General features: G+C 71.5%; 51 protein-coding genes (1 of these 51 only partly in view). 27 read left to right on the top strand and 24 right to left on the bottom strand.

The window, feature by feature from the left end; genetic code table 11:
* Positions 1-288: 288 nt before the first annotated feature.
* A complete protein-coding gene (locus tag ACWEPL_RS03050; protein ID WP_350738540.1) occupies positions 289-528 on the top strand; it encodes a hypothetical protein in 240 nt (79 codons plus the stop codon).
* Between the two features lie 147 nt (positions 529-675).
* Here ACWEPL_RS03050 and ACWEPL_RS03055 read toward each other — a convergent pair whose 3' ends face one another.
* Both ACWEPL_RS03055 and ACWEPL_RS03060 read right to left on the bottom strand, forming a co-directional pair.
* Complete coding sequence (locus ACWEPL_RS03055) at positions 676-1206, bottom strand: YbhB/YbcL family Raf kinase inhibitor-like protein (protein WP_452434925.1); 531 nt, start codon at positions 1204-1206, stop codon at positions 676-678.
* Between the two features lie 64 nt (positions 1207-1270).
* Positions 1271-3271 (bottom strand): HelD family protein, encoded by a 2001-nt coding sequence (locus ACWEPL_RS03060; protein WP_452434927.1) that lies wholly within the window; start codon positions 3269-3271, stop codon positions 1271-1273.
* Positions 3272-3689: 418 nt separating this feature from the next.
* Between ACWEPL_RS03060 and ACWEPL_RS03065 the strand changes: the two genes are divergently transcribed.
* On the top strand, positions 3690-4025 hold the full coding sequence (locus ACWEPL_RS03065; protein ID WP_350738530.1) for a hypothetical protein: 336 nt from the start codon (positions 3690-3692) through the stop codon (positions 4023-4025).
* Positions 4026-4243: 218 nt separating this feature from the next.
* On the opposite strand, the gene ACWEPL_RS03070 is transcribed toward ACWEPL_RS03065, so the two are convergent.
* The 3 genes from ACWEPL_RS03070 to ACWEPL_RS03080 all read right to left on the bottom strand — a co-directional run bounded on the left by ACWEPL_RS03070 (position 4244) and on the right by ACWEPL_RS03080 (position 7949).
* Positions 4244-5890 (bottom strand): DNA repair helicase XPB, encoded by a 1647-nt coding sequence (locus ACWEPL_RS03070; protein ID WP_363970150.1) that lies wholly within the window; start codon positions 5888-5890, stop codon positions 4244-4246.
* Positions 5891-6026: 136 nt separating this feature from the next.
* Positions 6027-6377, bottom strand: coding sequence for a hypothetical protein (locus ACWEPL_RS03075; RefSeq protein WP_452434930.1), 351 nt, complete (start codon positions 6375-6377; stop codon positions 6027-6029).
* Between the two features lie 93 nt (positions 6378-6470).
* Positions 6471-7949, bottom strand: coding sequence for an AMP-binding protein (locus ACWEPL_RS03080; protein ID WP_452434932.1), 1479 nt, complete (start codon positions 7947-7949; stop codon positions 6471-6473).
* Between the two features lie 351 nt (positions 7950-8300).
* On the opposite strand from ACWEPL_RS03080, the gene ACWEPL_RS03085 reads away from it, so the two are divergent.
* Complete coding sequence (locus tag ACWEPL_RS03085) at positions 8301-9728, top strand: hypothetical protein (protein WP_452434934.1); 1428 nt, start codon at positions 8301-8303, stop codon at positions 9726-9728.
* 161 nt (positions 9729-9889) lie between these two features.
* On the opposite strand, the gene ACWEPL_RS03090 is transcribed toward ACWEPL_RS03085, so the two are convergent.
* Positions 9890-12283 carry a helicase-associated domain-containing protein gene (locus tag ACWEPL_RS03090; RefSeq protein WP_452434936.1) on the bottom strand — a complete coding sequence of 798 codons (2394 nt, stop codon included), beginning with the start codon at positions 12281-12283 and terminating at the stop codon, positions 9890-9892.
* Positions 12284-12328: 45 nt separating this feature from the next.
* Between ACWEPL_RS03090 and ACWEPL_RS03095 the strand changes: the two genes are divergently transcribed.
* Entirely contained in the window at positions 12329-13168 is an 840-nt protein-coding gene (locus ACWEPL_RS03095; protein ID WP_363970160.1) for a hypothetical protein, read from the top strand.
* Here ACWEPL_RS03095 and ACWEPL_RS03100 read toward each other — a convergent pair.
* On the bottom strand, positions 13161-13778 hold the full coding sequence (locus ACWEPL_RS03100) for a TetR/AcrR family transcriptional regulator (RefSeq protein WP_363970162.1): 618 nt from the start codon (positions 13776-13778) through the stop codon (positions 13161-13163). The two genes, ACWEPL_RS03095 and ACWEPL_RS03100, sit on opposite strands and share 8 nt — an antisense overlap.
* 56 nt (positions 13779-13834) lie before the next feature.
* Entirely contained in the window at positions 13835-14230 is a 396-nt protein-coding gene (locus ACWEPL_RS03105) for a hypothetical protein (RefSeq protein WP_363970164.1), read from the bottom strand.
* A gap of 74 nt (positions 14231-14304) precedes the next feature.
* Here ACWEPL_RS03105 and ACWEPL_RS03110 point away from each other — a divergent pair, with 74 nt between their 5' ends.
* Both ACWEPL_RS03110 and ACWEPL_RS03115 read left to right on the top strand, forming a co-directional pair.
* Positions 14305-14952, top strand: coding sequence for an HAD family hydrolase (locus ACWEPL_RS03110; RefSeq protein WP_452434938.1), 648 nt, complete (start codon positions 14305-14307; stop codon positions 14950-14952).
* 89 nt (positions 14953-15041) lie between these two features.
* Positions 15042-15437: a cold-shock protein gene (locus ACWEPL_RS03115; RefSeq protein ID WP_185068960.1), complete on the top strand. Its 396-nt coding sequence runs from the start codon at positions 15042-15044 to the stop codon at positions 15435-15437.
* 10 nt (positions 15438-15447) lie between these two features.
* On the opposite strand, the gene ACWEPL_RS03120 is transcribed toward ACWEPL_RS03115, so the two are convergent.
* On the bottom strand, positions 15448-16995 hold the full coding sequence (locus tag ACWEPL_RS03120) for an MFS transporter (protein WP_452434939.1): 1548 nt from the start codon (positions 16993-16995) through the stop codon (positions 15448-15450).
* Between the two features lie 125 nt (positions 16996-17120).
* On the opposite strand from ACWEPL_RS03120, the gene ACWEPL_RS03125 reads away from it, so the two are divergent.
* Positions 17121-17921: a DUF3027 domain-containing protein gene (locus tag ACWEPL_RS03125; RefSeq protein WP_363970169.1), complete on the top strand. Its 801-nt coding sequence runs from the start codon at positions 17121-17123 to the stop codon at positions 17919-17921.
* A 56-nt stretch (positions 17922-17977) separates the two neighbouring features.
* Positions 17978-21010: a sacsin N-terminal ATP-binding-like domain-containing protein gene (locus tag ACWEPL_RS03130; RefSeq protein WP_452434941.1), complete on the top strand. Its 3033-nt coding sequence runs from the start codon at positions 17978-17980 to the stop codon at positions 21008-21010.
* Positions 21011-21053: 43 nt separating this feature from the next.
* Here the strand turns inward: ACWEPL_RS03130 and ACWEPL_RS03135 are convergent, their stop codons facing one another.
* A complete protein-coding gene (locus tag ACWEPL_RS03135; protein WP_452434943.1) occupies positions 21054-22502 on the bottom strand; it encodes an alpha/beta hydrolase in 1449 nt (482 codons plus the stop codon).
* Between the two features lie 93 nt (positions 22503-22595).
* A complete protein-coding gene (locus ACWEPL_RS03140; RefSeq protein WP_350738492.1) occupies positions 22596-22805 on the bottom strand; it encodes a DUF2530 domain-containing protein in 210 nt (69 codons plus the stop codon).
* Positions 22806-22888: 83 nt separating this feature from the next.
* Here ACWEPL_RS03140 and ACWEPL_RS03145 point away from each other — a divergent pair, with 83 nt between their 5' ends.
* The 4 genes from ACWEPL_RS03145 (at position 22889) to thpR (ending at position 26758) form a co-directional block, all read left to right on the top strand.
* Positions 22889-24331: an NCS2 family permease gene (locus tag ACWEPL_RS03145; RefSeq protein WP_350738489.1), complete on the top strand. Its 1443-nt coding sequence runs from the start codon at positions 22889-22891 to the stop codon at positions 24329-24331.
* Positions 24332-24448: 117 nt separating this feature from the next.
* Positions 24449-24901 (top strand): MarR family winged helix-turn-helix transcriptional regulator, encoded by a 453-nt coding sequence (locus tag ACWEPL_RS03150; protein WP_355376980.1) that lies wholly within the window; start codon positions 24449-24451, stop codon positions 24899-24901.
* Positions 24902-24924: 23 nt separating this feature from the next.
* Positions 24925-26148, top strand: a complete 1224-nt coding sequence (locus ACWEPL_RS03155; protein WP_452434946.1) for an MFS transporter — start codon at positions 24925-24927, stop codon at positions 26146-26148.
* Between the two features lie 52 nt (positions 26149-26200).
* Complete coding sequence (gene thpR / locus ACWEPL_RS03160) at positions 26201-26758, top strand: RNA 2',3'-cyclic phosphodiesterase (protein WP_350738481.1); 558 nt, start codon at positions 26201-26203, stop codon at positions 26756-26758.
* A gap of 95 nt (positions 26759-26853) precedes the next feature.
* Here the strand turns inward: thpR and ACWEPL_RS03165 are convergent, their stop codons facing one another.
* Complete coding sequence (locus tag ACWEPL_RS03165) at positions 26854-27822, bottom strand: aldo/keto reductase (protein WP_452434947.1); 969 nt, start codon at positions 27820-27822, stop codon at positions 26854-26856.
* A gap of 88 nt (positions 27823-27910) precedes the next feature.
* Between ACWEPL_RS03165 and ACWEPL_RS03170 the strand changes: the two genes are divergently transcribed.
* Positions 27911-29179, top strand: coding sequence for an MATE family efflux transporter (locus tag ACWEPL_RS03170; RefSeq protein WP_452434949.1), 1269 nt, complete (start codon positions 27911-27913; stop codon positions 29177-29179).
* On the opposite strand, the gene ACWEPL_RS03175 is transcribed toward ACWEPL_RS03170, so the two are convergent.
* Together ACWEPL_RS03175 and ACWEPL_RS03180 are read right to left on the bottom strand one after the other, a co-directional pair.
* Positions 29176-30333 (bottom strand): hypothetical protein, encoded by a 1158-nt coding sequence (locus tag ACWEPL_RS03175; protein WP_452434951.1) that lies wholly within the window; start codon positions 30331-30333, stop codon positions 29176-29178. The genes ACWEPL_RS03170 and ACWEPL_RS03175 overlap by 4 nt on opposite strands.
* Entirely contained in the window at positions 30330-30857 is a 528-nt protein-coding gene (locus tag ACWEPL_RS03180; RefSeq protein ID WP_363970183.1) for a SigE family RNA polymerase sigma factor, read from the bottom strand. The genes ACWEPL_RS03175 and ACWEPL_RS03180 overlap by 4 nt, the downstream gene beginning before the upstream one ends.
* An 89-nt stretch (positions 30858-30946) precedes the next feature.
* Here ACWEPL_RS03180 and ACWEPL_RS03185 point away from each other — a divergent pair, with 89 nt between their 5' ends.
* The 4 genes from ACWEPL_RS03185 to ACWEPL_RS03200 all read left to right on the top strand — a co-directional run bounded on the left by ACWEPL_RS03185 (position 30947) and on the right by ACWEPL_RS03200 (position 35177).
* On the top strand, positions 30947-31993 hold the full coding sequence (locus ACWEPL_RS03185; protein WP_452434952.1) for a hypothetical protein: 1047 nt from the start codon (positions 30947-30949) through the stop codon (positions 31991-31993).
* A 123-nt stretch (positions 31994-32116) separates the two neighbouring features.
* The gene (locus tag ACWEPL_RS03190; protein ID WP_452434953.1) at positions 32117-33358 is read left to right on the top strand and encodes an MFS transporter; all 1242 of its coding nucleotides are present in this window, start codon (positions 32117-32119) and stop codon (positions 33356-33358) included.
* 2 nt (positions 33359-33360) lie between these two features.
* Positions 33361-34248, top strand: a complete 888-nt coding sequence (locus ACWEPL_RS03195) for an SDR family oxidoreductase (protein ID WP_452434954.1) — start codon at positions 33361-33363, stop codon at positions 34246-34248.
* Positions 34245-35177: a superoxide dismutase gene (locus ACWEPL_RS03200; RefSeq protein WP_452434956.1), complete on the top strand. Its 933-nt coding sequence runs from the start codon at positions 34245-34247 to the stop codon at positions 35175-35177. Before ACWEPL_RS03195 ends, ACWEPL_RS03200 begins: the two co-directional genes overlap by 4 nt.
* Positions 35178-35183: 6 nt before the next feature.
* Here the strand turns inward: ACWEPL_RS03200 and ACWEPL_RS03205 are convergent, their stop codons facing one another.
* On the bottom strand, positions 35184-35582 hold the full coding sequence (locus ACWEPL_RS03205) for a hypothetical protein (protein ID WP_363970193.1): 399 nt from the start codon (positions 35580-35582) through the stop codon (positions 35184-35186).
* 117 nt (positions 35583-35699) lie between these two features.
* On the opposite strand from ACWEPL_RS03205, the gene lhgO reads away from it, so the two are divergent.
* The 6 genes from lhgO to ACWEPL_RS03235 all read left to right on the top strand — a co-directional run bounded on the left by lhgO (position 35700) and on the right by ACWEPL_RS03235 (position 43327).
* Entirely contained in the window at positions 35700-36890 is a 1191-nt protein-coding gene (gene lhgO / locus ACWEPL_RS03210; protein WP_452434958.1) for an L-2-hydroxyglutarate oxidase, read from the top strand.
* 17 nt (positions 36891-36907) lie between these two features.
* The gene (locus ACWEPL_RS03215; protein WP_225963761.1) at positions 36908-37600 is read left to right on the top strand and encodes a response regulator transcription factor; all 693 of its coding nucleotides are present in this window, start codon (positions 36908-36910) and stop codon (positions 37598-37600) included.
* Positions 37600-39012 carry a sensor histidine kinase gene (locus ACWEPL_RS03220; RefSeq protein ID WP_363970197.1) on the top strand — a complete coding sequence of 471 codons (1413 nt, stop codon included), beginning with the start codon at positions 37600-37602 and terminating at the stop codon, positions 39010-39012. Before ACWEPL_RS03215 ends, ACWEPL_RS03220 begins: the two co-directional genes overlap by 1 nt.
* 65 nt (positions 39013-39077) lie before the next feature.
* A complete protein-coding gene (locus tag ACWEPL_RS03225; protein ID WP_350738546.1) occupies positions 39078-39731 on the top strand; it encodes a response regulator transcription factor in 654 nt (217 codons plus the stop codon).
* A gap of 99 nt (positions 39732-39830) precedes the next feature.
* The gene (locus ACWEPL_RS03230; RefSeq protein WP_452434960.1) at positions 39831-41651 is read left to right on the top strand and encodes an ABC transporter; all 1821 of its coding nucleotides are present in this window, start codon (positions 39831-39833) and stop codon (positions 41649-41651) included.
* On the top strand, positions 41648-43327 hold the full coding sequence (locus ACWEPL_RS03235; protein ID WP_452434962.1) for a YfjP family GTPase: 1680 nt from the start codon (positions 41648-41650) through the stop codon (positions 43325-43327). The genes ACWEPL_RS03230 and ACWEPL_RS03235 overlap by 4 nt, the downstream gene beginning before the upstream one ends.
* A gap of 121 nt (positions 43328-43448) precedes the next feature.
* On the opposite strand, the gene ACWEPL_RS03240 is transcribed toward ACWEPL_RS03235, so the two are convergent.
* The 4 genes from ACWEPL_RS03240 to tdh form a co-directional block, all read right to left on the bottom strand.
* Complete coding sequence (locus ACWEPL_RS03240) at positions 43449-44615, bottom strand: MFS transporter (RefSeq protein ID WP_452434963.1); 1167 nt, start codon at positions 44613-44615, stop codon at positions 43449-43451.
* Positions 44616-44748: 133 nt separating this feature from the next.
* On the bottom strand, positions 44749-45651 hold the full coding sequence (locus ACWEPL_RS03245) for a LysR family transcriptional regulator (protein ID WP_355209565.1): 903 nt from the start codon (positions 45649-45651) through the stop codon (positions 44749-44751).
* 216 nt (positions 45652-45867) lie between these two features.
* Complete coding sequence (locus tag ACWEPL_RS03250; protein ID WP_350738437.1) at positions 45868-47037, bottom strand: glycine C-acetyltransferase; 1170 nt, start codon at positions 47035-47037, stop codon at positions 45868-45870.
* Entirely contained in the window at positions 47037-48065 is a 1029-nt protein-coding gene (tdh, locus tag ACWEPL_RS03255) for an L-threonine 3-dehydrogenase (protein ID WP_363970205.1), read from the bottom strand. The genes ACWEPL_RS03250 and tdh overlap by 1 nt, the downstream gene beginning before the upstream one ends.
* Positions 48066-48296: 231 nt before the next feature.
* Here tdh and ACWEPL_RS03260 point away from each other — a divergent pair, with 231 nt between their 5' ends.
* From ACWEPL_RS03260 to ACWEPL_RS03270, 3 genes are read left to right on the top strand one after another with little or no spacing between them, the layout of a single operon-like run.
* Complete coding sequence (locus ACWEPL_RS03260) at positions 48297-49466, top strand: Gfo/Idh/MocA family protein (RefSeq protein ID WP_350738432.1); 1170 nt, start codon at positions 48297-48299, stop codon at positions 49464-49466.
* A 53-nt stretch (positions 49467-49519) separates the two neighbouring features.
* Positions 49520-50101: an RNA polymerase sigma factor gene (locus tag ACWEPL_RS03265; RefSeq protein ID WP_452434964.1), complete on the top strand. Its 582-nt coding sequence runs from the start codon at positions 49520-49522 to the stop codon at positions 50099-50101.
* The gene (locus ACWEPL_RS03270) at positions 50098-50697 is read left to right on the top strand and encodes a hypothetical protein (RefSeq protein WP_452434966.1); all 600 of its coding nucleotides are present in this window, start codon (positions 50098-50100) and stop codon (positions 50695-50697) included. The genes ACWEPL_RS03265 and ACWEPL_RS03270 overlap by 4 nt, the downstream gene beginning before the upstream one ends.
* A 12-nt stretch (positions 50698-50709) precedes the next feature.
* Here the strand turns inward: ACWEPL_RS03270 and ACWEPL_RS03275 are convergent, their stop codons facing one another.
* The 4 genes from ACWEPL_RS03275 to ACWEPL_RS03290 all read right to left on the bottom strand — a co-directional run bounded on the left by ACWEPL_RS03275 (position 50710) and on the right by ACWEPL_RS03290 (position 54764).
* Positions 50710-52371 carry an alpha-amylase family protein gene (locus ACWEPL_RS03275; protein ID WP_363970214.1) on the bottom strand — a complete coding sequence of 554 codons (1662 nt, stop codon included), beginning with the start codon at positions 52369-52371 and terminating at the stop codon, positions 50710-50712.
* 53 nt (positions 52372-52424) lie between these two features.
* Positions 52425-53588 (bottom strand): PucR family transcriptional regulator, encoded by a 1164-nt coding sequence (locus ACWEPL_RS03280; protein WP_363970216.1) that lies wholly within the window; start codon positions 53586-53588, stop codon positions 52425-52427.
* A gap of 63 nt (positions 53589-53651) precedes the next feature.
* Entirely contained in the window at positions 53652-53852 is a 201-nt protein-coding gene (locus tag ACWEPL_RS03285) for an EF-hand domain-containing protein (protein ID WP_192788314.1), read from the bottom strand.
* A gap of 33 nt (positions 53853-53885) precedes the next feature.
* On the bottom strand, positions 53886-54764 hold the full coding sequence (locus ACWEPL_RS03290) for a LysR family transcriptional regulator (protein WP_452434968.1): 879 nt from the start codon (positions 54762-54764) through the stop codon (positions 53886-53888).
* Positions 54765-54826: 62 nt separating this feature from the next.
* Here ACWEPL_RS03290 and ACWEPL_RS03295 point away from each other — a divergent pair, with 62 nt between their 5' ends.
* Positions 54827-55807 carry an aldo/keto reductase gene (locus ACWEPL_RS03295; RefSeq protein ID WP_452434970.1) on the top strand — a complete coding sequence of 327 codons (981 nt, stop codon included), beginning with the start codon at positions 54827-54829 and terminating at the stop codon, positions 55805-55807.
* A 60-nt stretch (positions 55808-55867) separates the two neighbouring features.
* Here the strand turns inward: ACWEPL_RS03295 and ACWEPL_RS03300 are convergent, their stop codons facing one another.
* Positions 55868-56283 carry the 3' portion of a hypothetical protein gene (locus ACWEPL_RS03300; protein ID WP_355209586.1) on the bottom strand. 880 nt of this gene lie beyond the right edge of the window, so the window shows 416 of its 1296 coding nt (coding positions 881-1296); its start codon lies off the right edge, out of view; the stop codon is at positions 55868-55870.

Raw genomic sequence — 56283 nt, forward strand, 5'->3', positions numbered from 1 at the left:
CGGCCAAGGTGACGCGCTCGGCGCTGCAGAACGCCGCTTCCATCGCGGCGCTCTTCCTCACCACCGAGGCCGTCATCGCCGAGAAGCCCGAGAAGAACGCTGCTGCTCCGGCCATGCCGGGCGGCGGCGACATGGACTTCTAGGCCTTTTCTTCGCTGTTCATAACAAGAGCGGCCCGGTTTTCCGGGTCGCTCTTGTTTTCGTTTATCAGCCATTACGTTTCATAATTGATCCGCTACTCCGAGTGAGGAAAGGTGGTGATCACACACCTCAACGAAGGAGTAGAGGATGCTTTCCCGCAGCAAGCGTATTTTCGGCATCGCCATTCTGAGCGCGGCCGCCGCGGCCGCCGTCGCCATCCCTGCCCATGCGTCCAGCACCCCGGTCATCACCGGTCAGCTCATGAAAGTGGTGCAGGCGCCGCTCTGCCTGACCACGGGGACGCTGGCCGGCGAGTCCAAGCTGGGAGTCCCGCTCGTCGAGGAGCTGCTGCCGCAGCTCGGGGCCTCTTGCGCAGTGTTCGCCTGACGCCTGCCGCGCTCTCGGTCTCTCGGACGCCCCGCCCTTCGCGGTGGGGCGTCTCCCTTTTTCCGGCCCGCCCGTTACGGGTGGAGCGGTTCCCCTTTTCGTGCCTGCCGCACCGCCCTCGGGAGGGCGGTGCGGTCGTGGGCGCGGTCAGGTGCTGTAGGTCGGGACGACGTGGCCGCGGGCCAGGGTGTTGGCGGTGATGTTGAAGCCCACCACCGCCGGGCTGGCGTCGCTGTCCACGCCCAGCTTGTCGACCCCGAGGGCGTGCACCGTGAAGACGTAGCGGTGCGGGGTGCCGGGGGGCGGGGCCGCGCCGCCGTACTCCTTGGTGCCGTAGTCGTTGCGGGCGTGGACCGCCTCCGCGGGCAGGCCCTTGAGCTCCGGGCCGGTGCCCGCGCCCGCCGGCAGCTCCGTCACCGAGGCCGGGAGGTCGAACAGCACCCAGTGCCAGAAGCCGCTGCCCGTGGGGGCGTCGGGGTCATAGCAGGTGACGGCGTAGCTGCGGGTCTCGGCGGGCGCGCCGGACCAGCGGAGGTGAGGCGACTGGTTACCGCCCTTCATGCCCCAGTCGTTGAAGACGTGGAGGTCGTTCAGCCGCTCGCCGTCCTGGATGTCGTCGCTCTCGACCGCGAGCGCGGGAACCGACGGCAGGTGTTCATGTGGAAGCGGTGCTGGCACGGCATCCTCCTAGGTTGAGAGCTCCTTGCTCAGCCATCCTAGAAGCGGCCGTGCCCGCCGACGATCAGCCCGTCAGCTCGGCCGGCAGCGGCTTGTCGTGCAGGACCGTCAGGGAGGTCACCGCACGGGTCAGCACCACGTACAGCCTGGCCAGGCCCCTGGGTTCGGCCGCGACGATGTCCGCGGGCTCCACGACGATGACGTGGTCGTACTCCAGACCCTTGGCCAGGGTCGCGGGCACGATCAGGAGGCGGTGCTCCTCGTCCGAGTCGGGGCCGAGCACGGCGTGGGAGAGGCCGGTCAGCGCGCGGGAGACGTCGGCGACCAGGGCGTCCGGGGCGATGACGCCAATGGAGCCCTCCCTGGTGAGGACCTCCGCGGCGGCCTCCGCGATCGAGCCTCCGGGGCGTACCGCGAGCGAGCCGAGGCCGGGGCGCAGCGACCGCGGCGCGGCCAGGTCGGGGGCGATGGAGGGGAGCAGCCGGGCGGCGTAGTCGAGGACCTCCCGCGGCACGCGGAAGCCGAGCGTCAGCTCCGTCACCTCGCCTTCGCGCTGGCCCAGGTGCTGGAGCACCGACTCCCATGAGCTGGTCGACCACGGGGTCGTGCCCTGGGCCAGGTCGCCGAGGACGGTGGCCGAGCCGTTGCGGCAGCGGCGGCCGAGCGCTCTCAGCTGCATCTCGGAGAGGTCCTGGGCCTCGTCCACCACGAGGTGGCCCAGGGACGGGGTGCGCTCCATGAAGTCGCGCAGCTCGTCCAGGAGCGCGGCGTCCGCGGCGGACCATTTCGCGGACTTCCAGCTCCGGTACGGTTTCCGCCATATAAGCATTTCCTGCTCATCCGGCGACAAATCGGATTTAGCGGCCTTTGTCAGGAATTCGGGGTCGGAGAGGAGGCGATAAAGGACTTGCTCCGGCGTTAGTTTGGGCCAGACCGTATCGACGAGCTGTTTCACCGGTTTCGACCTGGCCACGGCGTCCTGCACCCGGTCGTCGGGCGATTCGCCGCGCTGCTCCATTCGTACGAGCACCATGTGGGCCAGCCGCTGCGCGAGTGCCGCCCGGCCGGGGTTGTATCGCGTGGTGCCGCGCAAGGAGGCCACGATCTCGCGTACCTCGTAGTCCGCCACCCGGTAGCGGTAGGCGCCCTTGGAGAAGACCACGCCGTCCTCGGGCTTGACGATGTGCAGCCAGAGCGCGCGTTCGAGCACCGCCGCCATCCTGGCGTCGCCCTTCAGCGCCGCCACCATCGGGTCCTCTTCTGCGGCGTACTCGCCGAGCAGCCCGCCCACCGTGGTCTGGTCGACCTTGACCTCGCCGAGCGCGGGGAGCACCGAGGAGATGTACGACAGGAAGGCGCGGTTCGGGCCGACGATCATCACGCCGGCCCTGGCGAGCCGCTCGCGGTGGGTGTACAGGAGATACGCGGCCCGGTGCAGGCCCACGGCGGTCTTCCCGGTGCCGGGGGCGCCCTGGACGCACACCGTCTGGGCCAGGGCGGATCGGACGATCTCGTCCTGGTCCGGCTGGATGGTGGCGACGATGTCACGCATCGGGCCGGTGCGCGGGCGCTCGATCTCGTCGGTGAGGATCTGCGACGGGCCGATCTCGCCGCCCTCGCCCAGCGGCTCGTCCTCGAACGCGGTCAGCGCGCCGCCGTGGTACCCGAAGCGGCGCCGCCGTACGACTCCCATGGGGTCGGCGGGGCTGGCCTGGTAGAACGCCTGGGACACCGGCGCGCGCCAGTCGATGACCAGGGGCTTGCTGCCGCCGTCGTGCACGTGGCGGCGGCCGACGTAGATCGTGCCGGGAAGGTCGTCGCCCGCCTGCCGGTCGAGGCGGCCGAAGAACAGCGGGGTGTCGGGGTGGTCGGCCAGCGCGGCGACGCGCTGGTCGAGGAGAGACTGGAGGATCTGCTGCGACACCCAGTCACCCGCCGCGTCCGCGGACAGCGACTGGGCGTGGGCGCGCATCGCCTTGAGCGCGGCCCTGGACTCGGCCAGGTGAGCCTGCTCGGAGGCCAGTACGTCGGAGGGTATGTCGGGGGCCAATTGGTGTCCGGGCATGCGAAAGCGCCTCCCTGGGTCGGAAACGAAGGTGGTAAGGCAGCGAATCGGCCAGTCTAATGGCGACGCGGGGCGGCCTCCAAAGCATTTACCCCTCCGGCCACCCACGCGCCGCGCCACCCACCGTCCTCGCTGTTCGCCCGCCGCTGCTCTCAGCCTCGGGGCCCAACCGGCGTCGTCGGCGGGGCTCCTCGGAGGGCAGGCACGGCGGCGGGTCGGGCGAGCGGTCATGAGGGTGGGGGGTGGGGCCGATGGGCGTCGCGTCCGCTCGCCCGGCCCGGGTCGGTAACCGGCGCGCGGCGGGGGAGGGATGCTCGACCGGGCGAAACGGCCTCGCGCTGCGCCGGGGAGTCCAAGGGCGGCGGTGGGGTGATGTTCGGGGCGAGTAGCGGTCTGCGGGGAGGGGTAGGGACAGGTGATGGCGCGGATTCAGCTGCGTTTTTCGCCGATCATTCCCACGATCGCCAGCTTCCTGCTCGCCGCCCTCTGGGCGTTGTCCGTCTTCGCGGGCTGGGGGTCGGAGGCGTTCTGCCAAGGCGGCGAGTCCGCTTCGACCTGCTCCCAACGTCTTGGTACGGTCTCCACGGTATCGGGGCTGTTCGCCGCGCTCGCCGCCTGCTGCACGGCGGCCGCCTGGCTCATCCCGTGGTCCAGGCAGGACCCGCGCACGTTCGGGCGGGTCATGGGCGCGGGGGTGGGCGCCTGGGTGGTCGCGGAGGGCGTGCTGTTCCTCGGCGGCCTGATGGCGCGGTAGGGCGCCCCCGCCGGCTCGAAGCTTCTCATCGGTAACAACCGGGAAATACCGAAAAATTCGGGCATATCAGGTGCGTTTGTCGGATCATGGGGGTATGTCGGAGGCGGCGTGATAGTACGCAGGTGAGGGGGGTGGTTCGATTGTCTTCGGCCCGCGGAGTTTCGTGGACGTGACAGCACGCTGAACATGCCTGGCCGCTCGTGACGAGCGGCCGGGCGTCACACCTCGCCGTGCACGTCGTCGGCGTCGATGATCTGGTACGCGTACCCCTGCTCGGCCAGGAACCGCTGCCGGTGCGCGGCGAACTCCTGGTCCACCGTGTCCCTGCTGACCACCGTGTAGAACCGGGCGCCCCCGCCGTCGGCCTTGGGCCGCAGCACCCGGCCGAGCCGCTGGGCCTCCTCCTGGCGTGAGCCGAACGTGCCCGACACCTGGATCGCGATCGCGGCCTCCGGCAGGTCGATGGAGAAGTTCGCCACCTTCGACACCACCAGCACCTGGATCTCCTTGTCGCGGAAGGCCTGGTAGAGCCGCTCCCGCTCCTTGACCCTGGTCTCGCCCTTGATGACGGGCGCGTTGAGGTGCTCGCCGAGCTCGTCGAGCTGGTCGATGTACTGGCCGATGACCAGCACCTGCTCGCCCAGATGGCGGCGGACCAGCGCCTCGGTGACGTGGGTCTTGGACGGCGTGGTGGCGCAGAAGCGGTAGCGCTCCTCGGACTCGGCCATCGCGTACGCCAGCCGCTCCTCGTCCGTGAGCGTGACGCGCACCTCCACGCAGTCGGCGGGTGCGATCCAGCCCTGGTTCTCCATCTCCTTCCAGGGCGCGTCGTACCGCTTGGGACCGATCAGCGAGAACACGTCGCCCTCGCGCCCGTCCTCGCGCACCAGCGTCGCGGTCAGCCCCACCCGCCGGCGGGCCTGAAGGTCGGCGGTCATCCGGAAGATCGGCGCGGGCAGCAGGTGCACCTCGTCGTAGACGATCAGGCCCCAGTCGCGGGCGTCGAACAGCTCCAGGTGCGAGTAGACGCCCTTCCGCCTGGTGGTCATCACCTGGTACGTGGCGATGGTGACGGGGCGGATCTCCTTCTTCGAGCCGGAGTATTCGCCGATCTCGTCCTCGGTCAGCGACGTGCGCTTGATCAGCTCGGTCTTCCACTGGTGGGCCGAGACCGTGTTCGTCACGAGGATGAGCGTGGTGGCCTGTGCGTGCGCCATGGCGGCCGCGCCGACGATGGTCTTGCCCGCGCCACACGGCAGCACGACCACGCCGGAGCCGCCGTGCCAGAACGCGTCCGCCGCCTCCTGCTGGTACGGCCGCAGCGCCCAGCCCTCCTGCAGCAGCTTGATCGGGTGGGCCTCGCCGTCCACGTAGCCGGCCAGGTCCTCCGCCGGCCAGCCCAGCTTGAGCAGGGCCTGCTTGACGTTGCCGCGGTCGCTCGGGTGGACGATGACCGAGTCGGCGCCGAGCCGCTCACCCAGCATCGGCTGGATCTTCTTGGAGCGCAGCACCTCCTCCAGCACCGCCCGGTCGGTGGAGGTCAGGACCAGGCCGTTGACCGGGTCCTTCTCCAGCCGCAGCCGGCCGTACCTGGCCATGGTCTCGGCGATGTCCACGAGCAGGGCGTGCGGCACGGGGTAGCGGCTGAAACCGATCAGCGCGTCGATGACCTGCTCGGCGTCGTGTCCGGCGGCGCGGGCGTTCCACAGGGCCAGGGGGGTGACGCGGTAGGTGTGCACGTGTTCGGGAGCTCGCTCGAGCTCGGCGAACGGTGCGATCGCCTTACGGCAGTCGTTCGCTCGTTCGTGGTCGACCTCGAGCAGCAGTGTCTTGTCCGACTGGACGATCAGCGGTCCATCGCTCACTGGCTTTTCTCCGTGGGGTTCCGTACGGGGCCTCGCGCAACAGGACCATCGTCTCCCGATCCTGGCTCTCCCGCTCCGAGACTCCAACAACCCGCGCGCCCGGATTAGTCCTCGGACGGGCCAAGAGCCGCGGCCGTCAGTCGTCGAGATAGCCGGACAGGCCCAGGAAAAGGATGATGCCGGCGCTGAGCACGAAGCCGAGCCCGAACATGATCCAGCTCCAGATCACCATCGTGCGGGCGGTCTGCGGCTCCGTGCGGCCCTTGCTGAGTGCCAGGCCGGCCAGGATCGCGCCGGGCAGGCCGAGGAAGTTGCAGCAACCGACGAGCGCGAGGAGGTTGAGCACGAGGGAGACGATCGCGTTGGCGCTGGGCCCGTCGTCGCGCCGCGGCGGGGGATAACCGTAGCCGTACGGCGGCGGCGGCTGCTCGCCGTAGGGGGCGCCATAAGGCTGGTACGGGTAGCCCGACGGATCTTCCTGGCTCATGTTCACCTCCAGACACGTCAACACTTATCACGGAAAGGAGGCGCGCCTGACCGCGCTGTGAGATCCCACCATGGATCGCCAGGCCGAAGGCGGTCAGTCGAGGCGGGCCCGCAGCGCCTTGCGATCGAGCTTGAGCACGCTCGTCACCGGCACCGAGTCCACGAACCTCACCTCGCGCGGATACTTCACCCGCCCCACGCGCTCGCGGGCCCACTCGATCAGCTCCTCGGCCGTCACCGTCGCGTCCTGCCTGAGCTGGACGAACGCCACTACTTCCTCGCCGATCCGCGGCTCCGGGCGGCCCACGACGCCCGAGACCACCACGTCGGGGTGGCGGTTGAGGGCGTCCTCGACGTCGCGGGGGAACACGTTGAAGCCGCCCCGGATGATCAGGTCCTTCTTCCTGTCCACGACATAGAGGTAGCCGTCGTCGTCCACGCAGCCGATGTCGCCGGTGCGCAGCTCCCTTCCGATCAGCGCGGTCCCCTCGGGGTCGGGTTCGTGCTCGCCCCAGTAGCCGAGCATCAGCGCCTCGCCCGAGACGCAGATCTCGCCGACGTCCCCGGTCTCCAGCTCCTCGCCCTCGCCGTCGCGGATGGCGATCGTGTAGCCGGGCAGCGGGAGGCCGACGCTGCCGGCCCTGCGCCTGCCCGGCGGGTTGAACGTGGTGACCGCGCTCGTCTCGGTCAGTCCGTAACCCTCGAGGATCTGCACGCCCGGCACCCTGCGCTCGAACTCCTCCAGCACGTCCCTGCCGAGCGGCGCCGCGCCGCAGGTGAGGAAGGACAGGTCGGGCAGCGGGTGCGACTCCAGCGGCTCGGCGAGGAGCAGCTGGATCATGGAGGGTACGACGGTGCCGTACTGGACGTGCTGCTCGGCGGCCAGCGCGAGGAACGTCTTCGGCTCGAACCAGCGCATCAGCACCGCCTGCTGCGGCTCCGTCGCGTGCATCGAGGCGACCGAGATGATCAGCCCGTACGCGTGCGAGAGCGGCACCGGCACCAAAGCACGATTTTTCCCTTCTTGGTGGGACATGTCCCAGACGTCCTTGGCCACCCGCCAGAGGCCACCGTGGCTCAGCATGACGCCCTTGGCCCGGCCCGTGGTGCCGCCGGTGTACATCAGAGCGGCCAGATCACCGGGGTCCCTGGTCACCGGGCCGCGTTCGGGTGCCCGTTCCAGCTCGGCCGTGTCCACAAAAATAGGGATGTCGACGGCGGTGGCCCGTACGGTCTCCACCAGTTCGGGCGAGGTGACGATCGCGGACGCGCCGCTGTCGAGCAGGATGTGCCGCAGCTCGTCGGCGCCCACCAGGGACACCGCCGGAGTGACCACCGCGCCCGCCGCCCACAGAGCCTGGTTGATCAGCGGCACTTCGGGGGAGTTCGCCATCATCACGACCACCCGGTCGCCGGGCCCGATCCCGCCCTCGGCGAACCCGCCGCACATCCGGCGCGCCCGCTCGGCGAGCGCGTGGCTACGGTGCCAGACGCCCTCGTAGAACGTCGCGTCGTGATCGTCGAAGCGGCCCCAGGACTCCTCGGCCAACTGGCCCAGCGTTTGCTCGGTCACATGCCCAACCTGATGCGATCGTGGTCACGCCGTCAACCCTTGACTGGTCATGGTGGACGGGGCCCAGTTGACCGGTAAATGACAACATATCTCCCTCTATAGTCGTTCGTGTTTTCTTGTTGGCCTAGATCGTGTAATGGTGGAAGATCTAGGGGCCATGGGGCCTGCCGAGGCAAGGGAAGTCATGATCGACATGTCCGCGTCAAGCGGCCCCGAACGCGAACGTCACGCGAAAGACCAGGTCAGGGTGGCTTTGGTGACGCTCTGCGAGCTCTTCGTAGTAAAAGAAGAAACTTGTTAGGCGTAGTTATTTTCTGTAGAAAACTTTCCAGTCAACCCTGAGGTGAATTCGTGACCGAAACGCCTGAATCGGGCGAGATCGACCTCGATGACATAACGCTCGGCCAGAGCTTCTTAACGGTGTACGAGCACCTGCGGCCGCTCGCCGCGCCGGTCACCAGGGACCTGAAGCGACGGGACGCCGACGCGCTCCTGCGCTCCTACCTGGAGCCCGGCTGCTTCCCCGAGGCCGTACGCCGGCTCAGCGTCCGCCACCTGCTCGTCCTCGTGGGCGAGGAGGAGACGGGCAAGCGGCTGGGCGCCATCGCCCTGCTCTCCCGGATGTCCCTGGCCGAGAGCACGATCACCGTGCTGTCGCCCGCCAGCAGCGCCGCCGACCTGCTGTCCAGGACCGAGTACGAGCCGGGGCGGGCGTACCTGCTGCACGACTGGATCGCCGAGAGCACCGACAGGATCGAGCTGCTCAACCTGGCGCGCAAGCTGGCCGAGCTGGGCTCGTACCTGGTCATCACCAGGAACGGCGTCCCCTCCCAGGCGGCCGAGGTGGAGCAGCCGTGGGGCGTGCCGGAGCCGGGGGAGCTGTTCGACCTGTGCCTCAGGGCGTACGGACTGCGCGCGGGCCACAGCCCCGAGGAGCTCACCCGGGCCCGGGACCTGGCGCTGACCCTGCCGACGCCGGCCGAGGTCGTGCGCCTGGCCGGACGGCTGGTGGGGGACGACGAGCCCTCGGGGGAGGACGTGGCGGCCTGGTTCGACACCAAGCCGCTGCTGCACGAGGTGCGGGAGGTGGCCGCGCTCGCGTTCCTGCATGGGGTGGGCGGGCCGGTGTTCGAGCGGCAGTTCACCAGGCTTGAGAGGATCTGCCAGGCGCAGGAACGGCGGGTGCCCCGCGTGTCCCATCCGCTGGTCGCCCATGAGGAGGGCCGCGTCGTCTTCCGGGTGCCGCACCACCGCGGGCAGGTGCTCGCGGAGCTGGTCGGACGGTACGGGTTCTGGCTGTGGCAGCCGCTGCGCGAATGGGTGCGGTCGCTGGCCTGGGAGGGGGCCGACGTCCGGACGCGGGCCGCCGAGGGGGTGGCGTTGCTGGCGGCGTACTCGCTGAAGGACGCCCAGCTGGAGTTCCTGGACGTGTGGGCGCGGGGCGGGAACGCGGAGCGGCTGGCGGCGGGGGACGCGCTGTCGTACATGTGCGCCGACGACACGCTCGCCACCGAGGCGCTCAGGATCGCGCTCGCCTGGACGGCCGATCCCCTGGACCCGCGGGCCACCGCGGCGGCCGTGGCGCTGGGCGGCGGGCTGTCCGTGCGGTATCCGGCCGACGCGGTGCGGCGGCTGCGGCGGCTGGAATCCGGTGGCGGGCCCTCGGCGGGTGTGGCGGGACGGGCGTCGGCGCTGCTGGCCGAGCACGCGGGCCGGTGCCACGACGCCCGGGCCCGGACGGTCACCGCGCTGTCCGCGCCCCTCGCCACGGACGCCTGACCCCACCCCGATGACGCTCGCCGGGGCCGCGGGACCCCGGCGAGCCCCCGCACGCCGGAACCCCGCGCATCGAGACCTCAACGCTCCGGGACCCCCGCGCCGCCACCCCCCCCGCGCCGGGACCCCCGCGCACCGGGACTTCGGCGCGGCGGAGGCCGGGGTCAGAGGCCGGCGACGCCGGTGATGCGGTGGAGGGCGAAGCGGTGGACGGCGGCCCGGGTCTCGTCGTAGGCGGTCAGGTAGCCGCCCTCCATCCGAGCCGGCTCCAGGATGCGCGAGGTCGCGTTCCCCTGCGAGTCGAGGTACCCGATCCACACGCGTACCCCCTGCTTGATCGCCTCCTGCAGGGCCGAGATCGTGGCCGTCGCGGGCCCGCGCGGCACCTGCCCGCCCGGCGCGTCCACGGGCTCGCGCCGCGCCAGGTGCGCCGCGTCACCGGCCCGCAGCGCGCGCACGGCCGCCGTCGCCACCTCCGGGTCCAGGCCGTTGGGCGACGCCACGGCGCGGACCGGCGCCAGCCCCTCGGTACGGCGGCTGTCGAGCTGCGAGATGATCACGTCGCCGTCGAGCGACTCGGCGACGGGCGCGTACCCCATCGCACGCAGCGAGTCGACCAGCGCCGCCCTGGACGAGCGGGAGGCGATCACGGTGGGGGCCAGCCTGCGCAGCCGCAGCGCGGTGGAGCGCCGGTCGGCGGTGATCTGGTCGAGCAGCGCCGGGTCGTCGCACCTGATGTACGCGCTGGCCGTGCCCACCCGGATGCGCCCGTGGCGCCTGGCCACGTCGGTCACCAGGTACGACAGCGCCTGCGGCACCGGCGTGGCCGAGTGGCGGGTCAACATCGACACCAGCTCCTCGCCCCCGTGCCCCGCGTCGAGCGCCCGCCTGATCGAGCTCTCGCTGAACCGGTAGACGGTGGCCCCGCCCTTCGACTCCACGTCGGCGGTGAGCGTCATCCAGCGGTTGAGCTCGCTCGTCAGCGGCCCCGGCGCGACGGCGGTGAGGTCGGCCTGGAGCAGCACGTGGTCGACGGGCTCGGGCAGCAGCGGCGCGAGCACCTCCGCGGGCTCGCCGCCTTCGAGCAGCGCCCGCCCGTGCGCCGACAGCGCGCCCAGCCCCGTCACGCCGACCTGCTCGGCCTCCCGCAGCGCGAACTCGGTGAGCTGCTCGCGCAGCGGCCCCCGGCGACGCGGCTGCTCCCAAGCCAGGCGTTCGAGGACCGAGTCGCGCGAAGGCGCGAGGCCGGGGGCGGCGGCGAGCACGCCCAGTGTGGCCGCCCTGACCCCGGGCGCGGAGGAGCGGCGCAGATCGGTGTGCAGGGCGTTGAACGGCCTGTCCCGATCGTCCCGGTCACCCACCAGGCCGGGTACGCGGTCCATGTGCAGCCAGGTGAGCGCGAGGGTGACCCACCGGTCTGCGGTCGCCCTGACCCGCCAGAGGTCGTAGCCGGAGGTCGGCAGCCACTCGCCGTCCACGCCGCCGCCCGCCGCGATCAGCCCGGCCGCGTGCGCCACCTCGATGACCAGCGCCGCCGCCCACTCGGGCAGGTCCAGCTCGCTCGTCGCGCGCTTGAGGTCGCGCACGCCCAGGCCGCCGGTACGCAGCACGCCGGGCGGCTCGACGCTCCACCGCTCGCACAGCTCCTCGACCGACCTGACGAACGCGAACGCCTGCCCGGCCGCCGTACGATCGGCCAGCTTCCGGTCGCGCGCCGTCCCTTCGAGCGGCGGCGGGAGGGCCAGCAGGCCGCGGTGTACCCGGCCGCCACGCAGGTAGAGGCCGACCTCGCGGGGAAGGGTCACGCTCTCCTCGCCGGTGGCCGCCAGCAGCCCTCTGGCCAGCAGCTCCTCGATGGGCGAACGGGCGGAGGCCACGCTCACCTCACGCCTGGCGTTGGGCACGCGCCCGGTCGGCGGCCCCCAGGCGAGCTGGTCGAGCGCGCCCCTGGCCTCGGGTGAGACGGACCCGACCAGGGCGGCTGGCTCCGCCAGCGCGGCAGCCAGCCGTTCCTTGCCCGAGCCCTCGGTGCCCGGCGCGACCTCGTCGGCCATCTCGTCGAGCTGCTCGGGCGCGTGATGCCGGAACGCGTCGACCGCCTTCGGCCCGAGCCCGGCCGGGTCCTCGAGCACCTTGCGCACGCCGGGCCCCAGGTCGAGCGCGTCGTCGGGCCCGAAGACCAGCGCCAGCTCGAACAGCCGGTCCAGCGCGGCCGACAGCGCGGGCTCGGCGTCGCGCGTCCCGCTCTCCGTGCCGCGCGCCCCGCTCTTGGCGTCGCGCGCGCCGCTCTCCGCGTCATCGTCCGTCAGGGCCGCGGCCACGAGCTCGCGCAGCCGCTCCTTGGGCATCGGCCCGTCCCGTACGGCCAGCGTCTCGACGACGGCCAGCGTGAAACGGTCGAGCCGGTCGAGCACCCTGGCGATCGCCGACGGGCTGCCCGCCCGCGACGCCAGGCCTTCCAGATGCGCGGGCACCGGAGTGATCAGCTCGGGCCGCGCGGAGACGAGCGCCCGCAGCTGTTCGTCGGTGCGCCCCCTGATCCACTCCGTGAACTCCATCGTTGCCATGGTATGTCCCACCTGATTGGGGCAGCATTGCTTGACGTGATAGAGCGCGCGGACCAGCTCGTCCTGAACTACGTCTCCAAGGCGGCCGATGCCGCCCACGGCGTGCTCAGGGCCGACCAGCGGCTCGACTTCGCCAAGCGATTGCGCGCCAGGATCGAGGAGGAGCGGCGCGGCAGCCAGAACGCGCGCGAGGTGTCGAAGGTGCTGGCCAGGTTCGGCGACCCGGTGGCGCTGGTGGAGCGCGAGGCACGCCGGCTCGTCGAGGCGGGCGTCCCCACCATGCGCACCCCCATGGGCTCCGCCGAGCAGGGTCAGCCGTCCGGGGACGAGAGCTCCACGCGGCGCTTCCCCACGATCGTGGACGACGCCGACGCGCCCCCTGGCGTCCAGACGTACCGGAGGATCGCCAGGGAGAGCCTCGGCAGGGGCCGGGGCCTGCCGTTCGCCGGGCTGCGCAGGATGGCCATGTCCAGCGCGAACCCCATGGCGACCGGCGGCAGGGACGCCAGGACCCTGGTCAAGGAGCATCCGCGCGACGCCGCCGCGATGGTCGTCCTCGTGGTGGCCGCGCTGCTGCTGCCGTTCGACCTGCCGCCGGTGGCGATCTTCGAGATCCCCGTGCTGGTGTGGGCGGCCGGGGCGGTGCTCGTGCTGTTCAGCGAGAGCTGGAGCCTGCGCGACAAGCTGCTCGGGATCGGGGCGCCGCTGCTCGGCTACTCGGCGGGCGGCGTGCTCGTCGGTGGCCTGCGGGTGGGGAGCGAGCCGGGGTTACAGGCGTTCTTCGCGCAGTTCTACAGCGTCAGCGGCACCATGTTCATGATCGGTACGGGGCTGGGCGTGGTGTGGCTGGCCTACCGGCTGCTCGACGTCAGCTGACCGGCGCGGGGCTGGGCAGCAGGCCGACCGCCAGGCGCACCCACCCGGCGACGAACTGGTCCTTGTCCGCGTAGCCCGGCAGCTCGCCCACCGTCTCCTGGAACAGCCGGTAGTGCACCACGGAGCCGCCCAGCACCACGGAGATGCCGGCCCAGTCGACCTCGACGTCCTTGTACTCGGGCTGCGCCCTGAACCAGGTGACGATCGCGTCGAACATGGGCTGCAGCAGCCCTTCCCTGACCACGGCGACCAGCTCGGGGAACTGGCTCAGGTCGCGGAAGAACACCCGGGTGAGCTCGGACTCCTCGCGGACCTTGGCCAGCCCGGCGCGGCACAGGTGGGACAGGCGATCTTCCAGCGCCGCCGACGCCTCCATGCTGCTCAGCTCGGCCAGGCTCTCCGCCACCTGGCTCCTGGTGCGGGCGGCGTGCTCGTTGATCGCCGCGGCGAGCACTTCGTACTTGGACTTGAAGTGCCGGTAGAGCCCGCCGGCTCCGGGCGAGAGCCCTGAGGCGGCCTCGATCTCCGCCACGGAGGTGGCGGAGTAGCCCCGCTCCGCGAACAGCCGCAGGGCCTCATCGATGATCCGCGCACGGGTCGATCTGGTCATATCTATCCTGTTACCTCCGCCTTGAGAGTAGTCGCAGTGTGTGGCGGGGACCGCACTTACGGAGCGGCGCGCCGGATCAGGCCCGCCAGCGCCGAGCCGATGATCAGCCAGACGATCGCGGCCAGGCCGTAGTTGACCAGCGCGGTCCAGCGCGGGTCGGCGAGCTGGAACAGGTTGGCCAGGCCCAGCGACAGCCAGCCTGCGAGCGACTCGACGAACTGGTACCAGACGTTGGCCGGGTTGGCCTTGAACACCGTGAAGACCGCGTACAGGATCACGACCAGCGCCGCCATCCGCGAGGCGACCTTGACCAGATAGGCCAGGGCCGACACGGTCCGGGTCCAGACCGTCACGGCCGGGCCGCCGGGCCGGGCGGGTCTGTGGGGGCGCGGCGGGGCGGAGGAGGCGACGAGCCGGTCTCCGGCGTGCGGCGGTTGGGGGGCGTTGGTCACGGCCGGTCCTCTCCGATAAGTAATTCCTTTCTTCCCATTCCCACGGTCCCACAACAAGAGGCCGTTACGGGTCGTTGGACGGCGTTTGGCATCCTGCACATGTGACGACTTCCGTTGGATTCGACCTTGACATGACATTGGCGGACACGCGAGAGGGCATCGCGGCCGTTTACGACGAGCTGTCCGTGCGTTTGGGCGTGCCCATTGACTCGGCCGCGGTGGTGACCCGGCTGGGGCCGCCGCTGGAGGTGGAGCTGGCCAACTGGCTGCCCGCCACGGAGGTCGCCGCGGCCGCCGACCTTTATAGGGAGATATATCCGCAAATAGGGGTGCCGGTGCACACGGCCATGGCAGGCGCGTACGACGCCATCGAGGCCGTACGCGCAGGCGGCGGCCGGGTGATCGTGGTGACCGGCAAGAACCTGCGTGACGCCATCGGCACGGTCAAGGTGCTCGGTCTGGCCGTGGACGAAGTGGTCGGTTCCGTTTTCGGAGCCGCGAAGGGATCGGCACTCGCGCGGTTCGGCGCGGCGGCTTATGTTGGTGACCATGTCGCGGACATCGAGGCGGCGCGCGCGGGCGGCGCCGTGAGCGTGGCGGTCGCGACCGGTCCATACACGGCAGGGGAGCTGCGTGAACACGGAGCCGATGTGGCGCTGGCCAACCTGACCGAATTCGCCACCTGGTTCGCAGGTTGGCGCAAGCATGATGAACTCCGGTAATTGCCCGGGATTTACCCGGTCGCCCTGGCGCGCTCCGGGGCATAACCTACATCCATCCATCTTTTCGACTGTTTGAACGAGGTCCTCCTGTGCCGAGTGGCAAGGTCAAGTGGTACGACGCCGACAAGGGTTTCGGCTTCCTCACCCGCGACGACGGCGGTGAGGTCTTCGTGCATTCCTCCGCGCTTCCCACAGGTGCGGCCCCGCTCAAGCCCGGCCAGAAGGTCGAGTTCGGCGTGGCCGAAGGGCGCCGCGGCCAGCAGGCGCTCTCGGTGCGGATTCTCGAGCAGCCGCCGACGCTGGCCAAGCCCAAGCCCAAGGCCAAGCGGAAGAAGCCGGATGAGATGGTCGTCATCGTCGAGGACCTGATCAAGCTGCTCGACGACGTCTCGACGTCCTACCAGCGGGGCAAGCACCCGGAGGCGGCCCACGCCAAGAAGATCGCGCAGGTGCTCAGGGCCGTCGCCGACGACCTCGACGCCTGAGACCCCGGCGTCAGGTGTTCGGATTGGTGAGGGGTTTGGTCGGGTCGAGCGTGTCGGTCAGCTGGAGCTCCTGACCGCCCGCCTCGGCCCGCTGCCTGCGCAGCTTGTCGTCGGTCGCCCGCACGCGCCGCCGCCTGGCGATCAGCAGCCAGCCGAGCGTGGCCGTCAGCGCGACGGCCAGCGTGACCAGCCCGGCCACGCTGCTCTCCGACAGCGACAGCACCAGCCCGACCAGGCCGCCGAACACCCAGGCGAGCTGGAGCATCGCCTCGACCACGCCGAACGTGGACGAGCGCACCTCCTCGCCGATCTCCCGCTGCACGATCGCGTCGAGCGCGAGCTTGCCCAGCTCCTGGGCGAAGGCCGTGACCAGCGAGATGGCCAGCGCGGTCCACAGGCCGAAGAAGATCGCGGTCGCGATGCTGGTCACGACGGTCACGGCCAGCGTGACCAGCACGATCAGCTGCGGCGAGTGATTACGCGTCCAGTTGGCCACGGCGGCGCCGGCCAGGCCCCCCAGCCCGGCCGCGGCCGCCAGCAGCGCGATCGTCTTGGGGATGTCGAAGAACGGATCCTGCAGCTGCCCGGCCGCGAGCCAGGGCACCGCCTTGTCCTGCACCAGGAACAGCAGGAAGAACAGCAGGAACCCGGAGAAGACGCGCAGCGCCACGTTGGCCCAGACGGCCTCGGCCACCGCGGGGCCCACCTTGAGCAGGGTGCGCCAGCGCGGCGCGGCTCCCTCCTCCTCCAGGTCGGGCGAGTCGATGTGGCGCGGCAGGCGTACGGCGGCGACTCCCAGCAGCAGGAAGGCCACCATCGCGACGCGCAGCACCAGCGCGCTGCCCAGCCAGGCGGTCAGCCCGGCGCCGAGCGGCACCGCGACCCCCGCGGAGACTAACGTGAACAGCGCCACCCGCGCGTTCGCCGACACCAGCGTGATGTCCGCGGGCAGCACGCTCGGCATGATCGCGGCCCGCGACACGTTGTACGCCTTCGACAGCACGAGCACGCCCAGCGCCCCGATGAACAGCGTGGGCAGGTCGCCGGGGCCCACCGCGGCCGCCATCGCGAAGCAGAGCAGCCCCCGCCCGAACAGCGTGCCCGCCATCACGTAGCGCCGCCCCGACCTGAACCGGTCGAGGATCGGCCCCACGAACGGCGCCAGCAGCCCGAACGGCAGCATCGTGATGACCAGGTAGAGGGCCACCGAGCCGCGGGCCTCGCCCACGGGCACGCCGAAGAACACCGTGCTCGCCAGTGCCACCGTGACCAGCGCGTCACTCGCGCTGTTGCCCGCCGACAGCTCGATCAGCCGGCCGAGCCCGGTGCGGCCGGCGCCGTTGGCGTAGGTGAGGCGCCGGGTGGCCTTGCCGACTTTTCGCGCACCTTTTGCCGTGGCCTTGCCCGCCCGTGCAGTGCCGCTGGCCGTGGCCTTGCTCGCGCGCACGGTGGCGCCGGCAGTGGCCCTGCTCGCGCGCACACCGGCGCGTCCCGCGTCGGCGGCCCCGCGTGCCACCCGCCGCGAGATGTCGCGTGCTCGGCCCCAGCCTCCCTCCACGCATACCAGTCTTACCTGATTCATCCGCGATCTCGGTGCGGGATCCCCCGTTGTGGGACTCTCAGGTCCGCCCATGGGTGAGAATGAAGTGTGAGCGAACAGCACCTTTCGGCGGAGGGCCCCCGATGAGCCGCACCAGGGCCCGCGTCTCCGCTCCCGACCAGGCCTGTGTCGCCGCGGTCGATCTGGCGCGCAGCGCGGCCGAGGAGCTCGCGTGGCCGGGCGAGCCCGGCGAGCACCTCGGGTTCGAGGGCGAGGGCGACCGGATCGTCACCCATTACTTCGCCTGTCTCGACCGGGCATACCGCGGCTGGCGCTGGGCCGTCACCGTCACGCGTGCCTCGCGGGCCAAGAAGGTCACGGTCAGCGAGGCCGTCCTGCTGCCCGGCTCGGGCGCGCTGCTCGCGCCCGAGTGGCTGCCGTGGAGCGAGCGACTGCGCCCCGGCGACCTCGGGGTGGGCGACCTGCTGCCGACCTCTGAGGACGACGACAGGCTCGCGCCGGGCTTCACCGAGACCGACGACGACGGCGACCAACAGGCGGTTTTCGAGTACGGCCTGGGCCGGGCACGTGTGCTCTCGGCCATCGGCAAGGACCTGGCGGCCAGACGCTGGCACTCGGGCGAGCACGGGCCGCACACGCCGATCGCACACGCCGCTCCCGCGCAATGCTCCACCTGCGGCTTCTACTGGCCGCTGGCGGGTGGCTTGCGGCAGACGTTCGGGGTCTGCGCCAATGAGTACGCTCCTGACGACGGCAAGGTCGTCGCCGCCGACCACGGCTGCGGCGCCCACTCCGAGGCCGCCGTCCTGCCGCCGACCGTCGAGCAGGCCACGCCGATCCTCGACGACCTGGGCTATGACCTGATGGAGGAGGAGGCGGGCTCGGTCGACGAGTCGGCCTCCGAAGAACTCGGCCATTCCTGACAGAGCAGGCCGCTAACCTACGCGTGGCCGTTACCCCTCTACCAGGATCGTGATCGATGACCGACACCTATGGCACTGACCGGATGCGAGCCGCCGTCCTCTCCGCGTGGACGGCCTCGCCCGCGAGGTTCCGCGAAGACGCCAACGCCGAAGAGGACTTCGCGCTCGGCGGCTACCGGGACCGGCTGATCGTCGAGCTCGCCCAGAACGCCGCCGACGCGGCCTTGCGCGCGGGTGTGCCGGGGGTGCTGCGGCTGACGCTCAGGGGCGACGTGCTGACGGCCGCCAACACCGGCGCCCCGCTCGACGCGACCGGTGTCGAGGGCCTGTCGACGCTGCGCGTCTCCGGCAAACGCGGCGAGGTGGGCGCGGCCGGGCGGTTCGGCGTCGGGTTCGCCGCGGTGGTCTCGGTCTGCGACGAGCCCGCCATCTGCTCGCGCGGCAGCGGCGCGGTCCGCTGGTCGCGTTCGGAGACCACGGCCGCGGTGGCGGAGATCCCCGCGCTCGCGGGCGAGCTGGCCGACCGTTCGGGGCATGTTCCGCTGCTCAGGCTGCCGTTCGACGCGCCGCCGCTCGACGTGCCCGAGGGTTTCGACACCGTCGTACACCTGCCGCTGCGTGACCCGGTCTGCGTGGACGCGGTCCGGGTCATGCTCGCCGAGACCAGCCCTGCGCTGCTGCTCGGCATGCCCGCGCTGGAGGCCATCGAGATCGACCTCGACGGGTCGGTCCGCACCGTGGCCGCCGACGGCTGGCACGTGGTCTCGGAGTCGGGGGAGTTCACGGCCGAGGAGGTGAGCCGGCTCTTCGCCGACCGGCCCACCGAGGAGCGCGCCCGCCCCTACTGGTCGCTGCGCTGGGCGGTGCCGCTCACCGGCACCGGCGAGCCAGGGCCGCTGCCCGCCGCGGTGCCGCCGGTGGTGCACGCGCCGACGCCCAGCGACGAGCCGCTCGACCTGCCCGCGCTGCTGATTGCGTCGTTCCCGATGGCCACCGACCGGCGCCACTTCGCCAAGGGGCCGCTGACCGACTTCCTGGTCGAGCGGGTGGCCGACGCCTACGTCCGCCTGCTCCAGGAGCTGCCGCGCACGCCCAAGCTGCTCGACCTGGTGCCGTCGCTGATGGGCAAGGGCGAGCTGGACGCCAGGATCCGCCGGGCCGTGCTGGCCAGGCTGCCCTCGACGCCGCTGCTGCCGGCGCTGTCCGCGCCCGCGCCCGCCGTGCAGACCCCGTCCTTCGCCGACGCGGAGGTCTACGAGCCCGACGCGCAGTGGCAGGTCGAGCACCCCGCCCGTGAGCCCGGCGACGACGGATGGGTGGTCGCGGGCCAGGAGGCCGCCGTGGTGGCCGCCGGCTCCGCCGAACTGCTCGCGGCGGTCGCCGACTTCGTGCCGGGGCTGCTGCCCGCCGGATGGCCCGCCAGGCATCCGGCGATGGCCGCGCTGGGCGTGCGCAGGGTCGAGCTGGCCGACGTGATCGATCTGCTGTCGGGCGAGGCCGTGGAGGCGCGCGAGCCGTCGTGGTGGCGCTCGCTCTACGAGGTGCTGCCCGCCGACGATCCCGAGTCGCTGGGCGCCCTGCCGGTGCCGCTGACCGACGGCCGGCTGGTGCGCGGGCCGCGCGGCACGCTGATCCTCACCGACGGCGGGGCCGAGCTGGACCTCAGCCCGCTGGGGCTGCGCATCGTGCACCCCGAGGCGGCCCACCCCGCGCTGCTCAGGCTGGGCGCGGCCGAGGCCACGCCGCGCACGATCCTCGAAGACCCGCTGACCAAGGCCGCCGTCGCGCAGTCGCTCGACAGCCCCGACCCGGAGCCGGTGGCACGGGCCGTGCTGTCGCTGGTGGAGGCCTCGGCGCTGGCGCCCGGCGAGGCGCCGTGGCTGGCCGAGCTGGCCCTGCGCGGCACCGACGGCGAGCTCTACCCCGCCGGTGAGCTGATGCTGGCCGACGGGGCGCTGGCGGGGCTCCTGGAGCCCGGCACGCACCTCGGGGTGGCCGCCTCCGAGCTGGAGGAGGAGTACGGCGCGCGGGTGCTCGCCGCGGCCGGGGTGCTCGACGGGTTCGCGACCGTCCACGAGGCGGACGTGCTGCTCGACCAGGACGACTGCGACCACGACCTCGACGGCGAGGACGACTGGCTCGACCACGTGCTCGACCTGCTGCCCGAGCTGGGCGTGCCGCCGATGGTGCCGGAGTTCCTGGCGGTGCGCGACCTGGAGCTGGTGGCCGACTGGCCGGCCGCCCTCGCGCTGCTGAGCCGCCCGCCGCTGCGGGCCGCCCTCCACCCGCTGCGGGTGGCCGGCGTGGAGGTGCCGTCCTACACGGCGTGGTGGCTGGCCAACCACCCGGTGCTCGACGGGCGCAAGCCGCTGGAGCTGCGGCTGCCCGGGGCCGACCCGCTGCTCCAGGGCCTCTACGCGGACGCGCCCGCGGGGCTCGACGAGGCCGCGCTGTCGATGCTCGGGGTGCGCACGACGCTGTCCGAGCTGCTCGCCTCCCACGGAGGCCCCGAGGAGCTTCTTGACCTGATGGCAGACCCGGCCGTCGAGGTGGACCGGGCGCAGCTGCGGGCCCTGTGGATCGCGCTGGCGGGCGTGGATCCGTCCCGGGTGGCCCCGCCGTCCCGGGTCCGCGCGGTCCTGGCGGGCTCCATCGTGGTGGCCGCCGCGGAGGACGCGGTGGTGGTGGAGGCGCCCGACCTGCTGCAGCTCGTGGTGGACCGGCCGCTCGTGCTGGCCCCGTACGACCTGGCGGAGTCGCTGTCCGAGCTGCTCGACCTGCCGCTGGCCGGGGAGCTGACCTCCGGGGAGGTCACCTCGCAGGGCCAGGTGCGCCCGGTGCCCCCGGAGGTGCAGGCGCTGCTGCCGACGGCGCCCACCAGCTACGTGGAGCACGAGAAGCTGCTGGTGGACGGGGTGGAGTGCACGTGGCGCTTCTTCGAGGGCATGGTCCACTGCACGGGCCTCGACGGGCTCGCCCGCGGCCTGGCCTGGGCGACGGGCCAGTGGAACGACCGGCTGGCGGTGGCCGCGCTGCTGCGTGACCCGGAGTCGGTGCCCCTCCTGCTCGCCGAGTCCGACCTGTCCTGACCGGCTCGGTGGGGAGGCGCCCCCGTGGTGCCTCCCCGGAGCGTCAGGCCGCGCAGGCGGTGGACCTGGCGGGCACCTTGCCCTCCAGCACGTACGCGTCCACCGTCCGCATGACGCACGCGTTGCCCGTCAGGTAGGCCCCGTGGCCCTCGCCCTCGTACGTGACCAGGACGCCCGTCTTGAGCTGGTCCGTGAGCCGGGTGGCCCACTGGTAGGGCGTGGCCGGGTCGCCCTTGCCGCCGATGACCACGATGGGCCCGGAGCCGGTCGCGTCGATGCGCTTGGCCGCGTCGTCGCCCGGCACCGGCCAGTGGGCGCAGGGAGCGCCCGAGCCCTCCACCGACAGGACCGGGAAGATCTTCTCCACCCGGTCGTTGACCTTGGCGACGTCGGCGGCGGTGGGCCGCTCGGCGGTGTCGGCGCAGCTGATCGCCTGCAGGCTCGTCATCATCGTCGTGTACGTCCCGTCGGCCCTGCGCCCCGTGTACGCGTCCGCCAGCATGAGCAGCGCCGTGCCGTTGCCCTTGATCGCCGCCGCGGCGGCCTGCTCCAGCACCTGCCAGGTCGCCTTGGCGTAGAGCGGGGTGATGACGCCGAGCTGGCCCAGCCCGTACGTGAGCTCCCGGTCCCCCACCTTGAGCGGCTTGTCCTTGAGCCCGTCGAGCAGGCCCACGACCGCCTTCTCGACGGCGGCGGGGTCGGCGCCCAGCTCGCAGCTCTGCGCCACGCAGTCCTCGGCGAACGCCTGGAACGCGTGGTCGAAGCCCTCCGCCTGCGTCACCGCCCGCTGCTCCCACGTGACCGTGGGGTCGAAGGCGCTGTCCAGGACGAAACGGCCGACGTTCTTGGGGAACTGGGTGGCGTACACGGCGCCGAGGTGCGTGCCGTACGAGAGACCGAAATAGTTGAGCTGCTTGTCGCCGAGCGCGATCCTGAGCAGGTCGAGGTCCTTGGCGGCGTTCACGGTGCCGACGTACGGCAGGAGCTTGCCCGAGTCCTGCCGGCACGCCGCCGCGAACTCCCCGGCCAGCCGGTCGCCGTCGGCCTCGGTCGTCGACGCGAGCAGCTTGGCGATCTGGCCGCCGCACCTGACGCCGGAGCTGCGGTCGACGCCGCGCGGGTCGAAGCTGACCAGGTCATAGCGGGTGCCCAGGCTCCCGAACGCCCTGGCGGCCTGCGCCATCGTGTCCACGCCGGAGGCGCCGGGGCCGCCGAAGTTGAAGACCAGCGAGCCGAGGCGGTCGCCGGTGGCCTTGACGCGGATGAGCGCGAGGCCGATCTTCTCACCGTCCGGTCTGGCGTGGTCGAGCGGGACCTGGAGCTTGCCGCACTCGACGCCGGGGGCAGGGGGCGCCGGATTGCCGTCCGGGCCCATGAGGTCGGTGCAGGTGCTCCACGCGACCGTACCCGGCTCCTGGGCGGGCCGGTCGGCCGTGCCGCAACCGGCGAGCACCATCGCGCTCAGGAGGACTGTCCCTATGGCCTTCTTCATGCTGACAAGCATGCTGAAGCCGGGATAAGCCGAGGTAGTGGGTGAAAACACCACATCCGGATGACTTCAGCGAAGCGCTGGAGATGACGAATGTCAGTTTCGCTGCCGACGGCGTACGAACCACATGCCGAAGAGCCCGAAGCCGATCCCGGTCACGCAGGTCCAGATCCACCAGGTGTTCTCGGGGGCGGGACGGAAGATCAACAGGGCGACCAGCACGACGGCCCAGACCGCGGTGCCGATGGCGACGGCGGCCGTGTCGTTGGTCTTGATCGGCTCCGGATCGGGATGCCACTGCTTCACGTTGTCCAGCCTAGCTTGCAATAGGGTCTCGATCTCATTACCGACTCTTTCCGCAGCTCATCCTGCCTGTCACTGTTCGCGTCGTGAGCGACACTCGTAACGCTATCGACCGTTTCTTCCAAATCTCCCAACGAGGCTCGACCGTCTCCCGTGAGGTGCGGGGCGGCCTGGCCACGTTCTTCACCATGGCCTACATCGTGGTGCTGAACCCCATCATCATTGCCAACGGCACGGACGTGCAGAAGCAGGTCATCGGCGACGGCACGACGCCCAACGTGGCGCTCGTCGCCGCCGGGACGGCTTTCGTGGCGGGCGTGCTGACGATCCTCATGGGCGTCGTCGGCCGGGTGCCCTTCGCGATGGCGGCGGGCCTGGGCCTGAACGCCTTCGTCACCTTCAACATCGCCTCGGTGATGACCTGGGAAGAGGCCATGGGCCTGGTCTTCCTCGAAGGCGTCATCATCGCCATCCTGGTGCTGACCGGGCTTCGGACGGCGGTCTTCCACGCCATCCCGGCCCAGCTCAAGACCGCCATCAGCGTGGGCATCGGCCTGTTCATCGCGTTGATCGGCTTCGTGGACGCCGGCTTCGTGCGGCGCGTGCCCGCCGGGCCGCCTCTGGAGATGGGCATCGGGGGCAGCCTGACCTCGTGGCCGATCTTCGTGTTCGTGGTCGGCCTGCTCGTCACGGCCGTGATGGTGGCGCGCAAGGTCAAGGGCGCCATCCTGATCGGCATCGTCGGCACCACCGTGCTGGCCATCGTCGTGGAGCTGATCACCAAGTCCGGCCAGTTCTCGGCCAAGAACCCCGGCGGCTGGCAGCTGAACGTCCCGACGGTCCCCGACCAGATCTTCGGCTTCCACAACCCGCTCACGCTGTTCACGGAGTTCGACCCGTTCGGCGCGTTCAGCAGGATCTCCGTGCTGCTGGCCGTGCTGTTCGTCTTCACCCTGCTCATCACGGACTTCTTCGACACCATGGGCACCATCGTGGGCGTCGGCCGCCAGGCGGGCCTGGTGCAGGAGGACGGGACGCTGCCGCGTACCAGGGAGATCCTGCTCGTCGACTCGATCGGCGCGGCGGCCGGCGGCGCCGGGTCCGTCTCCTCCAACACCACCTACATCGAGTCGGCCGCAGGAGTCGGCGAGGGCGCCCGCACCGGTCTGGCCAGCGTGGTCACCGGGTTGCTGTTCCTCGTGGCGATCTTCTTCGCGCCGCTCGTCACGGTCGTCCCGTACGAGGCCGCCGCGCCCGCGCTGATCGTGGTCGGCTTCCTGATGATGACCTCGATCCGCGACATCGACTGGGATGACTTCGAGATCGCGATCCCGGCGTTCCTCACCGTCGTGATCATGCCGTTCACGTACTCGATCTCCAACGGCATCGGCGCCGGCTTCATCAGCTACGTGCTGATCAAGGTCGTGCGGGGCAAGGCGCGCGAGATCCACCCGCTGCTGTGGGGGGTCACGGCGCTGTTCGTCCTGTACTTCGCGATCGGCCCGATCCGCGTGCTCTTCGGCGTCTGAGCAGGTCCCTGAAGCCGCCCTGCGCGTGCGGGGCGGCTTCGAGGTACCAAGGAGGTACCAGATATTTGCTTTCGGAAATTTCTCGACATGCCGTATAGTTAGCAAAGGTAATGACACATGCTAACCAAACCCCAGCCCAAGACGGACCTGCGCAGCGACGCAGGCCTGGCTTCAGCCCTGCGCGTCTCAATGGCAAGGCTGACCAGGCGCCTACGACGACAGGCGGCAGCCCACTCGCTGACTCCCACGCAGTTCGCGACGCTCGCCGCGGTGGAACGGCATTCCGGGATAACCCCCGGCGAATTGGCCGAGCTCGAGAAGGTTCAGCCACCCTCGATGACGCGCGTGATCGCCGCCCTCGAGGAGCGCGGCCTGGTCTCGCGCAGCCCGCATCCGACCGACCGGCGACAGGTGACCGTGACGATCACCGAAGCCGCCGAGAAGCTGCTGAAGGAGGAGCGGCGCCGCAAGGAGGCGTGGCTGACGCAGCGGCTGAAGGAGCTCTCGCCGGAGGAGCGGGCGGTGCTGCGGCAGGCGGCGCCGATTCTGGAGAAGCTCAGCAGGATATAGAGCCTGAAGAACCCAAGACCGGGATGTTCCGGTCGCTCAGGATTCCCAACTACCGCATGTTCGCGGCCGGTGGCATCGTCTCCAACGTCGGCACCTGGCTGCAGCGCACCGCCCAGGACTGGCTGGTGCTCGACCTCACCCACGGCAGCGCGGCGGCGCTCGGAACGGCGACCGCGCTGCAGTTCCTGCCGATGCTGATCTTCGGGATGTTCGGCGGCGTGCTCGCCGACCGTTACCCCAAGCGGCCCATCCTCATCGCCGCCCAGTCGCTCATGGCCACCCTGGCGCTGACCATCGGTGTGCTCACCATGACGGGCTCGGCCCAGGTCTGGCACGTGTACGTGATGGCGTTCCTGCTCGGCCTGATCTCCTGCGTCGAGGTGCCCACGCGGCAGGCGTTCGTGGTCGAGATGGTCGGCCGGCGCGACCTGTCCAACGCCATCGCGCTGAACAGCTCCATCTTCAACCTCGCCCGCGTGGTCGGCCCGGCGCTCGCCGGTGTGCTGATCTACGTGCTCGGCGGCACGGGGCCCATCTTCCTGATCAACGCGACGACCTTCGGCGCGGTGATCTCCAGCCTGGTCTTCATGCGCAGGTCCGAGCTGAACCCCGCCGCGCCCGTGCCCAGGGCCAAGGGCCAGCTCCGCGAGGGGCTCCGGTACGTGATCGAGCGCGAAGAGCTGCTCATGCCGGTGCTGCTGATCGGGTTCGTGTCGATGTTCTCGCAGTCGTTCTCGATGTCGATCGCGCTCATGGCGCGCGAGGTGTTCAAGGCCGGGGCGTCCTCGTTCGGGCTGGCCTCCAGCATGTTCGCGGTGGGGGCGCTCGGGGGCGCGCTGCTCGCGGCGCGCCGGGCACGCCTGTCACGCAAGGTGCTGGTGGCCGGGGCGCTCGGGTTCGGGCTCTTCCAGATCGCCACCGGGCTGGCCCCGTTCTACCCCGTCTACCTGCTGCTGCTGATCCCGACCGGGATCGCGCTGATCACCATCAACACGGCCGCCAACGCCAGCGTCCAGATCGCCACGTCCCCGGACATGCGGGGCCGGGTCATGGGGATCTACATGCTGGTGTTCACCGGCGGGGCTCCCGTGGGCGCGCCGCTCATCGGCTGGCTGTCGGAGCTGGGCGGGCCGCGGGCGGGCGTGATCCTGTCTGGCGCGCTGGTGCTGGTCGGCACCGGGCTGGCGATGCTGGTGACGCGCCTGATCACCGCCCGCGTCGCGAAGCCGGCGCTCGCCGTCGCCTGAGCCCCCACCCCTGGGGCCCAGGCGGCAGGTGGGCAAGAGACAATCAGGTGGTATGAGGCTGTTCGCGGCGCTGGTGCCGCCCGACGAGATCCTGGACGAGATCTCGCGCGCCATCGCGCCGCACGTCGGGCAGGTGCCGGGGCTGCGCTGGCCCGACCGTGCCACCTGGCACATCACGCTGGGCTTCTTCGGCGAGGTGCCCGAGCAGGTGCTGCCCGAGCTGGAGGAGCGCCTGGCCCGCGCCGTACACCGCTACAGCGTCCTCGACCTGGCCTTCACCGGCTTCGGCGCCTTCTCCTCCGCCCGCCGGGCCAGGGTCTTCTGGGTGGGCGTCACGGGCGACTCCATGACGAGGCTGGCGGACTCGGTCAAGGCGGGCGCCCGGCGGGCCGGGGCCGTACAGACCGATGAGAAACGGTTCCACCCGCACCTCACGCTGGCCCGCGCCAAGACGGAGACGGACCTGCGCCCGCTGGTCGAGTCGCTGTCCGGGTTCAGCGGCTCGCCGTGGCGGGCGGAGCAGGTCCGTCTCGTCCGCAGTCACACAGGGCCCCAGGTGAGGTACGAGTCACTCGCCGAATGGGCGCTCGCACCCTCCGGGCAGAGCTAGGCTCCAGACCGTGGATCGTCCTCGCATGTGGCTGCTGCCGATTGTGCTCGGCCTGCTCCTGCTCATCGTCGTCGTCGGCGCCCTGGTGAGCTGATTTACCAGGCGTAGTCCTCGGGGGCCGTCTTGTGACCGGGGAAGATCTCGTCGAGACGGGCCAGCGTGGCCTCGTCAAGGTCGATCTCCAGGGTGCGCAGGCTGCCCTCGAGCTGCTCCAGGGTGCGCGGGCCGATGATCGGCGCGACCACCGCCCGCTGCTTGAGCAGCCAGGCCAGGGCCACGTACGCCGGGTCCTCGCCCAGCTCGTCGCAGAGCTTCTCGTACTGCTCGATCTTGTCGCGGTGCTTCTCGAGCTGCTTGACCATGTGCTCGGAGGCCGAGCGGCCCTTGTCGATCTTGCGCAGCACGCCGCCGAGCAGGCCGCCGGCCAGCGGGCTCCACGGGATCACACCGAGCCCGTAGTCCTCGCACGCGGGCAGCACCTCGAGCTCGACCGCGCGGGTGAGCAGGTTGTAGTGGGACTGCTCGCTGATGAGGCCGTGGACGTTACGCCGGGCGGCCGCCTCCTGGGCCTTGGCGATGTGCCAGCCGGCGAAGTTGGACGACCCCACGTAGATGATCTTGCCCTGCTGGCGCAGGACGTCCATCGCCTCCCAGAACTCCTCGTACGGGGTGTCCCGGTCGACGTGGTGCGCCTGGTAGATGTCGATGTAGTCGGTCTGCAGCCGCTTCAGCGAGGCGTCGCAGGCCCTGCGGATGTTGAGGGCGGACAGCTTCTGGTCGTTGGGCCAGTCGCTCATCTTGCCGTTGAGCTTGGTCGCGATGACGGTCTTCTCCCGGCGCCCGCCGCCCTGGGCGAACCACCGGCCGACGATCTGCTCGGTGATGCCCTCGCCCAGCTTCCAGCCGTACACGTTGGCCGTGTCGAAGAAGTTGATCCCCAGCTCCAACGCCCGGTCCATGATCCCGAAGGAGTCTTCCTCCGTGGTCAGGGGGCCGAAGTTCATGGTGCCGAGGCAGAGCGGACTCACCTGGAGGCCACTGCGTCCGAGGTTGACGTAATCCATGACTTCAACCCTAAAGACCTGGAGTGCACTCCAGGCCATACACTAGGTCCATGATCTCCAATGGAGCGCCGGCGGACCTCCGCGCTTCATGATCGCTTTACTCCGCGCCGCCGTGCCGCTGTTCCTGGCGATGGTCGCGGGCATGGTCGGCTCCCTGGTGGTCACCTCGGTGCTCGGCAAGCATGACACAGTGACGCTGGCCGCGTTCGCGGTCGTGACCGCCGTGCTCAACCCCGCCGGCGCCGCGGTGCAGGGCGCGCTGCGCGGGCTCGGGCCGTTCGTGGCCCCGTACCGGGACGACCCGGCGGCGGCCGTGCCGATCGTGCGGGACGCGCGCTGGCTCAGCCTGGCCACCGGCCTGGTCGGCGCGCTCGCCGTGATCTGCGTGCCGCTGATCGCGAGCGCCACCGGCGTGCCCGGCGAGGTGGTGCGCGAGATGGGCCTGCTGCCGTACTTTCTCGCGGTGTCCCTGCTGGTCTTCGCCTCCACCGGAGGTTCGAGCACCATCCTGATCGCGCTCGGGCACACCCGCGGCGTGCTCTGGCCGACCCTGGTCTCCGGCGTGGTGCTGGGCGGGCTCACCGTCGTGCTGGTACCGCCGCTCGGGCTCACCGGCGTGGGCCTGGCCTGGCTGATCTCGGGCACGGCGGCGGCGCTCGTGGCGACCTACGGCGTGCGGCGCGCGCTCGGGCGGCCCGTCGGGCAGGCCCGGCCGAGGACCGGCGAGATCGTCGCCCTGGCGAAGGTCAGCATCCCGCTGGCCGGGACCGTGCTCATCAAGTTCGGCGTGCTCGGGGTCGTCACCTTCGCGGCCGGCACCACCAGCACGCGCGACACCGCCGCCCACGCGGTGCTGACCACCCTCACCGGCTTCATCATGATGGCCTCGCTCTCCGTCGCCCAGGCCGCGATGCCGGACGTGGCCCGCGCCCCCGACCCGGCGGGTGCGCGCCGGGCCAACCGCACCGCGGCCCTGCTCGCCGTCATGGGGACGCTCACCGGGGCGGGCCTGCTGCTCGGGCTCGGGGAGCAGTCGCTGAGGCTGTTCAGCGACGACGCGGCGGTGCGGGAGCGCGTGCTGGGGCTGCTGCCGCTGATGTTGCTGGCGTCGCTGCTGGACGCGGCCCAGGCGGTGCAGGGCTTCGGCCTCACCGCGCTCAAACGCTCCGCCGCCAGCCTGTCCTACTTCGCGATCGGGTACGGGCTGCTGGTCGTGGCCGCCGTACCCGTGGCCAGGACCTGGGGGATCACCGGCCTGTGGGTGGCCATGGCGGTGGCCAACGGGCTCCTGGTCGTGCTCCAGGGCACCGGTTTCCACCGCCACAGCGCCAACGTCGGGCGGGTCCTCGTCGGCTAGAAACCCGGGAGGGTGAGGTCGCCCGCCCAGGCTTTGTACGTGTACTCGGCGAGCTTGCGGATCCGGCCGGTGTTGACGTCGATCGCGTACGTGACCTCGCCCAGCGTGGGCACGCTGTCCTTGTCCTTGTCCTTGCTCCTCCAGTAGCTGTCCCTCGCCATGTCGCTGACCACCACTTCCGTGGGGCTCTGCCAACCGCCGATGCGCGGGCTTCGAACGTCCTTCGGGACGTCGGTGAACTTGGCCCTGGACAGGATCTTGCCGGTGGTGACGTCGAGTGTGACGACCGTGTCGACGGGGCGGGTCACGAGATGGTCCTTGATCTCCTCACCGTCGAGGTAGGCCAGAGTGCGCCCGTCCGCAGACAGCTCGCTGAGCTGGTCCGCGGACTTGCCCAACGGCGTCACCTTCCCGCCGTCGAACAGACCCAGTCGGTCCTTGTCGTCGCTGACCACGATCGGGCTCCCGCCGTTACCGATCCGCCGCACGTGCCACCCCTCGGGGATCTCGGTCACCTGGCCCGTCTCCATGTCCACCACAGAGCTCGACCCGCCCAGCAGGCCGAGGAAACGCCCGTCGGGGGAGAGCACCAGCACCATCCCGCTCTTCACCATCGTCTCCCGCGTGACGGTCTGCGGGGTGAGCCAGATCCGGCCGTCGGCCAGGTCCCGGACCGCGAACCGCTGGTCCTTCTCGCTGTAGTACGCCACCCGCTTCCCGTCCGAGGAGATCTCCAGGGGGCCGCCGGTGTTCATGTAGTTGTCGGCAGACTGCTCGGTGTACACGCTGAGCGCCTCAGGCATCCGGAAGCTCCCGCCGGTGCTGGTCACCAGCCGCCACTGGGCGCATTCCTTGCCGAAGGTTTTGGTGTTCTTCCGGGGGTCCCATTGCCTGCCGCAGAAGTCGTAGTACGCGTACGCGGCCGGGTCCACGCCGGAGGAGGGGAGCACGTTCGCGATCTCGCCGCTCATCGTGGCGCCGCCCGGGGTGGTGATCAGGACGGTGGCCGTGAGCGCGGCCGCGACCAGCGACGCCAGCGCCGAGCCGAACGTCGCCGCCTTCCACCTGCGAGCCCCCCGCACCGCGCGCTCGGCCAGGTCGACCTCGGGCGCCTGGGCGGCGATCAGCTGGAGCTCGTCACGGAACCGGGTCATCGGTAGACCTCCTCGGGATCGACGTCGTGAAGCAGTTCGGCCAGCTCGGGGGCGAGGGCGCGTAAGCGGCCGAGCGCGTGGCTGGTCTGGCTCTTGACCGTGCCGGGCGAGCAGCCGAGCAGGTCGGCGGTCTCGTCGACGCTGCGGTCCTCGTAGTACCGCAGCACCAGCACGGCCCGCTGCCGTGGCGTCAGGCGCAGGAGCGCCCGCTGCAGCGCCATGCGGTGCAGGCTCTCGTCCTCGGGTCCGGCCCCGTGCCCGATCTCCGGCGGGTGCGCGGTGAGCGTCTCCTTGGCACGCCTGCGCCGCCGCCAGGAGATGTGCTCGTTGACGAGCGCCCTGCGGACGTACGCCTCCGGATTGCCGTCTTTCATCAGCTTGCGCCAGTGCCTGGCCGTCCGCATCAGAACGGTCTGCAGCAGGTCCTCGGCCTGCGGGGCGTTACCGGTGAGCAGGTACGCGGTACGCATCAGCGCGTGCTGGCGTCCGCGGACGAACTCCCTGAAGCCCTCATATGGGTCCATGCCTCTCCTTCCACCCGCTATCAACGCGGACACGAGCGGCGGCGTTGGAGGTCGGTCTTGGGCGGCGACTCGTGGGGCATGATGTCGGAGTGGGGGATGGAGTGATGCGGGCGCTGGCCGCCGCGGGGGCTGTGGCGATGGCCACCAGTGTGCTGTTCACCGTTCCCGCCCGTGCGGCGGTGGCGGACGAGGGGATGGAGAAGCTTTTCACCTTCAAGGACCCCAAGATCACGGAGTCCAGCGGCCTGGCCGTCTCGCCGACGCACGCGGACACCTACTACACGCACAATGACAGCTCCGCCAGCCCCACCTTCTACGCCGTGGACGGCAAGGGGCGGACGCGGGCCACCTTCCAGGTGAAGGGCGCCCAGGCGAGAGACTGGGAGGCCATGGCCGCGACCAAGGACCCGGCCACGGGGCAGGCCACGCTGTGGTTCGCGGACATCGGCGACAACCTCAACGGGGCCTGGCCGGACGTCTCCATCTACCGCGTGGTGGAGCCCCAGACCATCAAGGACGCCACCCTGCCCGCGACCCGCTACCGCTTCCGCTACGCCGACGGCGGCCGCAACGCGGAAGGCATCATGATCAACCCCAAGACGGGGCGGCTCTACGTGGTGTCCAAGGAGTTCTCGGGGTCCGTCTACGCCGCGCCGAAGAAGCTCCGTACCGACAGGACGAACGTCCTGCGCAAGGTGGCCACCGCGCCTCTCATGGCCACGGACGCCGCCTACGCCCCCGACGGCTCCTCGTACGTCATCCGCACGTACTTCTCGGCCACCCTCTACCGCCCGTCGGGCGAGATGATCACCAGGGTGTCGATGCCGGAGCTGAAGCAGGCGGAGTCGATCACGTACACGGCGGACGGCAAGTACCTGCTCACGGGCACGGAGGGGCCCCGAAGCCCGGTCTACCGCGTCACGATCCCCGGCGCCGCCCAACCCGCCACCGCCGCCACCACCCCCAGCCCGACCGCGGCCGCGCGGCAGGCCCCCGCGAAGGACGCGGGCACGACCTCCCAGGCGGCCGTCGACGCGGGCGCGACCGGCTTAACGGCCAAGGACATCCTGATCTGGATCGCCGCCGCCGCGACCGCCCTGGGCACCATCACCTTCATCGCCCGCCGCACCCGCTGACCCCACCCCATCCGGCCCCCGTCCGCCGCTCGGAATGATCGATCGTGAAACGCGATCGTTCCGATGAAAAACATGCGTTGGACTCATAGATGCTCCATCGCCCAGGCTGTCCGCATGACGGCGATGAGACCTCGAACGGACGGCCGCCTGTCGCGCGGGCTGCTCCTGCTCATGTCAGTGGCGACCGGGTTGGCGGTTGCCGGCAACTACTTCGCGCAGCCGCTGCTCGACCTGATCGGCCGGGAGCTGGGCGTCGGGCCGTCGCAGGCGGCGCTGGTGGTGACGGCCGCGCAGGGCGGGTACGCGCTGGGGCTGATCCTGCTGGTGCCGCTCGGCGATCTGGTGGAGCGGCGGCGGCTGGCGGTGGCGCTCTACGCGGCGACCGCGGTGTTCCTGCTGGTGTCGGCCACCGCCCCCAACGGCACGGTGCTCCTGGCCGGCACCGCCCTGACCGCGCTGACCTCGGTGGGAGCGCAGGTCGTGGTGCCGTTCGCGGCGACGCTGGCGGACCCGGCCGAGCGCGGCCGGGTGGTCGGCACCGTGATGACCGGGCTGATGCTCGGGCTGTTGCTGGCGCGCACCGCGTCCGGAGCCCTGTCGGAGGTGGGCGGGTGGCGGACGGTCTACTGGGTGAACGCGGCCCTGATGGCGCTGATGGCCGTGCTGCTGCGTACGTTCCTGCCCCGGCTCGGCGGGGACGGCGGCCGCCTGACCTACCTCGGCCTGCTGCGCTCGACGGTGGCGATGTTCCGGCACGAGCCGCTGCTGCGGTGGCGGGCGGGGATCGGCGCGTTGAGCCTCGCCTCGTTCAGTGTGCTGTGGACGGCGCTGACCTTCCTGCTGTCGGGGTCGCCGTACGACTGGCCTGAGTCGGCCATTGGCCTGTTCGGGCTGGTCGGCGTCGTGGGCGCGCTGACCGCCACGGTGGCGGGGCGGCTGGCCGACCGCGGATACGTACAGGTCGTGACCGGTGCCGGGACGGTGCTGCTGGTGGCGTCCTGGCTGGCGCTCGCGGCGGGGGCGCGGTCCCTGATCTGGCTGGTCGCCGGCGTGGTCGTGCTGGACCTGGCGCATCAGGCGGTGCTCAACAGCAGCCAGAACGTCCTGTTCGCGCTGCGGCCCGAGGCCCGCAACCGGATCAACTCGGCCTTCCTCACCGTCTTCTTCGCCGGGGGAGCGGTGGGGTCCGCGCTGGCGTCCGTGGTCTGGGTGCACGGGGGCTGGACCGGCGTGTTCGTCCTGGGCGCCGCCCTTTCGGCCGGGACCGCCGTGCTCTGGGCCCTGGAACGCATCACCGTCAAGCGGTCGGCGGGCGAATCCCCGAAGACCGTGCTCCGTACCCCCGCCACTGCCAAAGGAGAATGAGCGTGTCTCGCACCGTACTGATCACCGGGGCCACCGGAACCGTGTCCACCGCGCTGATCGACGCGCTGAAAGGAGCCGAGGTCGGCCTCCGCGCGCTCGTCCGCGACGAGTCCGGCGCGGGCCGCCTGTCCGAGCAGGGGGCCGAGGTGTTCGTGGGTGACCTCGACGACGCCCGGTCGCTGCCGCCCGCCTTCGAGGGCGTGCAGGACGTGTGGCTGCTCACCCCGAACGGCCCGCGCGCCCCGGAGCACAGCATGAACGCCGGGTGGGCCGCCCGCCAGGCGGGGGTGGAGCGCGTCGTCCGCCTGTCCGTCGTCGGCGCGGCGCACGACGCGCCGAACCGCAGCGGCAGGCTGCACGCGCTGTCCGACCAGGAGCTCGAACAGTGGGGCATGCGCTGGACGATCCTGCGCCCGCACTGGTTCATGCAGAACCTGCTGAACGAGGCGGGCGACATCGCCGCCACCGGCACGTTCTCGCTGAACCTGGCCTCGGCGCGGATCGGCATGATCGACGTACGCGACATCGCCGGGTGCGCCGCCCGCGTGCTCCTCGACGACCCCGACCGTCACCACGGCAAGACGTACACGCTCACCGGCCCGCGCTCGCTGACGTTCGACGAGGTCGCCGAGCAATTGAGGCTGGCTCTCGGCAGGCCGGTCACGTACCTGCCGGTCGGCGACGACGCCAAGCGCAAGACGCTGCTCGGCTACGGCGTCCCGACCTGGATCGTCGACATGCTGGAGGAGTACGCGCAGGCGTACGCCTCCGGCTGGGGCGACTTCACCACCGACACGGTCGCCGCCCTTCTCGGCCGCCCTCCGCGCGACATCGCCGACTTCGCCCGCGACCACGCCGCGGCGTTCACCTCGACCGGAGGCGGCAAGTGACGCGATCGATCAGGGCCCTCGGCGCGATCCTCGCCGCGCTCGCGCTGGCCGTCACCATGGGCGGCTCCGCCGGAGCGGCCGCGGACCGGCGGGCCGGTGATCTTCCGGCCTCGATCTCGCTGCCCGACGGTTTCCGGCCCGAGGGCATCGCCACCGGCGCCGGCCCCTTCGCCTTCATCAGCTCCATGGCCGACGGCTCCATCTACCGCGCCGACCTGCGCACCGGGCGCGGCGCGATCATCAGCCGCGGACCCGGCACGCCGTCGCTCGGCATGAAGCTCGACTCGCGGGGCCGGCTGTTCGTGGCGGGCGGCACGGGTGGTGACGCGCGGGTCGTCGACTCCCGCACCGGCCGGGTGCTGGCCTCCTACCGGCTGGTCACCGGCCCGGCGTTCGTCAACGACGTCATCCTCACCCGGAACGCCGCGTGGTTCACCGACTCCACCAACCCGGTGCTCTACAAGCTGCCGCTGCGCGGCGGACGGCTGCCCGCCACCGCGGTGCGGATCCCGCTCACCGGGGACCTGGAGTACGGCGACGGCTTCAACGCCAACGGCATCACGCCCACTCCGGACGGCCGGGGCCTGATCGTCGTGCAGTCGAACACCGGCGGGCTGTTCCGCGTCGACCCGTCCGGCGCGACCCGCCGGGTGGACCTGCACGGCGAGTCGCTGCGGGAGGGCGACGGCCTGTTGCTGCGCGGCCGGACGTTGTACGCGGTGCAGAACCGGCTCAACGCCGTGGCCGTCCTGCGCCTGAACGAGACGGGGACCGAGGGCCGCGTCGTGCGGCGGGTGAGCGATCCCAGGTTCGACGTGCCGGCGACCGTGGCCGCCTTCGGGTCCCGGTTGTACCTCCCCAACGCCCGCTTCGACACGACGCCGACCCCGGACACGTCGTACGACGCCGTCGCCATCCCCCGGCCCTGACCTGCGTCAGGACGGCGAGGGACCCGCCCGCCGCCCCTGCCCGCGCATGGTCGCGGTGAAGAACTCTCCGCGCAGGGCCTGCCCGACCACCTCGATCGAGCGGGCCAGCCGGACCAGGCGCGGGCCCTCGTGCCGGTAGACGTCGAGCACGGCCTCGATCGCGTGCGGCGGGAGGTGCCCCTTCAGGTCGACGGCGGCCTTCCGGTAGCCGGTCCTGGCCGCCTCCACGGCGGCGTCGACGTGATAGCGCGCCATGCTGACCAGCGCGATCGGATGGCGCCGGAGGACCTCGTGCTGCCGGTAGTCCGGCGGGAGCGCGTCCAGGAGCCAGGTCGTGGCGGACAACTCCCAGTCGGGGACGCTGGGTGGCCGGACCTCGGGTGGCCACTCCGGCGGAAGATACATGCCGCCATCGTACTCATGTTCGACTGAATGTCCTGGAAAGGCCCGCTGTGCTCACCGGCTCAAGTGCTGGATCGCCCGGATATAGCGGGGACGGCCGGTTAGCCGGAAAATCGTCGTGTGACGGAGAAGATCGGAGTCGTGGGGGCGGGCATAGTCGGCCTGGCCGTGGCGCGCGAGCTGGCCAAGGCCAGGGGCGCCGAGGTGACCGTGCTGGACAAGGAGCCGCACGTCGGCGCCCACCAGACCGGCCACAACAGCGGCGTCGTCCACGCGGGCATCTACTACCCGCCGGGCTCGCTCAAGGCCCGGCTGTGCCGCGAGGGTGTGGCGCTGCTCAAGGAGTACTGCGCCGCCAACGCGCTGCCGTACGACGAGGTCGGCAAGCTGGTCGTCGCGAGCACCCGTGCCGAGCGGCCGCTGCTGAGCGCGCTGGCCGAGCGGGCGCGCGCCAACGGCGTGCCGGGCATCGCCGAGCTCGACGGGCTGGCGCTGCGCGAGATCGAGCCGCACGCGGTCGGCGTCGGCGCGATCCACTCGCCGCACACCGCGATCTGCGACTTCCCCGCGGTCGCGCGGCGGCTCGCGCTCGACGTGGAGGAGATGGGCGGGTCCGTACGGCTCTCGCATCCGGTCAGGGCGATCAGGGAGCGGTCCGGGGGCGTGGATGTGCTCGCGGCCAAGCGGAAGTTCACCTTCGACCGGCTGGTGGTGTGCGGCGGCCTGGGCACCGACACGGTGGCCGGGATGGCGGGACATCCGGGGGATGTGCGGATCGTCCCGTTCCGAGGGGAGTTCTACGCGCTCCAGGGCGCGGCCAAGGACCTCGTCCGCGGGCTGATCTATCCGGTGCCGGATCCGCGCTACCCGTTCCTGGGGGTGCATCTGACGCGCCAGATCGACGGCGGGGTGCTGGTGGGGCCGAACGCGGTGCTCGCCCTGGCCTACGAAGGCTACACCTGGCGAAATATCCGAAATTTCGGTCCAATTCTTGGCTGGCCGGGGACGCTGCGCATGGCCAGGAGCCACTGGCGCACGGGGATCAAGGAGGTCTACGGGTCCCTCGTCAAAGGCGCGTTCGTCCGGGGCGCCCGCCGCTACGTCCCCGAGCTCACCGCCGCCGACCTCGTACGGGCCCCCGGCGGCGTACGCGCCCAGGCCGTCGCCAGGGACGGCCGCCTGGTCGACGACTTCGTGGTGGACGTGCACGGCAACATCGTCCTGGTGCGCAACGCGCCCTCGCCCGCCGCCACCTCCAGCCTGGCGATTGCCCGGCACATTGCCGGAATTGTCCCAGCACTCGTCCGATGAGGGCATCCTTGGATGTGATGGAATCACGCCTGCTGATCGTCGAGGACGATCCCAACATCCTCGAGCTCCTGGCCGCGAGTCTGAGGTTCGCGGGTTTCGACGTGACCACCGCGAAGAGCGGCCACGACGCCGTCGCCGCCGTGCAACGGCACCGGCCCGACCTCGTCGTGCTCGACGTCATGCTGCCCGACCTGGACGGATTCGAGATCGTCCGGCGGCTGCGCGGCGGCGGGCTGCACACGCCCGTGGTGTTCCTGACCGCCCGTGACGAGACCGAGGACAAGATCCGCGGGCTCACGATCGGCGGCGACGACTATGTGACCAAGCCGTTCAGCCTGGAGGAGGTGGTCGCCAGGATCCACGCGGTCCTGCGCCGTACGAACGGCGACCTCCCGGCCGCCCCGCCGCGGCTGACGTTCGCCGACATCGAGCTGGACGAGGAGAGCCACGAGGTGTGGCGCGGGGGCAACGCGGTGGCGCTGTCGCCGACCGAGTTCAAGCTGCTGCGCTACTTCATGACGAACGCCGGCCGCGTCCTGTCCAAGCCGCAGATCCTCGACCACGTGTGGGACTACGACTTCCGGGGCGAGGTGGGCATCGTCGAGTCGTACGTGTCCGTGCTCCGCCGGAAGATCGACAACCGCAGCCCCCGGCTCATCCACACCCTGCGCGGTGTCGGATATGTCCTACGCCTGCCACCGAGTCCCTGATGCGCGGCCTGCCGCTCCGGATCAAGCTCATCGCGTCGATGCTGGCCCTGCTGGGGTTCGGCATGACCTTCATCGGCCTGGTGAGCGTCTCGGTGCTGCACGGCTACCTCATCGACCGGGTGGACAGCCAGCTCGGCCTGCTCAACGCCCGCATGCACAAGAAGGTCGTGAGCGACTGGCGCAAGGACAGGGAGACCTCCGAGCGGCCGATCATCATCGAGTCCGACGCGATCGTCCTGGTCAAGGAGCCGGGCGGCGATTTCCTGCCGATGCTCACCGACCGCGACGTGGACCTGAAGCCCAAGCCGGTGCTGTCGCCCTCGCCGGGCACGGAGGCGTACACGGCGCCGGCGATCAAGGGCGACGGCGAGTGGCGGGTGCTGGAGCGCGTGGTCCAGCGGCAGACGCTCGTGGTCGCGGTGGACCTGGAGGAGGTCGACGCGATCACCAGGCGGCTCGTGCTCATCGAGCTGCTGGGCGGCGGCGGCATACTGCTCCTCCTGACCGTCGCGGGCATCACGATCGTGCGGCGGAGCATGCGCCCACTCGGCCAGATCGAGCGCACGGCCGAGGCCATCGCCGGCGGTGAGCTGGGCCGCCGGGTGCCGGACGCCGACCCGCGTACCGAGGTCGGGAGCCTGGCCAACTCGCTGAACGGGATGCTCGCCCAGATCGAGGCCGCCTTCGCGGCGCGGTCGGCGTCGGAGGCGGCGGCCCGCCGCTCCGAGGACCGCATGCGCCAGTTCGTCGGCGACGCCTCCCACGAGCTGCGCACCCCACTGACCTCCATCCGCGGCTTCGCCGAGTACGCCAGGCAGAACCCCGGCGCCGACCCCGCCGAGCTGATGCAGCGCGTGGAGAAGGCCGCGGGCCGGATGAGCCTGCTGGTGGACGACCTGCTTTTACTGGCCAGGGTGGACCAGCAGCGGCCGCTGAAGATGCGCCCGGTGGACATGCTGGCGCTGGCCGCGGACGCCGTGCAGGACGCCAGGATCCTCGCGCCCGACCGGATCATCAAGCTGGACGTGGTCGGCGGCGCGGCCCTGATCGTCTCGGGCGACGAGGTACGCCTGCGCCAGGTCATCAGCAACCTCGTCACCAACGCGATCATCCACACCGAGCCCGGCTCGCCGATCATCGTGCGCATCGGGGCGGGCTCGGAGACGCTGTTCCTCGAGGTCGTCGACAACGGCCCCGGACTGGCGCCCGAGCAGGTCGAGCACGTCTTCGAACGCTTCTACCGCGCCGACTCCGCAAGATCGCGCCGCCGTTCCGGCGAGGACCGCGGCAGCGGGCTCGGCCTGGCCATCGTGCGGGCGCTCGTCCAGGCCCACGGCGGCACGGTCACGCTGGACAGCTCGCCGGAGGCCGGCTCCACCTTCCGGGTCGAACTCCCACTCGCCTTGGAGTGAGCCTTCAGCTAACCCTCAGGTCGCTGGGTCACTCTAAGTAGGTGACGAAACCCGAGGCGCTGATCATGGTGGTGGACGACGAGCCCAGCATCAGGGACCTCCTGTCCGCCAGCCTGCGCTTCTCCGGGTTCGAGGTGCTGACCGCCGCCGACGGGCAGGAAGCCGTGGAGGTGGCCGACCGGGCCTCGCCCGACCTGGTGGTGCTCGACGTGATGCTGCCGGACCTCGACGGGTTCGAGGTGGCCAAGCGGATCGACGCCCCCGTGCTGTTCCTGACCGCGCGCGGCGACACCGAGGACAAGATCGCGGGCCTGCGGGTGGGCGACGACTACGTGACCAAGCCGTTCAGCCTGGAAGAGGTGCAGGCCAGGATCCGGGCGGTGCTGCGGCGCACGCGCGGGGAGGGCGCGCCGGCGAGCAAGCTCAAGGTGGCCGACCTGGAGCTGGACGAGGACGCCCGCGAGGTGTGGCGGGCCGGCCGGCAGGTGCGGCTGTCGCCGACGGAGTTCAAGCTGCTGCACTACTTCATGGTCAACGCGGGGCGGGTCCTGTCGAAGGCCCAGATCCTCGACCACGTCTGGAACTACGACTTCGGCGGCGACGCCGGCGTCGTCGAGTCGTACGTGTCCTACCTCAGGCGCAAGGTGGACGACGTCGAGCCGCGCCTCATCCACACCCTCCGCAGCGTCGGCTACGTGCTGCGGGAGCCGCCCGGCTAGGCGCGACACCTCACCACCTGCGGTGGACCGCCGGACGCGGCTCACCGTAGCGTGGGTCGTATGGAGCCGCTGGCCGCGCCGGAGACTAGCGTGGGCCGTATGGACCTGCTGGCCGCGTTGGAGGCGCTGCGCCGGCCGCTGGATCGCGAGCTGTTCCCGCTGGCGGTCGGTGAGGCGGCGCGAGACCGGCGTGCGCTGCGCGAGCTGGCCGGGCAGCTCGACGACTACCTGCTGCCCCGGCTGCGCGCGCTCGACGCGCCGCTGCTGGCCGTCGTCGGCGGGTCCACGGGGGCGGGCAAGTCCACGCTGGTCAACTCGCTGGTCGGGGCCGACGTCAGCGAGCCGGGGGTGCTGCGGCCCACCACGCTCGTTCCCACGCTCGTGGTCAGCCCGGCCGACCAGACCTGGTTCATGGGCCAGAACGTGCTGCCCGGCCTGTCCCGCGCCACCGGCACCGGTCCGGGAGCGCTGCGGGTGGTCACCTCCGACGCGCTGGGCGCCGGCCTCGCGCTGCTCGACGCGCCCGACATCGACTCCGTGGTGGTCGCGAACCGGGAGCTCGCCGCCCAGCTGCTGGCCGCCGCCGACCTGTGGCTGTTCGTCACGACGGCCGCCCGTTACGCGGACGAGGTGCCGTGGAGCTTCCTGCGCTCCGCCCGCGAACGCAGCACCGCCCTGGCCCTCGTACTCGACCGGGTGCCCCCGGACGCGGTCGAGCCCGTCTCTCGCGACCTGACCCGCCTCCTGGCCGAGAACGGCCTCGACGGCACGCTGCTGTTCACCGTTCCCGAGGCGGCGCTGCCCTCGGAGAAGGCCAGGCTGCCGGAGGAGACCGTGCGGCCCATCACCTCCTGGCTCACGGGGCTGGCCACCGACGCGGCGGAGCGATCCCGCGTCGTACGCCAGACGCTGTCCGGGGCGCTCGACAGCCTGGCCACCCGGGTGCCCGCGCTGGCCGTGGCCGTCGAACGCCAGCAGGCCGCCTTCGACACCCTGCGCTCCGTCGTGGCGGGCGCCTACGCGGGCGGCATCGCCGACTTCGACGCGGGCATGCGTGACGGGTCGCTGCTGCGGGGCGAGGTGCTGGCCCGCTGGCAGGACTTCATCGGCACCGGCGACCTCATGCGCTCCCTGGAGAGCCGGGTCGGGTGGTTGCGCGACAGGATCGTCGGCTTCTTCACCGGGCAGATGCCGGAGGGCCAGCTCAGGGACGCCCTGGAGAGCGGGGTGGGGGCGCTCATCAGGGGCGCCGCCGACGGGTCCGCCGAACGCGCCCTGGAAGGCTGGTCGGCCGCGCCCGGCGGGTCCGGCCTGCTGGAGCGGCTCGGGCCGATGGAGTCCGCCCGCCTCGGCCGCGCCGCCCCCGACGTGGGCAAGCGCGCGGAGGCGACGGTCCGGGGGTGGCAGGAGTTCGTCCTGGACCTCGTACGCGAGGAAGGGCGCGAACGGCGGACGGCCGCCCGCGTGGCCTCGTTCGGGGTGAACGGGGCGGGGCTGCTGCTCATGCTGGGCGTGTTCGCCTCCACAGGAGGGCTGACCGGGATCGAGGTGGGGATCGCGGGCGGCACGAGCCTGCTGTCGCAGAAGCTGCTGGAGGCCGTCTTCGGCGACCAGGCCGTGCGGACGCTGACCGTGCGGGCGCGGGACGACCTGCGGGATCGGGTGCGGCTGCTGCTGGAGGAGGAGTCGTACCGGTTCACGGCCCAGCTGGAGGCGATGGAGCCGCCCCGGGGGACGGCGAACGCGCTGCGCGGCGCGGCCGAGCGCATCCATGCCCACCGCGCGGAGCTCCCGGCGACGGCGGCGGGCGGACAGGACGCGACCGCAGGTGGAGAAGGCGCGACCGTGGGCGGACAGGACGCGACCGCAGGTGGAGAAAGCGCGACCGGGGACGGACAGGACGCGGGGGACACGCCGTGAAGCTGCTGCGCCGCAAGGAGGGCCCGTCCCTCGACTCCCGCCTGGCCGCCCTGCTGGAGGCCGCCGAGCTGGCCGAGGGGCGGCTGCCGGAGGAGGCGGTGTCCGGCGCGCGGACGGTCGCCGAACGGGCCGGCGTGCGCCGTACCCTCTCGATCGACCACACCGTGGCCGCGCTGGCGGGCGCGACGGGCAGCGGCAAGTCGTCGCTCTACAACGCACTCGCCGGCACGGACCTGGCGGCGGTGGGCGTCGTACGGCCCACCACCTCGGCCGCCCAGGCGGCGCTGTGGGACGGGGAGGGCTCGGGCCCGCTGCTGGACTGGCTGGACATCCCCCAGCGCCACCCCGCCGCCTCCGTCTCCGACCTGTCCGGACTCGTCCTCCTCGACCTGCCCGACCACGACTCCATCCAGGTGTCCCACCGCCTGGAGGTGGACCGGCTGGTGGAGCTGGTGGACCTCCTGGTCTGGGTGGTGGATCCGCAGAAGTACGCCGACGCCGCCCTCCACGACCGCTACCTGCGCCGGCTGGCCGCCCACCAAGGCGTCATGCTGGTGGTGCTCAACCAGGTCGACCGCCTGCCGGACAGCGCCGTGGACCGCTGTCTCCGAGACCTGCGCCGCCTCCTGGACGAGGACGGCCTGGCAGGCGTGCCGGTCCTGGCCGTCTCCGCCCGCACCGGCGCCGGCCTCGCGGAGCTCCGCGCGCTCCTGAACGACCGCGTCGCGGAACGCAAGTCCTGGTCCACCCGCCTGGCGGCCGACATCGCCACCGCCGCCGCCCGCCTCGGCGCGCCGGAGGAGGCCCCGGCGGGTCAGGCGATGGACCGGGCGCTCACGGCCGCGCTCTGCGAGGCGGCCGGGGTGCCGCTGGTCGTGGAGGCGGTGGCCAAGGGGCACCGGCACCGCGCCGTCGTCGCCACCGGCTGGCCCGTCACCCGCTGGATCCGCAAGCTCAGGCCCGACCCGCTCCGCAGGCTCCGCATCGGCACCATGGCCCCAGTGGGCGGGCCGGTGGGCGGGCCGGTGGGCGAGCTGCCCGCGGGCGGGTCTTCGGGGAAGTCGGCCGGGTCTTCGGGGCAGGGGCCTGGGGCCGAGGTCGTCGGCCGTACGTCCGTCCCGGCGGCCTCGGCCGTACAGAGGGCCAGGGTCGAGACGGCGATCAGGGACGTCGGCGAGGCGGCTGCGGCGGACCTGCCCGGCCCGTGGGCGGCGGCGGTGCGGCAGGCGGCGCGGTCCCGCTCCCAGGAGTTGACCGACGCGGTGGACCGGGTGGTGGCCACGACGTCCGCCGGCGCGACGCGGCGGCCCAGGTGGTGGCGGGCCGTGAACGTCCTGCAGTGGGTGGTGTTCGCGGCCATGGCGGCCGGTGCCCTGTGGCTGGGCGGGCTGTTCGGGATGGACTATCTGCGCCTGCCCCAGCCGCCGCTCCCGACCGTGGGCGTGGTGCCGTGGCCGACGGTGCTGCTGGTGGGCGGGGCGCTGGCGGGTGTGCTGATCGCGCTGCTGTCCCGGCTGGCCGCCTGGGCGGGTGGCAGGCGACGGGCCCGGCGTACGGCCAGAGCCCTGCGCACGGCCGTGGGCCGGGTCGGCGACGATCTCGTGCTGGCCCCCGTGCGGGGGGAGCTCGACCGGTACGCCCGCTTCACCGAGGCACTCACCCGAGCCCGCGCCTGACCCACCCGGCTCACCCGGAACGCGCGATGCCGTCGCGCCGGGAGCAGTACGGCTCACCCCGTGCGGTCGTGCCGGGAGCAGTACGGCTCACCCCGTGCGGTCGTGCCGGGAGCAGCGCAGCTCAGCGCGTGCCGTCGCGCCGGAGGAGGACGGTCGCCAGGGTCGCGCCCGCCAGCGCGAGGCCGGAGGCCGCCAGGAAGGGCGCCGAGGCCCCTAATCGTTCCCCGGTCACCCCGGCCACCCCCGACCCCAGCGCACCCCCCACGCCGATGGCCGTGGAGACCCACCCGAACGCCTCCGCCTGCGCCCCCGGCGCGAACTCGTCCACCAGCAGCGACGACGTCGTCAGCGCCGGATTGAGCGCCAGCCCCCCGCAGAACAGCACCATCCAGAACACCGGCCACGACTCCACCAGCGCCAGCGGCGCCAGCACCGCCCCGAGCGCCAGCATCAGCGCCACCAGCCGCACCCCGACCCGGGACCGCCAGGATCGGGCGCCGTAGGCGGCGGCCCCCGCGATGCCGCCCACGGACAGCGCCGCCACCAGCACCCCGGTGGCCGCGGGCGCGTGGCGGGCGGTGGCCAGCGCGGGCACGCCCACCTGCAGCGCCCCCAGCGTCCCGCCGAGCAGCAGCACCACGGCCAGCAGCACCGCCATCCGCCGGTCCGCGAACACCCGCCCGCGCTCCCGCTCGGGCCCGCGAGCCCCCGACCGCAGCGCCCGGGCGAAGACCAGCGTCGCGGCCCCCGCGGCGACGGCCACCAGAGCCAGCCCCAGCGAGGTCGTGGTCAGGGCGATCACCACCCCGAACGCCAGCGGCCCCACCAGCATGGCCAGCTCCTGCACCAGGTAGACCAGGCTGTAGGCGGCGGTACGCCCCTCGTCCGGCACGCGGCGCCCCCATTCGAGCCGCATGCTCACGGAGACCGGCGGCAGCCCTGCCCCGGCCACCCAGGCCAGCGCCACCACGACCCACCAGAGCCGGTCCCCGGCGGCCACGACCAGCGCGACGAGCGCGGCCACGTGCACCAGTGCGGTGACGGCCAGCACCGGCCTGGACCCGCGCCGGTCCATGAGCCGCCCCTGGACCGGCCGCCCCATGCCCACCCCCATGGCGAACGCCGCCGCGGTCACCCCCGCCAGCGTCAGCGAGCCGCTCGCGCCCTGCACCACCAGCACGGTCCCGATGGGCGCCACCTGCTGCGTGAGCTGCGCCAGGAACCCCAGCACGGCCTGCGCGGGCACGCCGGGCAGGCCGAGCAGGGTTCGATGACGCGGGCCTCCCATGCGCCGCACGCTATCCCGAAGATCAGGACGCCGCGCAGCCCTCTGCCTTGTTTCGGGCTCGGGTGGCCCCATGCGGTGGTCCTTCCAATTGGCGAACACACCTGAGGAGATGTCCTGATAAATCGGGGTTGTTTCACCCCGCGTCGAGAGAGCGGCCGATCGTGCGCAGCGCCGACAGGAGCGGGCGCAGGAGGGGATGGGCATCGGAGCCGCGGCGTACGGCGGCGAAGACGCGGCGCTCGGGCCCCGGGGTCCGGCGGACCGCCACCCCCGTCAGCGCCATGTCGCGCAGGGCCAGCCGCGGCACCAGGGCCACCCCCGCCCCGGCCCCGACCAGGGCGACGACGGCCCGGAAGTCGTCGGAGCAGTGGGCGAGGTTGGGTGTGAAACCCGCCTGCTGGCAGGCGAACGTGATCACGTCGTGCACCGGATTGCCCGGGTAGGGGCCGATCCAGGTCTCGGAGGCGAGCGAGGTCAGGGTCGCCTCCGAGGCCAAGGGGTGGTCGTGGGGGAGCACCAGGTCGAACGGCTCGGCGTAGAGGGGCAGCCGGGACAGGCGCCGGTCGGCCGCGTCGGGGGCGCCCCGGTACTCGACCGTGATGGCCAGGTCGGCCTCGCCGTCCAGCAGCATGGCCAGGCTGTGGTCGCCCTCGGCGTCCAGCACGCGTACGTGCAGCCCGGGGGAGGTGGCGCGCAGGGCGGCGATGGCGGGGGAGAGCACGGCGCCGATCGCGGTGGCGAAGCAGGCCACGGTGACCTCGCCGGCCTCGCCCGTGGCGTACGCGGCCACCTCGGCCTTGGCACGTTCGAGCTGGGAGAGCACCTCGTTGGCGTGGCCCAGCATGATCTTGCCGACGGCGGTGAGGTGGACGCCGCGGCCGTCACGGGTGAACAGCCGGTGGCCCACCTCGTGCTCCAGCGCGACGAGCTGCTGGGACACCGCGGAGGGGGTGAGGTGCAGCGCGGCCGCCGCGGCGGTCACCGTGCCGTGGTCGGCCACCGCCCGCAGCGTGCGCAACCGCCGCGTGTCTATCACCCGTGCTCCTTGGCCTCACTCCGTGAGGCGCGCCCGATCGCTGGGATCCGTCGCAGCGAGAATACTCACCCGCCGGTCATGACCACGCACGACCGGGTCAGGACGACCGGGCGCGGGCGGCCGGCCAGGGCGGCGGGCCGGGACGGCAGGGGCGGGATGGCCGGGGCTCTGCGGCGCTCAGGGCCCCGGCGGTCGGCCGCCCTTCCGGGCGGGGTGTCAGCCGCGGGCCTGGATGAACGCCTGGACCGCGCGGTCGACGTCCTCCGCGGAGTGGGCGGCGGAGAGCTGGACGCGGATCCTGGCCTGGCCGTGCGGCACGACCGGGTACGAGAAGCCGATGACGTAGATGCCGAGGTCGAGCAGGCGTTCGGCCATCGCCGCGGCCTCGGAGGCATCGCCGATCATCACGGGCACGATCGGGTGGTCGCCGGGCAGGATGTCGAACCCGGCCTCGGCCATCTCCCCCCGGAAGCGCGCCGTGTTGGAGCGGAGCTGCTCGCGGGCCTCGTTCGAGGTCTCCAGCAGGTCGAGGATGCGCAGCGACGCCGAGGCGATGACGGGGGCGAGCGAGTTGGAGAACAGGTACGGGCGCGAGCGCTGGCGCAGCAGCTCGCAGATCTCCTTGCGGGCCGAGACGTAGCCGCCGCTGGCGCCGCCGAGCGCCTTGCCCAGGGTGCCGGTGATGATGTCGATCCGGTCGGTGACGCCGTGCAGCTCCGGCGTGCCGCGGCCGGTCGGCCCGACGAAGCCGACGGCGTGGGAGTCGTCGACCATCACCATGGCGTCGTACCGCTCGGCCAGGTCGCAGATCTCACGCAACGGCGCGAGATATCCGTCCATGGAGAACACGCCGTCGGTCACGATCAGCCGCCGCCGCGCCTCCGACGCCTCCTTGAGCCGGGCCTCCAGCTCGGCCATGTCGCGGTTGGCGTAGCGGAAGCGCTGGGCCTTGGAGAGCCTGATGCCGTCGATGATGCTGGCGTGGTTGAGCGCGTCGGAGATCACCGCGTCCTGGGCGTCGAGCAGGGTCTCGAACACGCCGCCGTTCGCGTCGAAGCACGAGCTGTAGAGGACGGTGTCCTCCATGCCGAGGAAGTCCGACAGGCGTGCTTCGAGCTCCTTGTGCACCTCCTGGGTGCCGCAGATGAACCGTACGGACGCCATGCCGAACCCCCACCGGTCCAGCGCCTCCTTGGCCGCCTCGATCACGGTGGGGTTGTCGGCCAGGCCGAGGTAGTTGTTGGCGCAGAAGTTCAGGACCTCGCGCCCGGCGACGCTCACCGACGAGCTCTGCGGGGAGCCGATCACGCGCTCGGGCTTGAGCAGCCCGGCCTCGGTGATCTCGTCGAGCGTCGTACGCAGCTGCTCGCGCACGTTCGTGAACATCAAGCGCTCCAATCCAGGATGACCTTGCCCGTCCGGCCGCTGGCAGCAGTGTCGAAGGCGGCGTCGAAGTCTTGGTACGGGAACCGGTCGGTGATGACGGGGGTGAGGTCGAGGCCCTTCTCCAGCAGGACCGACATGTTGTACCAGGTCTCGAACATCTCCCGCCCGTACACCCCCTTGATCGTGATCATGGAGGTCACGACGGTCGCCCAGTCGACGGCGAACTCCTCGGCGGGCAGCCCGAGCATGGCGATCTTCCCCCCGTGGGTCATGTTCGCGATCATGTCGCGCATGGCCTGCGGGTTGCCGGACATCTCCAGCCCCACGTCGAAGCCCTCGCGCATGTGGAGCTGGCGCATGCCCTCGGTGATCGAGGTCCTGGAGACGTTGAGGGCGAGGGAGACGCCGAGCTTGCCGGCCAGGGCGAGCCGCTCGTCGCTGACGTCGGTGATCATCACGTTGCGCGCGCCGACGTGCGTGGCCACGGCCGCGGCCATCAGCCCGATGGGGCCCGCCCCGGTGATCAGCACGTCCTCGCCGACCAGGGGGAAGGACAGCGCGGTGTGTACGGCGTTCCCGAACGGGTCGAAGATGGCCGCCACGTCGGGGTGGACGGGGGCCCGGTGCACCCAGACGTTGGAGGCGGGCAGCGTGACGTATTCGGCGAAGGCGCCGTCCCTGTTGACGCCGAGGCCCACCGTGTTGCGGCACAGGTGCCTGCGGCCCGCCATGCAGTTGCGGCACTTGCCGCACACGAGGTGGCCCTCGCCGCTGACGAGGTCGCCGACGGCGACATCCTCGACGCCCGGCGCCACCTCGACCACGTGGCCGGAGAACTCGTGCCCGACGATCAGCGGGAGCTTCAGGGTATGCCGCGCCCAGTCATCAAATTTCCGGATATGCAGGTCGGTGCCGCAGATGCCGGTCCGCAGGACCCGGATCTTCACCTCGCCGGGACCCACCTCGGGCTCGGGCACGTCCACAAGCCAGAGGCCGGCCTCGGCCTTCTCTTTGACCAGCGCTTTCATGGCTCCATTCCCCCCAGTCCGAACCTAACGCACTGTGCCCTCTCCCCTCCCGGGATGTCCATCGAGGCTTTCTTAAGTGCCCCCACAGCTCCGCTTCACGCCCCAGCAAAGGCGTGGCGCGCGGACTCGCCGACCCTACGTATTGCTCAGAGCTGCATGATTCAAGCTGTTTATCTGCACAAATGAGTACTAGCCTGGCGTCTGCTGCGGCTGATTCGGGAAGGGACATCAGTGGAAGACCTGCGTATCGGAGTCATCGGCCTCGGGCTGCGGACGAGCCTCTCCCTGCACGCGCACCGGCCGGGCAAGGGTGCGGTCGTGACCGCGCTGTGCGACTCCGACCCGGCGGTGCTCAAGAGCCAGGCGGGGCGGTTCGAGGCGGAGTTCCTGACCGGGGACTACCGCGAGCTGCTCGACCGGCCCGACCTCGACGCGATCATCGTCAACACCCCCGACGACACCCACGAGCGCATCGCCATCGACTGCCTCCAGGCCGGCAAGGCCGTCTACCTGGAGAAGCCGATGGCGATCACCGTCGAGGGCTGCGACAACGTCCTGCGCGCCGCCCGCGACACCGGCACCCGCCTGTACGTGGGCCACAACATGCGGCACATGGGCGTGGTCCGGCTCATGCGCGACATCATCCGCAAGGGCGACATCGGCGAGCCGAAGACCGTCTGGGTGCGCCACTTCGTCTCCTACGGCGGCGACTACTACTTCAAGGACTGGCACGCCGACCGCACCCGCACCACGGGCCTGCTGCTGCAGAAGGCGGCCCACGACCTGGACGTCATCCACTGGCTCGCCGGCGGCTACACGACCAGGGTGAACGCGTTCGGCGACCTCATGGTCTACGGCGACCTGCCGCGCCGCGAGCCCGGCACGCCGCGGCCCGACGGGTGGCTGGAGGAGTACGAGTGGCCGCCGACCTCGCGCACCGGCCTGCACCACGTCGTGGACGTCGAGGACGTGTCGGTGATGAACATGCGGCTCGACAACGGCGTCATCGCCGCCTACCAGCAGTGCCACTTCACGCCCGACTACGTGCGCAACTACACGGTCATCGGCACGGAGGGCCGCCTGGAGAACTTCGGCGACGAGCCCGGGGACACGGTCAAGGTCTGGAACCGGGGCCCCACGGCCTACCGGGACGACTGCGACATCGCGTACAAGGTGCCTCCGGCGGAGGGCTCGCACGGGGGAGCGGACGCGCAGATCGTGGCGGAGTTCTGCCGGTTCGTCCGGGACGGCGGCGCGACGGACACCTCGCCGGTGGCGGCCAGGATGAGCGTGGCGGCGGGCTACATGGCCACGATGTCGCTGCGCAACGGGGGAATGCCGTACGACGTGCCGCCCCTTGACGCGGAGCTGGCCGCGTACTTCGACAACGGCCAGAGCTGATCCCGCGGGAACCCGGCGCGTCGCGCGGACAGTAGACAGATGTGGATATGTCGATGCGTGCCCGCATACGCGACGGGGACCAGGCGGCGTTCGGCGAGCTCTTCGACGACTGCGCGAAATCCGTCTACAACCACGCCTTCCGCCTGACCGCCAACTGGTCCACGGCCGAGGACGTGATGGCGCTGACGTTCCTCGAAGCCTGGCGGTTACGGGGCCGGATCGACCCCGAGGGCGGCTCGCTGCGCCCCTGGCTGCTCGGCATCGCCACCAACGTGGCCCGCAACGTGCGCCGGGCCGCCCGCAGGCACGACGACGCGCTGGCCAGGCTGCCCAGGGGCGAGCAGGTGCCCGACTTCGCCGACGAGGTCGTGGGCCGCATCGACGACGCCGGGCGGCTGGCGGCGGTGCGGCAGGCGTACGGGCGGCTGCGCCGCCAGGAGCAGGACGTGTTCGCGCTGTGCGTCTGGGCCGGGCTCGACTATGCCCAGGCGGCCGAGGCGCTCGGCATCCCCGTCGGCACCGTGCGCTCCCGGCTGTCGCGGGCCAGGAAGAAACTCGCGACCGCCGGGGAACCGCCGCCGGCGACCCGACAGGTAGTAGGTGAACCCGGCCCCGACAAGGAGGAGATCCGATGAACTGGCCGACCGAACGCGATCTTCCCGAGGGCCGTCACCGACTGCTCAAGGAGTTCGTGATGACCGAGATCGACCACAGGCCCGCCCGCAGGCGACTCCCGCGCCCGGCCCTCCTGGCCCCCGTCGCGGGGCTGGCGGCCGCCGCCGCGGTGGCGGTCCCGCTGCTGCTCGGCGGCGGCCCGGCGTACGCCGTGACCAAGGGGCCCGACGGCTTCATCCGCATCACCATCAACGAGGCCAAGGACCCGAAGAGGCTCCAGGAGGACCTGCGGGTCATGGGGGCGAACGTGGTGGTGGACTACATCCCCCAGGGCAAGAAGTGCAGCCCGCAGCCGCGCAGCAGCCACTTCCTCAGCAAGGAGGAGGCGCCGCTGTCGGTGTTCCCGGCCCCGAAGGGCTGGGAACCGACCGAGGACATGGAGCCGGGTTTCGTCATCGACCCGAAGGTCATCGGGCCCGGACAGACGGGGGTGCTGGAGTTCAGCGTCGGGGAGGTCGGGGGCGGCGTCGTGGCGGGCATCTGGGCCGCCGTCGGTGAGGGCCCCATCGCGGACTGCGAGCTGGTGGACACCACGGACGCCCCCCTCTCGCACTGACCCGTCCCCGGGTCAGCGGGCCTTGACCGAGGCGTCCTCCGGGGGGAGCTCCCGGGGGGAGGCGCGGAGCCAGCGGGAGCCGTACGGGTCCAGCGGGAGCCGTACGGAGCCCTCGGCCGAGACCTCCAGCGTGCCGTCCACCAGGAGGTCCGTGAGCTGGTGGCCCCCGAGCCCCTCCAGGGTCAGCTCCACGTCCCTGACCGTGTCGCAGAGGTTGTGCGCGACCACCACCGTGGCCCCGTCGGCGTCGCAGCGGTGCGCGAGGACCGCCCGGTCGCCGGTCTCCAGCACCGTGTAGTCGCCCCACGCCAGTTCGGGGCACTCCCGGTAGCGCTCGATGAGCAGCTGGAACCAGCGCAGCAGCGAGTCCACGTCCCGCTTCTGGTCGGCCACGTTGACGCGGTCGGGGGCGAAGGAGCCGTCCGGGATCTCGCGTACCGGGTCGACCTGGGTGAAGCCGCCGTCCGCGGACCACTGCATCGGGACGCGGACCGCCATGCGGCCCTCCGCGTCGAGGTTCTCGCCCATGCCGATCTCCTCGCCGTAGAAGATCACCGGCGTGCCCGGCAGCGAGAACAGCAGGCTGTAGGCCATCTTCATGCGCCGCAGGTCCCCGCCGAGCATCGTCGGCAGCCGGCGGCGCAGGCCGCGGCCGAAGATCTGCATGTCCTCGCGCGGGCCGAACGCCTCGAAGACCTCCTGCCGCTCCTCGTCCGTGAGCTTGTCTAAAGTGAGCTCGTCGTGGTTGCGCAGGAACACGGCCCACTGGCAGTCCTTCGGCGGCTCGGGGCGCTCGCGCAGGGCGTCGGCGAGGGGTGTGGCGTCGTGGCGCGCCAGCGACAGCCAGGCGTTCTGCATGCCGATGAAGTCGAAGCACATGGTGAGCTGGTCGCCCAGACCCTCTCCGAAGAACCGGGTCAGGTCCTTGTACGGGACGTTGACCTCGCCCAGCAGGATCGACCCGCCCTTGCGCCGCGTCATGAACGCCCGCAGGTCCGCCAGGAACTCGTGCGGGTTCGCCAGCTTCGGATCGACGTTCTCGATGAGGAACGGCACCGCGTCGACCCTGAACCCGGACAGCCCGAGCTCCATCCAGAAGCCGAGGATGCGCGCGATCTCGTCCCTGACCTCGGGGTTGCCGACGTTCAGATCCGGCTGGTGCCGGTAGAAGCTGTGCAGGTAGTACTGTCCGGACCCCTCGTCGTACTGCCAGACGCTGTTCTCCTTGTCGGGGAAGACGATCTGCGAGGGGTCGTCGGGCTCCGGGGAGTCGGACCAGACGTACCAGTCGCGCATGGGGGAGTCCCGGCTCGACCGGGCCTCCACGAACCAGGGGTGCCGGTCGGAGGTGTGGTTGACGACGAGGTCCGCGATCACCCGCAGCCCCCTGTCGTTGGCGGTCCGCATGAACTCCACGAAGTCGCCCAGCGTGCCCAGCCGCGGATCGATGCGGTAGAAGTCGGTGATGTCGTATCCGTCGTCCCGGTTGGGGGTGGGGAAGAACGGCATGAGCCAGAGACACGTCACGCCGAGCCCCGCGAGGTAGTCGACCTGCTGCGTCAGCCCGCGGAAGTCGCCCACGCCGTCGTCGTTCCCGTCCTTGAACGTCTCCACGTCGAGGCAGTAGATGACGGCGTTCTTCCACCAGACGTCGGAGGTGTACGTCAGTCGCATGGGTGGCCGCTACCCGCCACGCGCGCGCTCAGACCGCCGTGTCCGCAGGAGGTTCAGGTACGGGTGCTCGCCTGGACGGCCTGCCTGGCCCGCAGCGCGATCTCCAGCTCGAAGCGGATGTCCGGATCGGCGAGCTGGTCGCCGAACAGCTCCTCGAGCTGCCGCAGCCGGTAGCGCACGGTCTGCGGGTGCACGTGCAGCGTGGCGGCCACCTCGCCCGCGCCCCGGCCGTGCCGCAGCCAGGCCAGCAGCGTCTCCGCGAGCCGGTCCTGCTGGGCGGGCCGCAGGTCGGCCAGGGGCGCCAGCCGCGCTTCCGCCAGCGTGCCGACCAGCTCCTCGTCCTTGAACACCACCAGCGTCGCCATGTGGTCCGCGCACCGCAGCGGCCCCCTGGGCAGGATGCCGCGCCGCGACAGCTCCAGGGCCTCTCCGGCCCAGCGCAGCGAGGTCGCGGCGGCCGAGAGGGGCACGGCGGGGCCGATCGCGGCCTGGCGTCCGCGCAACGCCTGGTCGAGCAGCTGGGCCTGGCCGGGACCGGTGGGGTCGGGCGCGAGCAGGCAGGGCACGGGCCTGTCCAGCCCGGTGAGCACGTCGGGCGGCAGCGCGGGCGCGCGGTAGGCGCCGTGCCGGTCGTCGAACGCCACGCAGGCGACCGTCCTGGGCTGCCGCCACCCGGCGGCCTTGGCCAGCTCGGCGATGGCCTCCGCGCTGGCGGGCGGGCGGCTGAGCAGCAGGTCGAGCAGGCGGCCGCGGCGGCGTTCGGTCTCGCCCGCGGCGTGCGCCCGGGCCTCCTCGAAGCCCTCGGCCGCCGCGTCGGCGAGCCGGTCGAGGTAGACGAAGATGGCCTCGCCCAGGTCGTACAGGGTCTGCGGGGACAGGCGCAGCGGCTCGGCCAGCTCGGTCAGCCGCCGCCAGCAGACCCGGGCGCCGAGCCGCATCGCGGTCTGCAGCGGCTCGAGGTTGCGGCCCTCGGCCGCCTCGCCCCTGCCGATCATGCGGAACGGCTCGGGGTCCCAGGGGGCGCCCGGGTTCTCGACGCGGTCGAGGAAGCCCTCGATGGCCTGCTCGGCCGCCATCCTGACGACCTTGATGTAGAGCTCGTCCGATGGCCTGGCGTACTCGGGGATCCGGGTCTGGATCTCCTCGATCACCTCTGCCGAGACCCTGCCGATGCCCGCCCTGAGCGCCTGCACGGGGATTTCACTCGTGATGACCATCGTCCCTCCCGTCGCCATTGTGACCCAGGCAACAGGAGAATGTGTAGCAAGAGCTTGTTTTTGTCACTTCTGGAGGAAAGCGGCGAACTCCTCCAGGTCGATCAGGCCGTCGCCGTCCTTGTCGAGCTTCAGCACGCCTTCCTGGGCGGCCTCCAGGGTCACCGGCTGGCCGAGCACCTCCATCAGCTTCACGAGCTCGACGGCGGAGATGCGGCCGTCCTTGTCGGCGTCGATGAGGTCGAAGGTGATGGCGTAGTCGCTCATGGGGGTCACCCTTCCACGTGAATGGATGTCGCGTCAGACCTTAGTGGCGACCCGCCGTAGCGCGTCGACGAATGCCATGACTTGTGGGCTCACATCCCCTTCTCGCCAGGCGATGGCGAGCTGCCCGGGAGCCAGCCCGGTCACCGGGCGGTAGGCCAGCCCGGGCCGGTTGTAGAGCGCGGCGTTCCCCTCGGCGACCAGCACCACCCCGAGCCCGCTGGTCACGGCCTCGAACACCTCCTCCGGCGTGTTCGCGGTGAACCCGACGACCGGCTCGTCGTCGCGGGCGTCCCGCGCGAGCCAGAAGTCCCGCAGCGGCCCGGCCTCCGGCGGCAGGGCGATGAACGGCTCGTCGCGCAGCGCCTCGAACGGGATCTCCGCCAGCTCCGCGAGCGGATGGCCGTCCGGCATGGCCACCCCTCTGCCCTCGGTGGCCAGCACGTACGTCCGCAGCCCCGGCGGCACCGGCAGCCAGATGAACGCCACGTCGGAGGACCCGTCGGCCAGCCCGCCGCTGGGGTCGTCCCAGCCCACCAGCCTGAGCGACACCTCCCATCCCGGCATCGCCGTACGGAACCCCCGCAGCGCCTCCTGTTGCAGCCCCCTGCCCACAGCTGTCTGCATCCCGATCACCAGCGTCCCGGCGGGCGCGGCGGCCCGCGCGGACTCGACCCCGCTCGTCCACCGTTCGAGCAGGTCGCGGACGATCGGCAGGAGCGCCTCGCCCTGCCTGGTGAGCACCACGCCGCTGTGCACCCGCTCGAACAGCCGGAACCCGAGCTGCCGCTCCAGCACCCTGAGTTGCTTGGACAGCGCCGGTTGGGACACGAAGAGCCGCTCCGAGGCCCGCGTCACGTTCAGCTCCTCGGCCACGGCCATGAAGTAGCGCAGCTCACGCAGGTGCACGTCCATAACCAATGGTTATACCAAGGGGTCTTGGACGCGGCAGAGGCGCGCGCAGCAGGATCGAAGCCATGAAGACACGTACTCTTGGCGGCTTGCGGGTTCCCGCCATCGGCTTCGGCGCCATGGTCCTGTCGCCGGGCGTCTACGGGGACGTCGACGACGCCCGCGCCGAGGTGGCGCTCAAGGCCGCGCTCGACGGGGGCGCGACCCACGTGGACACCAGCGACGCGTACGGCGTGGACGGCCACAACGAGCGCCTCGTGGGCCGGGCGATCAGGGGCCGCAGGGACGAGGTGGTGGTCGCGACCAAGTTCGGGCTCGCGATCCCCGAGGGTGAGCCGGGCAGGTCGCACCCGGTCGGTTACGCGTTCAACGAGCTACGGGTGAACGCCGACCCCCGCCTGATCCGGCGCTACGCGGAGCGCAGCCTGCGCAACCTCGACACCGACGTGATCGACCTCTACTACTCGCACTATCCCGACCCCGGCGTGCCGATCGAGGACATGACCGGCGCGCTGGCGGAGCTGGTGCGGGACGGGCTGGTCAAGCACATCGGCCTGTCCAACGTGACGGCCGCCCAGCTCAGGGCCGCGCACGCGGTCCACCCCGTGACGGCCGTGCAGAACGAGTGGTCGATGTGGCGCCCCCTGGATCCCGGCCTGCTGGCCGCCGCGCGGGAGCTCGGCGTGGGGATCGTGGCGTGGAGCCCGCTCGGCACCGGCTTCCTGACGGGCACCGTGGAGGCGCTCGCCGAGGGCGACTTCCGGCACAACGCGCCCCGCTTCTCGGCGGAGAACCTGGCGGGCAACAACGACCGCTACGCCCCGATCAGGGCCCTGGCGGCGCAGCTCGGCATCACGCCCGCCCAGCTCGCCCTGGCCTGGCTGCTGCACCAGGACGAGCACGTGGTGACCATCCCCGGCAGCCGCACTCCCGCCCACATCGAGGAGAACCTGGCGGCGGCCGACCTCACCCTCCACGCCGACACGCTGGCCAGGGTCGACGAGGCCCTCGCCAAGTTCGAGGTGACAGGCGGGACGCTCCTGTGAACGCGACCGGCCAGGGCGCGTATCGCGCTCCTGGCCGGTCTCGTACGTCTTCGGTATGTCTCAGGCGGCGTGCAGGTAGACCTGGCCGAAGACCTCCGACAGGTTCTTCAGGTCGGTGGCCACGTCGACCTCGGGGTTGGCCGGGTCGTAGATGGTCGCCAGGCGGGGGCGGACCGCGTCGAGCTTCTTGAGCTGGTCCCAGGTGACGTTGGCGGCCCACTTCTCGCCGTACACCCGGCTGACCTGGCCCTGGTCGTTCTGCCAGCGGGTCCACAGGGTGACCGTCTCGGCGGCGTCGTCCTGGAGCGGGGAGGCGATGCGCTCGGTGATCGCCTTGGTGGCCTGCTCCTCGTTGAGGTTGGAGGTGCCGGCGGTGGCGAAGGAGGCGTCCTCGCTGGCGATCTGCGCGTAGGCGTCCCAGGCGCGGGCGCGGACCTGGATCCACTGGTTGCGCTGGGCCTCGGTGGCGTCGATCT

The sequence above is a fragment of the Nonomuraea sp. NPDC004186 genome (assembly GCF_053603495.1).

Excerpts from the sequence above, each read along its gene's own strand:
- ACWEPL_RS03050 (WP_350738540.1), top strand. The coding sequence starts at position 289 with ATGCTTTCCCGCAGCAAGCGTATTTTCGGCATCGCCATTCTGAGCGCG.
- ACWEPL_RS03060 (WP_452434927.1), bottom strand. The coding sequence starts at position 3,271 with ATGCCCGGACACCAATTGGCCCCCGACATACCCTCCGACGTACTGGCC.
- ACWEPL_RS03065 (WP_350738530.1), top strand. The coding sequence starts at position 3,690 with ATGGCGCGGATTCAGCTGCGTTTTTCGCCGATCATTCCCACGATCGCC.
- ACWEPL_RS03075 (WP_452434930.1), bottom strand. The coding sequence starts at position 6,377 with ATGAGCCAGGAAGATCCGTCGGGCTACCCGTACCAGCCTTATGGCGCC.
- ACWEPL_RS03090 (WP_452434936.1), bottom strand. The coding sequence starts at position 12,283 with ATGGAGTTCACGGAGTGGATCAGGGGGCGCACCGACGAACAGCTGCGG.
- ACWEPL_RS03100 (WP_363970162.1), bottom strand. The coding sequence starts at position 13,778 with ATGACCAGATCGACCCGTGCGCGGATCATCGATGAGGCCCTGCGGCTG.
- ACWEPL_RS03125 (WP_363970169.1), top strand. The coding sequence starts at position 17,121 with ATGAGCCGCACCAGGGCCCGCGTCTCCGCTCCCGACCAGGCCTGTGTC.
- ACWEPL_RS03130 (WP_452434941.1), top strand. The coding sequence starts at position 17,978 with ATGACCGACACCTATGGCACTGACCGGATGCGAGCCGCCGTCCTCTCC.
- ACWEPL_RS03135 (WP_452434943.1), bottom strand. The coding sequence starts at position 22,502 with ATGAAGAAGGCCATAGGGACAGTCCTCCTGAGCGCGATGGTGCTCGCC.
- ACWEPL_RS03150 (WP_355376980.1), top strand. The coding sequence starts at position 24,449 with ATGCTAACCAAACCCCAGCCCAAGACGGACCTGCGCAGCGACGCAGGC.
- ACWEPL_RS03155 (WP_452434946.1), top strand. The coding sequence starts at position 24,925 with ATGTTCCGGTCGCTCAGGATTCCCAACTACCGCATGTTCGCGGCCGGT.
- thpR (WP_350738481.1), top strand. The coding sequence starts at position 26,201 with ATGAGGCTGTTCGCGGCGCTGGTGCCGCCCGACGAGATCCTGGACGAG.
- ACWEPL_RS03165 (WP_452434947.1), bottom strand. The coding sequence starts at position 27,822 with ATGGATTACGTCAACCTCGGACGCAGTGGCCTCCAGGTGAGTCCGCTC.
- ACWEPL_RS03170 (WP_452434949.1), top strand. The coding sequence starts at position 27,911 with ATGATCGCTTTACTCCGCGCCGCCGTGCCGCTGTTCCTGGCGATGGTC.
- ACWEPL_RS03175 (WP_452434951.1), bottom strand. The coding sequence starts at position 30,333 with ATGACCCGGTTCCGTGACGAGCTCCAGCTGATCGCCGCCCAGGCGCCC.
- ACWEPL_RS03180 (WP_363970183.1), bottom strand. The coding sequence starts at position 30,857 with ATGGACCCATATGAGGGCTTCAGGGAGTTCGTCCGCGGACGCCAGCAC.
- ACWEPL_RS03190 (WP_452434953.1), top strand. The coding sequence starts at position 32,117 with ATGAGACCTCGAACGGACGGCCGCCTGTCGCGCGGGCTGCTCCTGCTC.
- ACWEPL_RS03205 (WP_363970193.1), bottom strand. The coding sequence starts at position 35,582 with ATGTATCTTCCGCCGGAGTGGCCACCCGAGGTCCGGCCACCCAGCGTC.
- ACWEPL_RS03215 (WP_225963761.1), top strand. The coding sequence starts at position 36,908 with ATGGAATCACGCCTGCTGATCGTCGAGGACGATCCCAACATCCTCGAG.
- ACWEPL_RS03220 (WP_363970197.1), top strand. The coding sequence starts at position 37,600 with ATGCGCGGCCTGCCGCTCCGGATCAAGCTCATCGCGTCGATGCTGGCC.
- ACWEPL_RS03225 (WP_350738546.1), top strand. The coding sequence starts at position 39,078 with ATGGTGGTGGACGACGAGCCCAGCATCAGGGACCTCCTGTCCGCCAGC.
- ACWEPL_RS03230 (WP_452434960.1), top strand. The coding sequence starts at position 39,831 with ATGGACCTGCTGGCCGCGTTGGAGGCGCTGCGCCGGCCGCTGGATCGC.
- ACWEPL_RS03240 (WP_452434963.1), bottom strand. The coding sequence starts at position 44,615 with ATGGGAGGCCCGCGTCATCGAACCCTGCTCGGCCTGCCCGGCGTGCCC.
- ACWEPL_RS03250 (WP_350738437.1), bottom strand. The coding sequence starts at position 47,037 with ATGTTCACGAACGTGCGCGAGCAGCTGCGTACGACGCTCGACGAGATC.
- tdh (WP_363970205.1), bottom strand. The coding sequence starts at position 48,065 with ATGAAAGCGCTGGTCAAAGAGAAGGCCGAGGCCGGCCTCTGGCTTGTG.
- ACWEPL_RS03265 (WP_452434964.1), top strand. The coding sequence starts at position 49,520 with ATGCGTGCCCGCATACGCGACGGGGACCAGGCGGCGTTCGGCGAGCTC.
- ACWEPL_RS03270 (WP_452434966.1), top strand. The coding sequence starts at position 50,098 with ATGAACTGGCCGACCGAACGCGATCTTCCCGAGGGCCGTCACCGACTG.
- ACWEPL_RS03275 (WP_363970214.1), bottom strand. The coding sequence starts at position 52,371 with ATGCGACTGACGTACACCTCCGACGTCTGGTGGAAGAACGCCGTCATC.
- ACWEPL_RS03280 (WP_363970216.1), bottom strand. The coding sequence starts at position 53,588 with ATGGTCATCACGAGTGAAATCCCCGTGCAGGCGCTCAGGGCGGGCATC.
- ACWEPL_RS03285 (WP_192788314.1), bottom strand. The coding sequence starts at position 53,852 with ATGAGCGACTACGCCATCACCTTCGACCTCATCGACGCCGACAAGGAC.
- ACWEPL_RS03290 (WP_452434968.1), bottom strand. The coding sequence starts at position 54,764 with ATGGACGTGCACCTGCGTGAGCTGCGCTACTTCATGGCCGTGGCCGAG.
- ACWEPL_RS03295 (WP_452434970.1), top strand. The coding sequence starts at position 54,827 with ATGAAGACACGTACTCTTGGCGGCTTGCGGGTTCCCGCCATCGGCTTC.